Origin of the sequence: Moritella sp. 28 (assembly GCF_018219435.1) — a bacterium.
Classification (GTDB): domain Bacteria; phylum Pseudomonadota; class Gammaproteobacteria; order Enterobacterales; family Moritellaceae; genus Moritella.
This window is the reverse complement of record NZ_CP056121.1, coordinates 1,787,820-1,844,485: the sequence shown is the minus strand read 5'-3', so window position 1 is coordinate 1,844,485 and position 56,666 is coordinate 1,787,820. Positions and strand designations below refer to the sequence as shown.

The following is a 56,666-nucleotide window of genomic DNA, read 5'->3' as shown; positions in this document are numbered from 1 at the left end:
CATATTGAATTGTATCCGTAGAAGAGAGTTGGGTTTGGAGTCTCTACCGTCAAGAGTCTCTGAGAATTGGCTTGTTAAGTATTTATATTCTTACGTTTTCCCATTATTGACCCGACTCAAGTAAAACATAACTGAATTAGATTAATGCTTATCTAGTACTCTCAACTCCTATCTTTATGATATTGTTGTTCTTTTACATTATAAAACAAGGATTCGTCATGACTTGTCAAGTAGAAGGTGTGGTATTTGGCCCAGAAAGTAAAGAGGCTATTAAAAATATCAGAGATATAAGTAGAAGCGCTCAGATTTTAAGTGTTACTTTAGGTGTTTCTATTCTGAGTGATATTTAAGTCATCTAAACTGACTGCCGCTGAAAAAAATTCTGGAGATGTGTATACAATGAAACTAGCTAAATTTGTGATAGCAACTGCATTACTAAGTTCTAGTGCATGTGCAGTGCAACCCGAACATTACCTTGCGTATGAAGCTAAAGTGAAGAGCTGTGTTGAAATAGAAAAAAGAAAACCAGCCATCTCTTTGGAGCAATTAATCGGACTTCCTAGAGAGGCTGTTGCAAAAGGGGTCTTTTATTATAAAGCTAAGAATCTTGTTGATTGCTCAGCTAAAGAAGAATTGTACTCATTAGCTCAAGCCTTAGTGTTCAATGATTCCAGTGATATTGACATGGCAGCATTGACTTACATGTATTTATCTATTGCTCTAGTAGGTAAAGAATCTAATTTCAATCAAGTACCTTCCAATGTTAGAAATAAAATAGAAAAAGCGCTTCAGAATAGAAACCTAGAAGTGAACTTAGTTTCATTATACGATAAATTAGGGACTATGAAGTAATGGTAAAAGGTATGTTCACGTAGCCAAATTAGCTGTACCACTGCATATCAGTATATTATGAGTGAGTTGTAGCTCTAAGCTACTTTGGTGCAGAACTTTGTTAGGTGATTTGCTCTCTTAGCCAATAAAGTTGGTCGTAACAAGATTATGCAAACGTTGCTAAATGCTCTTGCATTATGTCTCTCAATCGCTTTAACCCCTTCCCTTTATTCACGGTTTTCCAAGCAAGGTAAATGCCTGAGACTGGCTCCCTTTCGCCTAGGTCAATTTCGACTAAATCACCCGAATTTAAATGTGATTGAATACGTGTTTTCGGCAGATAGCCTACGCCAATGCCAGCAATAATAGCTTGGATCTTGTGTTCAACTGAATTGACGTAAAAATGTCGACTCTGTTCAATAATGTTATTTGACCAAGGTATGGCAGTTCTTGCCGAGTCGTGCACAACGACGGTCCGGTAGTTATCAATTTCAGATTTGCTGACAGGGGCTGTAAAATTAACAAGCTCATGGTCTTTAGGTACAACGAATATTTTCTGCAGATTGCCTAAGGCGGTCACACTAATGCCTTGTTGATTCGGTATAGGCTCGGGTGCAGCAATAACCAAATCGGTGCGATCTTCAATCAATGCTTCCCACGAACCATTCATTACTTCTTCATTCATGTCTACTTCAATATTCGGATGCTCATTTAAAAACAGCGCTAATGGTTTAAGTAATAGCTGCATGTCAAAAAGAGAATCGAATGTGATATTAATTTTAGGCTCCCAGCCATGGGAGATGGTTTGTGTTTGCTCGGTCAGTTTACTCACGGCACCAAGTACCTTACGGCCTTCATCGAGTAAGTGGCGACCCGCAGGCGTTAATACCGACCGCCTACCCTGACGCACAAACAAAGTCACCGCCAGTTGTTCTTCTAATTTCTGCACTATGTAAGAGAGCGCCGAGGGTACTTTGTTTAATTGCTCAGCGGCGGCGGCAAAACTACCACGACGATCAATCGTATCAAGCACCTGTAATGCTTCTATCGTTATCGGAGATTTATACATTCATCGCCTCTCTCTTCTTAGTATTTTATTGTCACGCTTATACACGCCATCAATTGTTCAAATATTTTGAACATACTAAACAAATTTCAGCTGTTATTCCAATCCATTTAAGCGAATACAATAGCTACACACTTATAAGACATACTTAGAAACACATTAACGAATCAAAGAGAGCACAACATGAATACTTCAACAATTAAGAAAATATTAGCATCAGATAACACTTTTTCGGCATTACCACTGCGCTTAGTTGCAGGCATTATTTTTACCGCTCACGGCGCGCAAAAACTGTTTGCTTGGTTCGGTGGTTATGGGCTCGAAGGCACAGGTCAATGGATGGAATCTATCGGCCTAGCACCGGGCTACTTAATGGCGATGATGGCAGGCAGTGCAGAATTTTTTGGCGGCCTACTGCTTATCCTTGGTCTACTCACCAGACCAACAGCGCTGGTATTGTCACTAACTATGATCGTCGCGATTTTTAGTACGCATATCGATAACGGGCTGTTCGTGAGCAACAGCGGTTATGAATTTGCCTTAGCACTGTTTGCAATCAGTCTGTCGGTAATGCTGCAAGGCGGCGGTAAATTATCAATCGATAGCCTTATCGTGAGCAAGCTTAGTTAATAAACCCGATGGCGCTAACACAACATAAATTAGGAGTATTATCATGGGATTAATCGTTAACGGTAAATGGCATGACCAATGGTACGAAACCAAAGGCAATAAAGGCCAATTTGAACGTCAGGCAAGTCGCTTCAGAGATACTATTTCAAATGAGGAAGGTAGCCGCTATCCGGCAGAAGCAGGCCGCTATCATTTGTATGTTTCGTTAGCGTGTCCTTGGGCGCATCGCGCTTTGATTTTTAGACAATTGAAGCAACTCGAAGACATTATCTCTATTAGCGTCGTTAAACCTGAAATGCTAAACAATGGCTGGGAATTCGGTGCTAATAGTGACGATAGCAACGACTACAGCGATACACTCTATCAAAGTGACTATGTGTACCAGCTTTACCTTAAAGCAGCACCTGATTATGAAGGGCGAGTTACCGTACCAGTATTGTGGGATAAGAAAACACAAAGCATAGTGAACAATGAATCAAGCGAAATAATTCGTATTTTTAACACTGCGTTTAATGAGTTAACGGGCAACCACGATGACTATTACCCAACTGATTTACAACCAGAAATAGACACCATTAACGAACGTATTTATGACACGATAAACAATGGTGTCTATCGTGCAGGCTTTGCCACGACTCAAGCAGCATATGACCAAGCTTTTGACGCACTTTTTGCCAGTTTAGATTGGCTTGAAGCGCGACTTAGCAACCACCGTTATTTACTGGGGGAATACCTAACAGAAGCTGATTGGCGATTATTTACAACATTGCTGCGTTTCGATGCCGTTTATCATGGTCACTTTAAGTGTAATCGCAATAAGTTAAGTGAGTTCCATCATATCAGTCACTATGTACGTGAGTTATTTCAGTTTGAAGGGATCGAAAGCACTGTCGATTTGGAATATACCAAGATCCATTATTACGCGAGTCATGACACAATTAACCCGACTTTGATTGTCCCGCGTGGCCCACAGCAAGATTTCACTGCACCGCATGATAGAAATCGATTAACAGGTAAAGTCTAGTGGGAGGAAAATACAATGATAAAACACTATCCTTTTCAGCAGATTGGCAAAGCAAACCACGGCTGGTTAAAAGCCAATCATCACTTTAGCTTTGCTAATTATTACAATCCCAAAAGAATGGGATTTGGTGTGCTAAGAGTGGTTAATGACGACTGGGTTGCGGCAGGAACAGGATTTCCAGCTCACCCACACCGAAATATGGAAATCATTACTTTTGTACGATCCGGAGCGGTCACTCATCAAGACAATACTGGCAATAAAGGCGTGACCCTCGCAGGCGAAGTACAAGTAATGAGTGCAGGCTCAGGTATTACTCATTCGGAATACAATTTAACAAAAGAACCATTAACGTTATTTCAAATTTGGATTGAACCAAATAAGCAAAACGTAAAGCCGAGATGGGGCAGCAAACTGTTTTCTGAAAATACTGATACGATTAATAATACCGCTACGTTTCATCATACAGACAATACTAAGCTCCCCCTACTCGTTTCTGGATACCCAGGCGAGCAAGATAACGCACTCTTTATCAATCAAGCCGCGCGTATCTATGGTGGTAAGATTAAAAAAGGCACAAAATTTACTCACTCAATAGAGCACCAGGCATATATTTTGGCATCCAGTGGAGAGTTTGAACTTATTGATAATCAAAGGGCAATATTGATGAACAAAGGCGATGGTGCAGAAGTAACGAGACAAAAGGAAATCACGATCAAAGCGCTATCCGATGCGGAGATCATCATTATTGATGCACCTGCCCAATGATATTTTGTTTATGTTGCAGCAATAGCGATCAGACAATCGCTATTTTTTTAAGACAGTTGGTTTATTTGTGTAAATGTTCCCGGCATATAAGATCAATGTCATTTATTGAGAGTGGTTCCTGTGTCAACTCACAAAAATAACCCTCATCACGTTTAGAATTATGTATACAGGTATGACATTGACCAAAAGATTTAAACTGATTCGCTGACTGCACTGCAAATAGCAAATCATGGAGCGCTGTGTCAATCGTATTAAATTTCTTATTACTAAATTGTTCACTCGCTTGTTGCAGTAGTGGTGAGATCTGCAACCCATTAATCAACGCTAGGCCAGATTCTGTCACTTTAAGGTGTGCAACACGTTTATCTTTACTATCCGCTACTTTCTCAATAAGTCCTTTTTTTTCAAGTATTTTTAGTGTTTGAGAGACCGAACCCTTGGTCTGATTTAAATAATCAGTCACGCCCATTGGTGTGTCTGAATAACGGTTACATATCGACAGATAATGTAACGCTTCAAATTGGATGGGCTGTAAACCATATTCAAGCAAGCGATTACGTTTTTCACTGCGTAGCAAGCTAGAAAGCCGCTCTAATGTTTGTTGGATCATTGATATACTCATTCATATATAGTATCGAATAAACACCATATTTACAAGCTAGAACCCGAAATGTAGTGTCGAGCCGACACCATTTGACAACGCGAGATGCCCGTGTACACTTAGTGTTGACTCAATACTAATTTTGGAGATAGTTATGAAACACCATTCTTTATTTATTACAGCCTCTTTGGCACTGTTGTCCTCGTCTTATGCATTTTCTGGCGGCTCACATGATGGGGGCATCCACGCGAAAGTCGACCCTACGGGTAACACACCAGCTACCTTTGATATCGTTCATGCCAAGATAACGACCGACAAAAATATTGCGACTTTCCACATGGCAGTGTCTGAAAAAGCAGGGACAAGTAAACCACTTGCGTCGGGTAAATTAGCGGGGAGTAATGTGTTTTCATATGTATGGCCGACTTCGCTTAATAGTGCAACGGTTGGCTTTGAAAAAGACGCCGGAATATTAGCCTTAGCAGTAACAGCCCATGCCGATTTTGATGACACGCCTTTATACGATGAGAACTCAGATAATAATCCAGCCAATGATGGTGATGTTTGGCACAGCCATTGGGTCGTCTTACAAGGTAATGAACAGTGCGGTAAAGGTATGCTGGCAGTAGTTGATATTCCGGAGGGTACATCGCCAAGACTGCCTAAGACATGGCCGGGACTTCCCATTCTACTAGATAGTCCAGGTTGGGATCCTACTTTCAATAACGAAACCGTTGAAGTAAAAGTAGCCTTTGATTCTAACGTTGATATTTCCAATACCAAGTATGATGGCGTTACCGCTGGCCTACGCGTTAATCAAAGTGTTCATGCACCATTACTATGTGTAGTCAATGTGATGGACGTTGCCTCTGGAGATCTAAGTTTACCCGGTAAAGTAAATCAATAAAGAAATAGGCAGGTGTTAGCGCGCTTGCCTATCAATTAATCCCATAATCAATGAGGTAATTAGAATGTCTATATTCACCGAATACCCAATAGCACCCGAAATTGAAGCGAGTACTTGGCTAAATACGACAGCACCGTTACCCCTATCTAAAATGAAAGGATCTGTCGTTGTTATTCATGCATTTCAAATGTTATGTCCGGGCTGTGTGTCACACGGGATACCACAAACCAAAATGATCGCTGAAACATTTGCAGATAAAGACGTTAAGGTTATTGGTCTTCACACTGTATTTGAACATCACGCAGTAATGACAGCTGACGCACTAAAAGCATTTATCCATGAATATCGCATTACTTTTCCAGTTGCCATCGATATGCCAGCTTCAACGGGTTATATACCAAAGACAATGCAACGCTATGAAATGAGAGGAACGCCTACACTCATCTTGATCGATAAGAATGGCAGAGTAAGGCTAAATCACTTTGGTCGAATGGATGATATGCAAGTTGGTAAACTGATTAGTGAACTCGTCTCAGAAGCAGCTGCACTTACCAGTACTACTGAAAAGGAAGAGTCGACTTTAGATTCATCTGAAAATAAATGTGATGATAACGGCTGCTATATTTAATGCCGATGCGCCTAAGAACTGAGTCTTAAGCGCTTTATGATGACCCACTCCAACCTACCTTTTAGTATCTTATATAGCGCTAATAACCGTTAATTATGTTCGCTATTTAGATGGCATATTCCATGTTCATTATCCTACTTACATAACATTTCACTTTCTTTACATAGGTTTAATTGTCCTTGTAGCTCTGTATAGGTATATTGCTGCCAGAAATCAACCTAACTGGAACTAATTATGAAATTTAAGCGCGCCATCTTCCCTGCAAGTATCCTTTCAACTGTCACTCTTATGGGTTGTAATTTAGATACCAATGACGAATATTCACAAACACAAACACAAACACAAACAGAAATCACAGCGATGAGCGGGTATTTAGGAAGTGCTCTAATATGCAGCGCCGAAAAAGCTGAATCTTGTAATGAAGACCGAAGTAATGTGCTAGGTACAACCAACAGTAATGGTAAATTAAATACGAATGAAACATCTCTCCAACATCCCTTGATTGCAAGGGTTCAAGAGGGTATTTCATTTGATAGTGATAAAATAGGAGTAGCCAGAAAAAGTTATACTTTATTTGCTCCTGCTGGCAGCACAGTTATAACACCATTTACAACAATAATGTATACCAAGAAAATTGATATAGAAACCTTAGCTGGCTGGCTAGATATGGAAGTAAAATTTATCTCAGGTGATTATATTGCATTGAAATCAAATGAGGACGATAACTACAAAGCCCAACAAGCACACCTTTTAGCAAGATCAATCAATGATTTAGAAGTGGACTCCGAAGAGGACCTCCGTAAATTAGGCATTTTCGTAAGCGGATTAGCTAGCAACGGCAATAAACTAGATGAGGTGAAAATAATTCGAGGTCCTAGCGAAAATTTCATCGAAGAAGAGGCTAAACACAATTCACTGGCTACCTATGTTGACGGTAATAAATTTACTTATCGTAGCTTAAATGAAAGCCATCCCACTGATGAAGGGGATTATAAAAATGGTGAATTAACAATAGAATACATTGATAATGAATTAAATGTTAACGGCTCTCATGATCTTTATTCCTATACAGCATCAGGTAGTGTCATTAAAGCGCCAGGTGTTGGTTACATCGATACATATTATTATGCGAGTGATGATGTTGCGTTAGTTTCAACATCCCGCTCAGGCTTAGATTTAGTTACAAAAAAATCCCTTTCTAACACTGAGAGTATTAGTATTAGCACTATGGATATTAAATTAGAAGGTAACTCTTGGTTTTATATATCACCAACAGAGTCTTTGAAATTAGCAGATATTACCAAATTTAGTTTTAATAATGATAAGACGCTAACCATTAAGATTAACGATGATAATGAATTTAAAGGTACATGGAAGGCCGAGGGAGACCAGCTGTCAATCAATAGTGACGATCACCGAATGAGTTATAAATTCGAATTCAAAATCGATGATGATAACGTTTTACCTGTAATCAACACTGTAGATGGAGAAAATCAGTACGGGTTATTTATTGGAACGTTGGAATTTGCAGAACAGATAAAGAAACTATGGAACAAGGACAAGCATTAAATAATCCATTCATAAAATAATCACCTAACGGTAAGCAAGGAAGCGAACCGTACTCACCTCGAAATGATATTTGATTAAGTTATAAGCGCAAACTACCTTTATAGTACGCTTAATTAAATATACCCAAACTACTTCAAAATACGATATCAGAGACCCTATAGCATGGAAAACTTATATGTAATCCTGCCTATGTTACTCAAGATTGCCGTCGTTGTGGCAGTGCTTCTTCTGCTGCCTTTGCCGCTCACTTGGTTAGAACGAAAAATTGCGGGTCATATCCAACAACGTCCAGGCCCTATGCGGGTTGGCTGGCACGGTTTGTTACAGCCCATAGCCGACGGCATCAAACTACTGACGAAAGAAGATCATATCCCCAGTGCCGCCGATCGTACCCTGTTCAAAATGGCCCCAGTTGTCGCATTAGTGCCGCCTTTTGTGGTGTTTGTCGCCATCCCAATAGGGGAACCGGTAACCATTTTTGGCACTGAATTAATGCTCAGCCTGTCAAATATGAATGTAGGGCTGCTGTTTATTCTCGCCGTTAGCGGCATCGGCATTTTTGGGACCATCCTCGCTGGCTGGGCCTCTAACAGTAAATATGCGGTGCTCGGCAGCCTCAGAGCAATAGCCCAGATGATTAGCTATGAAATTCCCATGGGATTCTCTGTTATTGGCGTGGTGATGCTGGCTAACTCGATGAATATGATGGACATAGTGGCCGCCCAAAAAGACATGTGGAATGTGGTCTATCAACCCTTAGGCTTTTTTGTATTCTTTGTGGCTGGATTGGCCGAAGTCCAGCGGATTCCGTTCGATCTGCCAGAGGCTGAAGGCGATTTGGGTGCCGGTTACCATACCGAATATAGCGGCATACGTTTTTCCCTTTTCATGCTTAGCGAATACTTAGGCGTCGTGATCATAGGCTTCCTCAATGTGATGCTGTTTTTTGGCGGCTGGCATGGCGCGCCGCCCTTTATACCAGATACTGTTTGGCTGTTACTCAAAGTTGGTTTTTTCATCTGGGTATTTATGTGGTTCCGTTTTACCTTTCCGCGTTACCGTTATGATCAGTTAATGGCGATTGGCTGGAAGGTGCTTTTACCTCTGTCGCTAATAAATATTTTAATCAGCGGATTATTTATGTTTTAAGAACATCCGTTACCCAGAAAAACGGGATAAGCAATGAGGTATCGATAGTACCAGGAGGCCAATATGGCCAGAACACGACAACAAAAGCAAAGCTGGATCGGATGGCTGTTGTTCAGCGATCTGTGGCGCGCACTGCGGCTGACATTACGTTATATGTTTTCCAGAGTTATTACACACAGATATCCTGACCATGAAAAATGGCGGCCTTACCATCGTCATCGTGGGCATCATTTCATGAAAACCAACGATGAAAGCGACGTGAACTGTGTCGGCTGTGAGCTGTGTGCAAAGATCTGTCCCTGTGACTGCATCACGGTGGTGCCCTATGAAGATGAAAAAGGTAACCGACGGCCAAAAGTCTTTGATATCAATTTGTCGCGCTGCCTTTATTGCGGTTTGTGTGAAGATGCCTGCCCGGCTGACGCTATAAAGCTCGGTCAGGAATATGAGGTTGCTAGCACCACCACCGAGGCGTTAATCGTGCACCTTGACGATCTCATCGCTGCACCACACAAAGCTGAAGAAGGGGCAGGAACAGTCATCCCTGCATCGCTGGATAAAAATGGTAGAGGAAAAACCATCACTCAGGATAACGTAAAAGGCCACGACTGGTGGCAATTACTCAAACGAGAAAAATAACAAAAAAGGATTAATCAATGGAGCAGCAATTTTTTATATTACTTGCCTTGGTTGCCATCGGCACTGGCTTGCTGGTTGTCGTCGCCAGAAATCCGATCCACAGTGCCCTGTCTCTTGTCGCCTGTTTTGTGCAGATCGCGGCCCTGTTTGTCCTCCTAGGATCGCCGTTTCTTGCGGTAATCCAACTGTTTGTTTATGTCGGTGCCATTATGGTGCTGTTTTTATTCGTCATCATGATGCTAGACGTACGCAAAGAAGCCCATGGTCGGTTTATCAATAACAGTCGCTTTATTCAAAAAGGGGCAATACCGGCCATAATCGCGCTGTTAGCACTAGCAACTGAACTACTATTCCTACTCAGCCAAAGTAGCCGTCTACATGCAGTGATGGCACAGCAAAGCATCATTGGCGATGAACCAACCAAGCAACTAAGCTTAACCTTATTCAGGGATTTTCTGCTGCCCTTTGAAGTGGCTTCAGTCATCCTACTGGTCGCCCTGATCGGCGCGGTAGTCCTGGCCCAAAGTAACGATCGTAACGAACACAAAAAAGGGGCAACCAAGGAGGCACCAAAATGATCCCCATCTCTTGGTATTTGATATTAGCCGCCATTTTATTTGTCATTGGCGCTGCAGGCGTATTACTACGGCGTAATGTGTTGATTGTGCTGATGTCTCTCGAACTCATGCTCAACAGTGTCAATATCAATCTGATCGCCTTCGGGTATGAAATGAACGATCCTCGCGGCCAGATCATGGCTATTTTTATTATTGCAATCACCGCAGCCGAAGTCGCCATTGCACTTGGCATACTGGTGGCTTTATTACGTAACAAACGCACATTAGAAGTGGACGACCTGACAATCATGAAAGGCTGAGACTGGAATTGATGACTCTTATCAACATGGAATTACTGAATTGGGAATTAATATTATCCATAAGGCCGGCCTTAGCAGTCACAGTCTCACTCATCACTGCGGGCGTCATACTGTGCCTGCATAACCGCACCAACGCACGGGATGCGGTATCGGTTGTTGCTGCGGTGATAAAGTTCATCATCGTTATTTCAATGGCGCCATTAATACTGGCTGGCAATACTGTCGACCTGACCTTATTTGAAATCCTGCCAGGTGTTGATTTTGCGTTTCGGGTTGACGCGCTGGGCATGGTATTTGCCACAGTATCCAGCCTATTATGGATATTAGCCGCCATTTATTGTATCGGTTATATGCGCAGCCAGAATGAGAAAAATCAGACCCGATTTTATGCCTCTTTTGCCGTCTCGCTATCTGCTGCTGTGGGGGGCGCATTTGCCGCTAATCTGTTTACGCTGGTGATCTTTTACGAACTACTCAGCCTTATAACTTACCCATTGGTTTATCATAAAGAAAACCAGGCATCCTGGAATGGTAGCAAACGATATATCGTCTATTTGGTGGGGGCCTCAAAATCCTTTTTACTTGCCGCACTGGCGCTTACTTATCAACTTACTGGCAGCTTTGATTTCTTACCCCAAGGCCTGTTTAAAAATGTCGTCGCCGCCGATGGCTTATTGATTATTATCTATTTCTGCTACCTGTTTGGATTTGCCAAATCAGCCATCATGCCGTTCCACGCCTGGCTGCCAGCGGCCATGGTCGCACCAACCCCTGTCAGCGCTTTGTTACACGCGGTCGCGGTGGTAAAAATGGGGGTATTCTGTCTGTTACGGGTCATTTTCCATGTGTTTGGTATCAAGCTGATGAGTACCTTGGGTCTTGGCATCATCACCGCTTATCTGGTGTCTTTCACCATAGTTACCGCCTCTATTTACGCCCTGACCCGAGACGATTTGAAAGCAAGACTGGCCTACTCCACCGTCAGCCAACTCTCTTATATCATTCTCGGCGCAGCCATGCTGACACCAGTGGCAGCCATAGGGGGAATAATCCATATCGCCGCCCATGCCTTTTCAAAAATCACCCTGTTCTTCTGTGCTGGCTCTATTTATTGTGCCAGCCACCGCAAGAAGATCAGTGATCTTTCCGGCATAGGTAAAAGACTGCCTATCACTATGACTGCATTTTTCATCGGTTCCCTCGGTATGATAGGCATCCCGCCAACCGGTGGTTTTATCAGTAAATGGTATCTAGTAGTGGGGTCTGTCGATGCCGGACAGATGGCGCTGTTAATCGTACTGCTGGTTAGCGCTGTGCTTAATGCGGCTTATTTTCTGCCCGTCACCTATAAAGCCTTTTTTGAGCGGGAAGAAACACCCAAAGACCCGTCACTGGTGGCGGCCAATGATATCCACGAGATCCCAATGGTCGCAGTGCCCTTACTGATCACTGCGCTATTGTCTTTGCTATTGGGACTCTATCCGGACTATTTTTTAGGCTTAGCCAATACCTTAGTCACAGACGTATTTGTCACAGGAGAATCGCTACCATGATGGAAAAACTAGTCAACTTCTTTGGTGACAAAGAATACACAAGAACACGCTGGCGCCTGTTAGTCGTCATTTTAGTGGGCATAGTCATTGCCGATTTTCTGGTTGCCAGACCTCACGGTTATAACTTTTGGGATGCAATACCCGGCTGGGGAGCGCTGCTTGGGTTTATCGGCTGCGGCTTGATCGTATTAATCAGCAAATTCATCGGCAAAAAAATCGGTATCTCCAAGAAGGAAGACTATTATGACTGAATGGTTCTCCTTCTCCATGATGCCAGCCGTTCTGCTACTCGTCGGCGGTCTGCTGCTGCCGTTATTTAAAGGCAATAGCCAAAAATCTTACTCAATCATCATTCCACTGCTGGTGATCTTTTCTCTGACCCAGATGGAAATGGGGAGCGTCGGCGAAATTGACTTTGCCGGTATCTCATTAGTCATGTTCAACGTTGACAAACTGAGTCTATTTTTTGGCTGGGTATTTGCTATTGCGGCGCTGATCGGCAACATTTATAGCTTGCATATCAGTCATACAGGCCAAAGAGTGGCTGCGTTTCTTTATATGGGTAGTGCCTTTCTCGTACTCTTCGCAGGTGACTGGTTTACCCTGTTAGTCGGCTGGGAGATCATGGCATTTGCGTCTGCTTACCTGATCTTTGCCACTCGAAAAAAAACCGCTGTGAAAGCAGGCTTTCGTTATCTAATGGTGCATGTCACCGGCGGGGTATTACTGTTTGCTGGTATTGTACTACATGGCCTTGAAACCGGGTCTTACTTGTTTGGGCCAATCGATGGCGCACAACAAGGGGGTATAGCATATACCTTGATTCTGATCGCCTTTATGATAAATGCCGCGGTTCCACCGTTAAATGCCTGGCTCACAGATGCTTATCCGGAGGCAACAGTGACAGGCGCGGTATTCTTAAGTGCCTTTACCACCAAAACCGCTGTTTATGTGATGATCCGCGCCTACCCCGGCGCAGAAATCCTGATCGGTTTTGGGGTTTTCATGGCGCTTTATGGGGTGATATTCGCGATGCTGGAAAATGATTGCCGTCGCCTGCTGAGCTATCATATTGTCAGTCAAGTCGGTTACATGGTCGCAGGCATCGGTATCGGCACCGAAATGGCCCTGAACGGTAGTTCTTCCCATGCCTTCGCACATATTATCTATAAAGGTCTATTGTTTATGGGGGCTGGCGCTGTCATTCATATGACAGGCAAACGTAAGCTCACCGAACTCGGCGGCCTCTACCGAACGATGCCCTGGACGGTAGCGTTTTACATGGTTGGCGCATTTGCTATCGCAGGCTTTCCTTTCTTCAGTGGTTTCGTCAGTAAAAGTATGGTCATCGCCGCGGCCGCAGGAGATCATCATGCGACAGCCACGCTGTTACTTATGTTAGCTTCTTCCGGTACCTTCCTGTCAACAGGGCTTAAACTGCCTTATTATATGTTTTTTGGTAAGGATTCCGGCCTCAGCCCCAAAGATCCACCAATCAATATGTTAGTGGCCATGGGTATTGCCGCGTGCTTCTGCATTGGCATCGGACTCTTTCCTGCTCTGCTTTATAACATGCTGCCTTATGCTGTTGAATTTGAACCCTATACAGGTGCACATATCACCGAAAGTCTCGGTATATTGATGTTCACCCTGTTGGCTTTTGTACTGTTACTTAAATACCTCAATCCCAAGAATACCATCAGCATCGATACCGACTGGTTTTATCGGCGCGGGGCGGCTGTATTTATGTGGCTGGCCAATAAACCCGTGCTCCGGTGGGAACAGATGGTCATCACGCTGGGTGATGGCGTGATCCTCAATACCCTGCATCGATTGTCCAAACACAGCCTGACAGTCGATACTCATGTTGTCGATGGCGCGGTTAACGGCGTGGCGAAAACAGCAATGAAAAGCGGTAACTTGTTGCGCCGCCTGCAAACTGGCATTATTTCCCATTATGCCCTTGCGATGGCGATTGGCCTGTTTTTAGTGATCGCCGTTTATATGCTGATTGGGGATGAGGCCTTATGACAGACTCCTTGATGACCAGTTTATTCATAGAAAATGTCCCGATATTAAGCATATTGATATTTTTGCCTGCAATAGGCGCATTATGCGTGCCCTTCCTATCAGGTAAAAACGCAGTGCGCTGGTTTACGTTGACCATATTGTTTGTCGATTTCCTCATTGCCACTTGGTTGCTGGTCATTTTTGATAATAGCACCGCCCAAATGCAATTTGTGGAGAGTAAACCTTGGGTACCCTCTCTGGGCATAACCTATAAATTAGGTATTGATGGAGTCAGTGTTTTATTTCTATTCTTAACATCCCTGCTCGGCTGGATCTGTGTGTTGGCGTCCTGGAACGCCATTGATAAACGCCTCAAAGAATTTATGATCTGTCTGCTGGCAATTCAGAGCCTGATGCTTGGGGTTTTCTGCGCGTTAGATCTGCTGTTATTTTATGTATTTTGGGAAGCGATGTTAGTCCCCATGTATCTGATGATAGGTATCTGGGGTGGCGAAGATCGCATCTATGCCGCGTTTAAATTTTTCCTTTATACCCTTGCTGGCAGTCTGATTTTTCTGGTCGGGATATTGGTGCTGTATTTCGAAGGTGGGCGCACCTTCGATATCTTGGTATTAATGGATGTGTCATATGACTTTGAGCTGCAGCGCTGGGTCTTTATCGCGTTTCTGATCGCATTTGCGGTCAAGGTGCCTATGGTTCCCTTCCATACCTGGCTACCGGATGCCCACGTACAAGCCCCCACCGCGGGCAGTATTATTCTGGCTGGGGTACTGCTAAAAATGGGCGCATACGGTTTCATTCGTTTTTCGTTGCCAATGTTACCCGATGCTGCCCATTATTTTGCCCCGCTAATACAAGGGTTATCGGCCGTCGCAATTGTCTATGGGGGCTTCCTCGCATTAGCGCAGCAGGACATCAAAAAACTGATCGCGTATTCTAGTATCAGCCACATGGGATTTATCACTTTGGGGCTTTTTACGTTCACGACCAATGGCACAACCGGAGCCGTGATCCAAATGTTTAACCATGGCATTACCACGGGTGCCTTGTTCCTGTTTATTGGCCTAGTGTATGAGCGCACCCATTCACGGGATATTCCGGCTTATGGCGGTTTACTCAAGGCCATCCCCTTTTACGGCATATTTTTTGCGATATTCTTACTCTCTTCCATGGCAGTGCCCGGCACTAACGGATTTATTGGTGAAATACTGGTGCTGTCAGGGACTTTTGGCGTCAATAACGGGGCCGCAACTGCTGGTGTGTTAGGCGCTTTGCTCGGCGCAGCTTACCTGTTAAGCATTTATCGTCAGATGCTATTGGGACCAGTCCGTATTCCAGGTGCTGCCAAGATGTGGGATCTTAATGTGCGAGAGATTTGCTGTGCGCTGCCGCTCCTGCTCTTTGTGTTCTGGCTTGGATTTTATCCTAAACCCTTCCTCAGTATTCTGCAGCCGACCCTAAAACACCTGCTTGAGCAAACAGTAGGAGCAGGCTTATGAGCGACATCGCAGAAAAACAAACAGCTGCTGACTTAGCTACTGTAGATCTAACGGCTATCAGCCAATCAGTATTGGCAAGTGGGCCAGAAATTATCATCATTATCGGTGCCTGTGTGGCGTTGATGTTATCGCTGGTGCCACACCCTCGCCAGAATCAACTGCTGGCAGGTGTTTCGGTATTCATGATTTTACTTGCCGCCTGTATGAGCTATGCCCTATCCGACTTTCCGCAAACAGCTTATGCCGGTATGTTCGTCGTTGATGGATTTTCCACTTTTTTCAAAGTTATCCTTTATCTTGGCACCACGTTAACCGTGCTTATGTCAGGTAACTATCGAGCCAGTAACGGACTAATCAAGGACGATGTGTTCCAGGGTGAATATTATGCCTTACTGCTGTTTGCACTTTTGGGTACGATGATCATGGTATCCAGCACCGATCTCCTGCTCATCTATATCGGTCTGGAACTACAGGCGCTCTCGATTTATGTGTTAACGGGCTTCCTCAAGACTGACCTAAGATCCAATGAAGCGTCTTTAAAATACATCATTCTTGGTGCTTTTTCGTCCGGTATTATCCTTTACGGCATGTCTTTATTTTATGGTCTGACCGGTACCACTAACCTCAACGATATGGCTGTAGCGCTGTCTACCTTGGACTTGTCCGACCCTATGTTGATCCTCGCTACCTTGTTTATGCTGGTTGGCCTGCTATTTAAAGTCGGTGCCGTCCCCTTCCACATGTGGGTACCAGACATTTATCAAGGCGCACCGTCACCGATCACCGCTTATATGTCGGTGGCCTCCAAAGCGGCCGCATTTGCCGTTATCATGCGCATTTTCATGCAGGATCTTTCGGTGCTACAGCCCATTTGGATTTTAAACATTACGGGTATTGCCGTACTGACGATGACGCTGGGCAGCTTTGTGGCACTAGCACAAAAAAACATCAAACGCATGCTGGCTTATTCCAGTATTGCTCACGCTGGTTTTTTGATGCTGGGCCTAGTGGCTGGTGGCAGAGACGGGATGGCAAGTATCATGCTTTATCTACTGATTTATACGTTTATGACAATCGGTATTTTTGCCGTCATCATTCTATTAAATAAAGGGGTGAGCCTCGGTGAGCCAATCGAAGACTTTTCTGGTCTGGCAAAAACGCATCCAGGCCTGGCATTTATGAGTTTGATTTTTTTATTTTCTCTGGCTGGAATTCCGCCAACCGGTGGTTTTTTTGCCAAGTTTTATGTGCTAACAGCGCTTATAGATACAGGTCATGTGATATTGGCTGTGATCGCCGTGCTGTTGAGCGCCGTCGCGGCTTGGTTTTACATCCGTATCATCATGTTGATGTATGTACAGCCACCAGCTCCAGTACTAACACAAGCGGCCGAGATGCAGCTTACCCCATCCATACGCATTGTTTTGTTAATCGCCACAATAGGCACCTTAATGACTGGCGTGTTACCCGCCTGGTTCCTTGGTTTTGTAGCCGATTCAATCCCCCTTGGTCTTGGATAAAAGCCCAAAACAAGACTACAGTTAAAAAGAGCATAGTTGTAGGAGAACAGAGTAAATGCCTATTGATTTTTTACCGGTGTTTTTGATGGTTGCGGTTATCGTTACACTGGCCGCATTTATCCTGACCGTCTCCCGCCTGCTCAGGCCAGACAATCCCTATCCAGAAAAGAATCGGCCCTATGAATGCGGTATAGACCATGTAGGGGAAGCGTCAGCTGGATTATTTAAAGTGCAGTATTTTGTGATTGCCATTCTGTTTGTCGTATTTGATGTAGAAACCATGTTTCTGTTCCCTTGGGCGATGGTGCTGGCAGACCTCGGCTTGTTTGGTTACATCGAAATGTTTATTTTTATCATGATGCTGTTGGTTGGATTTATCTACGCTTGGATAAAAGGAGCCTTAGAATGGGAAGTTTGACAGAACGATACAAAGATAATGTACTTTTTACCACTTCCGATAGCATTATCAATTGGAGCCGAAAATCATCCCTGTGGCCGGAAACCTTTGGCATTGCCTGCTGCGCCATAGAAATGATCGCGGCCGGCTGTGCTAGATATGATCTTGACCGTTTTGGTGTCGTTTTCCGCTCCTCTCCCCGCCAGTCTGACGTGATGATCATCGCTGGAACTGTGACCAAAAAAATGGCACCAATTATCAGGCGTCTTTATGATCAGATGCCAGAGCCAAGGTATGTGATAGCCATGGGTACCTGCGCCATCTCAGGTGGTGTTTACAATACCTATTCTGTGGTGCAAGGTTCAGACCTTTTTGTCCCGGTTGATGTTCATGTAGCCGGGTGTCCGCCTCGCCCCGATGCACTCTTACATGCCATGGTGCTACTACAAGAACAGATCACCGGTAGCCGTCAGTCTAACCAAGCTCAAGGACAAGCCTCCCCGCCGCCAGCCTTTGAGAAAGAGAATATATGATCATGCCGAGCCAGTTTCCACTTAACAAGCTCATCGATAATTTCAACGGCCGCATCAGCATAGATCCAAACGTCATCGATATGCCCTGTGTCATCGTCAGCCCGCAAAACCTAGTGGAACTGTGTTTATTTCTGCGCGACGACGACGCATTCAAATTTAATTTTATGGCTGATATTGGCGGTATTGATTTTTACCCAGATACCCCACGCTATCAACTTGTCTATCACCTTTATTCAATTTCACTGGGCTGGCGAGTACGCATAAAATGTCCGCTAGATGACCCACCCAAAGTACCGACCATCACCCACCTCTGGACCACTGCTAACTGGCATGAACGGGAAGCCTATGACATGTTTGGTATCGTCTTCGAAGGTCACCCAGACTTGCGCCGGATCTATATGTGGCAAAACTTTGAAGGGTGGCCCATGCGTCGTGATTTTCCGCTGCGCGGTTACAAAGATAAATATAATCCATTTGGTGAAGAGAGACCGACCACCACACAGGGGCCCGTCGGAGATATTCTATGACTGATGTCAATATCATCCACGAAAGCAAACAAGAACATGGCTTAAGCCGCGAAGTATTGATGAACCTTGGGCCACAGCATCCCAGTACCCATGGGGTATTACGTCTGTTACTACAAATGGACGGTGAAATTGTAAAACGTATTGAACCACACATTGGCCTATTACACAGAGGTACCGAAAAGCTGTGTGAAAGTTTCACTTATACCCAGATCTTTCCGCTCACCGATCGGTTGGACTATCTTTGCCAACCCTCCAATAATCTAGGCTATGCGCTGGCGGTAGAATCCTTACTTGATATCAAAGCCCCGGAACGGGCGCAATATATCCGGGTATTAATGGCAGAACTGTCTCGGATCTCTGGGCATTTACTGATCACTGGCGCGCTACCGATGGACGTTGGCGCAATAACAACCTTGCTCTATACCATGCGTGACCGAGAAATGATCATGGACCTGATGGAGATGATCAGTGGCGCACGTATGCACACCTCCTTCTGCCGAGTTGGTGGTGTAAGAGAAGACCTGCCTGATGGCTGTGCCGAACGTATTATTGAATTTTGTGACATCTTCGAAAACAGCATTTCTGATTATGAAAATCTGGTGGGAAACAACCGCGTATTTCTTGCTCGGGTAGAAAATGTCGGCAACATCACAGGGGAGGATGCAATCGCCCTCGGCCTTAGTGGTCCCTGTTTGCGGGCTTCCGGTGTGGACTGGGATATCCGCCGAGATGCCCCTTACGAGATTTACGACAGACTCGATTTTAACGTTATCGTACGCACCGATGGCGACTGTTATGACCGTTGGAAATGCCGGGTCGACGAAATGCACGAAAGCCTGAAAATGATCCGCCAATGTGTTGCACAAATGCAGCCGGGTCCATTTTTACTCGATGACCCTAAGATCGCCTTTCCAGTCAATAAAGACCTGCTGGCTCATTCTATGGAAGCTCATATCCATCATTTTAAACTGGCTGCCGAAGGTTTCAAAGTACCCAAAGGCGAGGTTTATACCGCCATCGAAGCGCCAAAAGGGGAACTTGGTTTTTACATCATCAGTGATGGCACTGAAAAACCGTTCAGAGTCAAAATCAGAGCCCCCTCTTTTGTTAACCTACAGGCGCTGACCGACCGCACCACTAATCTTAAATATCTGGCCGATGTGATAGCCATGATAGGTTCACTCGACCCGGTAATGAAGGAGGTGGACAAATGACCGCAGAATATTCCAAACAAACTATCATAGCCGATCTTACCGCCCCTATCGCAGACATTGTAAAGCGCTATCCGACCCAGCGCAGCGCGATCATGCCAGCGCTTTATCTGGCTCAGGAGAAATATGGTTTTATCGACGAAACAGCCTATCTGGCAATCTCAGAGATCTTAGACGTACCGGAGATCTGGGTGTTTGAATTGGCCAGTTTCTATACCCTGTATAAAAATAAAAACATCGGTAAATGTCACCTGCAGATCTGTACCAACGTCCCCTGCATGTTACGTGGCGCGTATGACATGCTCGAACACCTACAAACCCGACTCGGCATTAGCCAAGGAGATACCAGCAAAGACGGTCTTTTTACCCTGAGTACAGTGGAATGTATCGGCTCTTGTGATGTCGCACCCGCCATGATGGTTAATGAAACCTATCACACCAAACTATCCAAACAGAGCATAGACCAATTACTCGATCAATTAACACAGGCAGAAACCGAATCCTTAGCAACAGATATATTGTCGTTAACGCAGAATACGTCTTCCGCAAATAATGAGCCCTTAGCAAATGGACAGCCGTTAGCGAATAAACAGTTTTCAGAAAATACAGAGTCGTTGACCAAGAGTGAGCCAACAGCAGGGCCAGAGTCATGAGCGAATTAGTATTGTTAAAACATATCACTCATCCAGACTCTACTGATATCGAATTTTATGAAAAAAACGGTGGTTATCAGGGATTAAAACAAGTCCTGAGTGACTATTCCCCCGGTCAGGTGATCGAAACAATCAAAACATCCAGCCTGCGCGGTCGTGGTGGTGCCGGTTTTCCCACAGGCTTGAAATGGAGTTTTGTGCCCAAGGATGATGGCAAGATCCATTACCTGTGTTGCAATGCCGATGAAGGGGAACCAGGCACATTTAAAGACCGACTGCTGATGGAACGAGACCCACACCGGGTAATTGAAGGTATGATTATTGCGGCTTACGCGATTCAATCTCAGGTAGCTTATATCTATATTCGTGGTGAATATGGTGTATCAATTGAAAAGATATCACAAGCGATCAAAGCCGCTCACGCCAGAGGTTACCTTGGCAAAAATATCTTTGGTTCTCGTTTTTGTCTCGATATCTATATCCACAAAGGTGCTGGTGCTTATATCTGCGGTGAAGAAACGGCACTGCTGGAATCAATTGAAGGCAAGCGTGGACAACCCAAATTAAAACCGCCTTTCCCAGCAGTATCAGGTCTTTATGGCTGCCCAACCGTGGTCAATAACGTCGAAACCTTGGCCTGTGTCGCACATATTTTTGCCCGTGGCGTTGACTGGTTTACCGCCATCGGGCCTGAAGATGCACCCGGTCCACGTCTATTTGGTCTTAGCGGACGCTTACAGAATCCAGGGATCTACGAGTTACCAATGGGACTTTCGCTGCGTGAGTTGGTTTTTGACTATGGTGGAGGCCCTTTGACCGGACAATTTAAAGCGGTGATACCAGGTGGATTATCAGCACCCATGATCCCTTTAGCAGGACTTGATGTGAAGATGAACTTTGCCGATTTGGCGGCTGCCGACAGCATGATGGGCTCAGCTGCAGTAATCGCACTGGATGAGACAACCTCGATTCCAGTCATTGGCAGACGGATAGCCGAATTTTTCTCTCATGAAAGCTGCGGTAAATGTACACCTTGCCGAGAAGGTCTGCACTGGGCCAGTAAGATTCTTAACCGCATCGAGTCTGGACAAGGTCGCCCAGGAGACCTAGAGCAATTACAAGTATTATGCGGCGGTATATTTAACAATAGCTTCTGCGCGCTTGGTGTCGGTGCATCATGGGCAATAGGAGCCACCCTGAAACATTTTAGCCATGAGTACGACGCCCTTATCACCCAACAAACCATCCCTGTGCGCGACAGGACACGCTTATGATCAAGCTCAAAATTAATGGTCAGGAGATTGAAGTAGAAGAAGGCACCACGATTCTTAACGCGGCACGCGCCAGCACTGTTGAGATCCCAACATTCTGTTATCAAGATAGGCTGTCCATCTTAGCCAGTTGCCGCATGTGTCTGATAGAAATCGAAGGCAGACCAAAACTAGAGCCCGCTTGCGCCACCGTCGTATCTGAAGGCATGGCAGTACTCACCCATTCGCAAAAAGTGGTTACCAGCCGCGAAGATATGTTGGAAATCCTACTGGCTAATCACCCACTCGATTGCCCGGTCTGTGACAAAAGTGGCGAATGTGAACTGCAGGATACGGTGTTTGAATATGGCAAAGGAGATTCAAGGCTTGCAGATCCAAAACGCGTATTTAGAATCGACGATATTGAACTGAATAATGTCATCACCTTTAATGCCAATCGCTGTATCCAGTGTCAACGTTGTGTCCGGGTTTGTGAAGAAGTGGTCGGTGATGTGGCACTCGGCACTATGGAGCGCGGGTTAGATTCAGAGATTACCGGTGTCGGTAACAGTTTGAAAGATTGCAGTCATTGCGGCAACTGCATCGAGGTCTGTCCGGTGGGGGCGCTGATGAGTACGCCATACCGTTATAAGGCTCGCCCTTGGGATCTTGAAAAGTTTGAAACCACCTGTGGCATGTGCGGTACTGGCTGCAGTATGACCATAGAAACCCGTGAAGGTAAACTTGCGCGGGTAAAAAGCCAATACAAAACGGGCATCAACGGTGAACTGCTGTGTGCGAAAGGCCGCTTTGGGTTTGATTTTATCGACGGAGGTGAACGCATCACCCAACCTATGATACGTAAAAATGATGTCATGACACCTGTAAGTTGGTCCGAAGCGTTAGATTTCATCATCAACAAAACTCTGAATACCCTCAGCAATAACGGTCATATCAAAGGCCTTATCTCACCACGCCAAACCAATGAAACCGCCTTTATGTTTCAGAAACTAATGCGGGAAGTTTTCCAGTCGTCTGACATCCATGCTAGTTGTCGATTCTCAGGCCTGAACCTGCAACCGGAAACCAATGATATCCTGAACAACTTGCTCACCCAGACCTATAGTCGCCAACCACTGGCTGAAACCCTAAAAAGCGACTGTGTGTTTATATTAGGCGGTAACATCTGTGATGAAAATCCAGTGTCGAGTTACCTCGTCCGACAACACAAGCGGGACAATCATAATCACTTATTATTGGCAAGCTCTAGACCCAGTGCTTTAGATGATATTGCCACTGAAAAATTGCGTTTACTGCCTGGTAATGAAGCGAGGTTATTGGCGGCTCTGATTTCAGACCTAGCGGTATCAGATGACAGGGAAATGGCTGATTTTGTTATCGCAGGTAACGTTATTCTGGAACAGGCTAATTCAATCACCCTATTAATAGGCACCGAGTTTATGCGGGGGAAACAGACCAAAGACTGTTTATTATCGATCGAAAAAACCACACAGCGTCTGCAACAACAGGGCAAAGCGGTATTTGTGCAATTCTTGTTTGACCGACCTAACCAGCTCGGTCTATGGCACATGGGCTGCCAGCCAGACTTGCATAACGATCAGTCCGGCTTACAAAAGTATCATCAAGACAATGTGCCAGATATGTTTTATGTGGTCGGAACTGACCCACTCGCTAACTGCTCTGCAGACGATCCATTGGAACAAGCGGCCTTAAATACCCCCTGCCTCATTGTACAAACTGCCTTTATGAACGCCAGCGCACAGCAAGCGATGGTTATTTTACCCGCGCCTTCATACGGGGAAGATAATGGCACTTATACCAACAATGAAGCAAGGGTACAAAAGGTTAGAGCAATCCGGCCACCAGCAGCAGATATATTACCAAGTGCAACTGTTTTTGCTCAGATAGCCAACTCATTGGGGGTGGATATTGGCTCAAGTAAAGTTAAGCAAATATTCAGTCAAATTAAACAGGAAATAAACGGTTATCAAACGCTCAAAGAAGACTTTATTTTTGGTCCCGAGCTCAATGACTATGGTTTAACAGCTACGCCTCCAACAATTAATGCATCAGCAGTTACAACGCCCGTGGTTAAGGCTCTAGCAGATACAGCGCCGACGGTCGATTACCTTGCTCTAGAAAATTACACGCTAATCACTGGCGACAGTCTGTTTCGCTCTGGCAAACTCACCGCCCAATCAAAAAACCTGTCAGGCCTCGGTCATAACACGTATGTAGAAATGAACCCCGGCGCAGATTATGACGAACAGCAGGATTATCAGGTGACCATTACCCGAGGCAACGTCTCTCTCACTGCGCCATTAAAAATAAACCGCGCGTTCCCTGACAAGCTGCTGTTTATACCAGAAGAACAATTATGCTCCCCTGCGAATAAAATCATCACAGCGGCAGAGTATCCTTGTGCCGTGGAGGTGGAGGTTAAAGTTTCGAACGAGAATAACGAACACACCTAATACCATCCGTATCTTCAAAAGGTCCTGATAAGCATATTTTATTGCCATTAATACTGTATGCATCAGCGTTAGGGTAATAGGGGTTACTGAACTTAATACTTTTTCCTTCGAGACTATTCTTACCTTCAAGTAGGCTGTTAACCAGTGATATTTTACCATTTAGATCATGTAACCTTGCCATCTGAGCATGATAACTGGGTCTGGCAAGACTGTTTAACACGCTGCCAACAGGGTTGAAGAAATCAACACCTTGCTCTTCATCGTCCTCCCCATCATCCAATTGCATCTTGGCGAATTCTTCAGCCGTCAACTCAGACATAGCAATCATATATTCAGTGGCCGGTATCGAACCGTTAATCGTCATGTTGGGCTTGAATAAAATATTCGCAATCCATCTAGGTAAATGACCATCTTTATTAAACAAATCAGGGCTGCCATCTAAACTGCGATATAACTCAACTTCCCAACCAAATTCTCTTATTGCCATGTTTTTAAAACTTAGTTCATCAACAGTTAGATAAGGCAAATCAATGTCGGCATGATAGTTATATTTATCACTAATGTAGGCAATTATATCGAGGTTGTTGGCGAGCAGATTACCTAAAATCAATTTCAAAACAAAATCATCTATAGCAGGAAACTGCTGATACAAGTTGTGTGTATCATCTATCAACAGCTGAACAGCTGAACTTGGCGACTGTTCAGCGGCTAACGTTAAGCTTTCCAATAGGGCAAGGCGGTTAGCAGAACGCAACGATTCAATTACTTCATAATCAATCAACATACTCGAGCCAACTAGGCTTCTGAAGTCTCTGAAGGATAAATATTTGCGGTATCTGGTTAACAATACTCCATGTTGCTTTAATTCAGCCACCCAAGCAGTGTCATTATTGACGACATAGTCAAAACAGTCTGCCTTTGAAAAGCGACAGTAAAGAGGATTTTCCTCTTGGGGCATAACAAGGGTTTTTAATATGTCGGGGTTTTGTTGTTGGTTTAACAGCTCAAGTCTTTCCCGGCCAAACTGAATAACATCAGCATCTGCACTAGCCATTATGCCATTGAGGTATAAGAAAGATTGGCTTTCGGCTTGGTCATTCTGCTCAATAGATTCAAGCCACTTTGTTGCAGTGGGCGATAGTGCGTCATCACATTTAAAGATAGTCAATGATATGACTGGAATGAGTATTAACAGTATATAGTGCATATAATCCTTTATATAACCCTTGATATAAAAACATCAACTTATCATCAATGCGATGGTAATTATTTACCACTCGATTTGAATTTTTGTCCCCACTTCAATTAGCGACATGAATTCATCCATTTCAGAATTAGTCAAAGCAATACAGCCATTCGTCCAATTAAAGCGCTGAGTGATACCAGAAAGCCAACCTAACTTATTACGTTGGCCATGAACCATAATGAGGCCACCAGCAGACACACCTCTATTTTCTGCATCGTCTAAATCAGATTGATTCGGATAACTCACATGCATTGATCTATAAAATGATGAATCTTCTTTTTTATAATCTAATGTATACGTTCCTTCAGGCGTCTTTTCATCCCCTTCTTGCAGCTTGTGCCCTTTAGGATTGGCGCCAAACGCGACATGATATTCTTTAATCACTATTTCATTTTCAATTAAGTACATTTTACTTTCTGATTTATCAACTTTAACCAAATCGATACCTGCAACAGCACTTAAAAATGGTGATACAGAAAAAGACAAAACGATAAGATTTACAAATGCTATAACGCGCTTTTTGTTTCTGTGCATTCACTAGGGTCCTTAAGTGAAAATGTTCCAACCATCTTTACAAGGATAATGACTCCCCCATGTCTAGTAACATTAACGTTTAACGACAATAAAATCATGGCCGCGATAATGAGGTATTTCATAAATACCCCTTTTGTTACAGCTTTGGTGTTGTTCAATTATCAATGAATCCATTCAAACATTACAATACGTTAAGCACATAACAGGTCTAATTCCATACTTATTTCATACGTCACTTACTGATTTATAAATTTGTACAGGAAGTCGTTTTAGGAAATTATTAAATACCCATCTGCAGCACTATTTTGTACACTATTGGCATATTTTCGTTCATGAGCCAAATATGAGTATACCGACAGACGTTTTACAGGCAGTCGCCAATGCAATGACAGCAGATCGCGTTGTCAGTACCCAGTTGATCCAACCTTTATGGGGTGGATACGGCGAGCTTTTTCGTGCCACGCTAGACGGCAGTCAATATACCTCGGTGATAGTTAAACACATCAAATTACCCCAACCAAAAGTGCATCCACGCGGTTGGAATACGTCTATATCTCATCAGCGAAAATTGAAATCATATCAGGTGGAGCTACACTGGTATCAGCATTATGCAAATAATTGTCTATCACAATGCCCTGTACCAAAATGCCTGTATGTTGAAGAACAGAATGATGAAATATTACTCATCATGGAAGATTTGGCCACGCAGGGGTTTAAGCATACGTTTACCAGCTTTGAACCGAAACCAGCATCCAACGAATCAACAGCAGACAATCCACATATCAGTCATAAACAAATAGAAGCATGTTTATCTTGGCTGGCTTATTTCCATGCCCAGCACCTCGCGATTGAACCGACAGGTTTATGGGATTGCGGCAGTTATTGGCACCTAGCCACCCGACCCGACGAACTAGCAGCGTTAACTGATATAGCATTACAACAAGCAGCTCAACAAATAGATCAAACATTACAGCAATGCCAGTTTCAAACCCTGATCCATGGCGATGCTAAGTTAGCTAACTTTTGTTTCACCACCGCTGGCGATCGGGTTGCTGGCGTTGATTTTCAATATGCCGGCAAAGGTTGCGGCATGAAAGACGTAATATTGTTGCTGAGCAGTTGTGTTCCCTATCAGCACTGTGAGCAAGATGTACCTGCATTGCTGGATTATTATTTTAGACAATTAAAGCAAGCGCTGTCAGAGCATAAACCACACATAGAACCGCAAGCAGTGGAAGATGAATGGCGACCGCTTTATTGTATTGCTTGGGCTGATTTTCAACGCTTTATGAAAGGCTGGAGTCCAACTCACTGGAAGATAAATAGCTATACAGAAGCGCTGACGCAACAGGCATTGTTACAGTTAAAAACAGTGCAATTAAACTCAGCTGAACAAGGTGAATAAAAACAATGACACTCACGATTTATCAGCTGGAACAGTTACTGAAACTCGCTACCGAGGCTGCATTAAAAGCTGGAACATTCATCAATAGCCTTGATAGAAGTTCGCTGCAGGTACACAACAAACAGGCTGGGTCGAGTTTAAGTGCTCAGGTGGTAACGCAAGTTGATCTGGACAGCCAAGCCATCATATTGGAGATACTACAGCCAACTATCGATCAATATGATTTAGCCCTGTTGACCGAAGAAAATGCCAGCGAAAAAGATGTAGCAACCCACGCCCGTTTTAATAAAGACTATTTCTGGTGTATCGATCCACTCGATGGCACCTTACCCTTCATTGAAGGCGGTGATGGCTTTGCCGTGTCTATCGCGTTAGTCGATATTGCAGGTAAACCAGTTATTGGTGTTGTACATAACCCAAGCTCTGGTGATATCTACCAAGCCATTAATGCACAGCCACTGATATCAAAAGTGTTGAAAAATGGACTACTTTGGCAATCTGAACGGCTTAAGGAGTACAGCCATTCATTAAGTTTGTATATTGATCGTAGTTTCCAGCAAGACCCACGTTATCCGGCTGTCATTGAGCAATTAACAAGGCTTTCAGCGCAGCAAGGATTGGCACTGCAAGTGATCAAAACTAACGGTGCGGTGATGAATGCAATTGGGGTACTTGAAAAGGCACCGGCTTGTTATTTAAAACTGCCAAAAGCACAGCTAGGTGGCGGCAGTTTATGGGACTTTAGTGCGACAGCAGCAATCACACAAGCATTGTCTGCTCAGTATTTCACTGCATCTTCGCAAGCATGCTGCGCAGTAAGTGATGCTCAAGGTGCCCCCTTAGATCTTAACCGTAAAGATTCTAATTACATGAATCACAAGGGGGTACTGTATAGCAGTGGATTACAGAATCAGACTTTTTTAAATATAATCAATTGATTAGTTAGTTATGAGGTCCAACTCGTTTCAACTTAATCGAGTAACTTATACTTACTTATGTTTACTTACTTTTGCTTAAAGTTAAAAAAGATAAAACACTATACACTCACATTTTTAACGCTAACGACCTTGATAAGGCGTATTAGGATGTAGGTATAATAGATGCAAAATGAAGTGAGTAAACATAGTAAAAAAACGGTGATATTCCACTGGCTAGTTGGACTATCTATGATCACTGTACTCATAATGGGTATGTATATGGTCGAAAATAAAGTGTTTTCACTTTATTATTGGCATCGTTCATTAGGACTTTCATTATTCATTTTTGCCATTTATCGCCTTATTCTCAGAGTTAAGGAAGGGTTACCAAAACCAAAACTTTCTTATACTAAAATCGAGAAAAATTTATCGAGATTAGTACAAATATTACTATTAGCCAGTACAATTTTAATGCCTATATCTGGTATATTAATGACCACGATGAACGGATTTGGAATGATACTTTTTGATCTAGTCATCGTGGCCGCAAACCCAGACCCAAGCAATCCAAGGTTGATGTTGCCAATCAATAGCTCGCTCGGTGATCTGAGTAAAACTATCCACGTGACTTGTGGTTGGATTATGGCTGGTACTTTACTACTACACGTATCAGGCGCTATGAAGCATCATATTATTGACCGCGATGATACTTTAAAGAGTATGTTGAGATTGAAATCGAATTAGAATAGCGTCAACTTGAAATGCTCTAGATTACCTGAGATTTAAGAAACAGGTAATCACGTATTCTCCAGTACAACAAAGACGAAACAATAATTAAATTGTATTCGTCTTTAATCACATTTATTTATTATTCCGGTCTTTGAATACTAAAAAGAGCGGTAATTGATATATACTCGTGAAGCAAAGCAGCAACTCCTTTCGGAAGAATATTTTGAATTATTGAGATTACTCTGTTGCAAAAAACGACAGAGATTAATCCCCGTCGTTTTTATTACTGCCCGTATGCTAACTTATTTTAAAATATCGTAAGGCTTAGCCCAAGCAAGACGCTGGCTGAGATCTCTTTTAATTTGCAGATAACGTGGCGATGACTTCATGGCTTTCACATCATCTAAGGTAAGTAGCTCTTTTTCACCTTGAGGATTTTGCTTACGTACATAAATGATATCCTGCGCACTTTGACGCAAAGAACTAAACGTCACTTCCTCGCCATTACCATTGATGAAATGGCTGTATACTTTTGGCACGTATCCCGGGTCGACTGCTTTGCAATCATTCATCGAAGGAACCCAACCCATTTTACCGTCTTCAGTAAAGTAACCAGTTACAGGTCTACCTTTAGCAATATCTTCAATCATACAGAAAGTTGGGCTAACACTGGTAATATTATGGATATTATTGAAAGCATGGCTTACCCAACCACCACTGCTAGCCTGATCTGTGCCTTTTTCAGGATCCCAATCAGTTGCATCAACCTGTACCCAGCTGTCAAAAGGCCCTGTCATAGAAATATCAATTACAAAATTTTGCGGGTCAGAGACGAAATAAGCTTTAGTGCTATTCTCTAGGGTATATTGGTTCACATAATCACGGCTAACCCAATACACAGATCCATCAGTGTTTACGTTACGGCCTTGATAGTTACTATCCATCACACCAAATGTATTGAATACCGTTTTCGCGACATGGTTGGCTGAATTATCTACCGCGGTATCCTCAGTATTATCAGTAATAAAATAAGGGGAATCGCTGTACAGCAAGCTCTCAGCGCCAGGTATGAGCCCCGAACGTGAGCGTGGTGAATATTGATAGTAAGCAACATCATAAGTCGGTTGAGTGGAAGAATCATTTAATACCGATTGACCTTTGATCACGCGAACTGAGTCACCAATCCATCGGCCTTCAAATTTAAATACATAATCCATAGTTAAGGTCTCTGTATTCGCCGAGACATTGTTATCATAACTTTGAATTTCAAAATGAGACTGCATTGGATCGAAATCCCAACGGCGGAAGAAAGTTACCTTCGTATCTTTCTGGCTTATCGCCATGGATTTATTGTCGTAGTTACCGCTGCAACCTTCATCCCTTTTCGCAATATAAGCCAGTTTTACGCCTGACATATCTGTTCGACAAACGTATTGGTCACGTAATCCTTCGGGGTTAACCTTTTGCACGATGCGCTTGAACTCCTCCCAATTCATGCCGCTGTTCTTAGCTTGGAAGTACCCTAATGCATCATTATTCGCCAGAAACTGAGCCTGAGGCTGAGCTGGTTTTGTAAGTGCATAGTCGAGCATGAAAAATTCAGCTTTGTTCTGTTGAATTTTATTTACAGTATAACTGACCAGCTCTTTTGCCTGGTAATAGCCCTGCAGGTTCGGTGCTGCAGAAACTTGGTTTGCAACAAACAATGACGCTGTACAAAGTAGTATTTTTTTCATTGCAGCCCCCTACTTCTGAAAGTTTTTTGGTGTACTGAATGCAATACCGTCATTCGACGCATATTTCACGTTCTGCAGCTCTTGCAGATCTGCCGCATCAACGCTGAGTTGCATTTTAGAGGGAGCACGCTGCTGGCTATCACTGTTTTGAGACGAGGAATCTCCCCCGCCGCCGCAGCCGACCATTAATATAGATAAAAACACCACTGTAGCTAATTTTTTCATAGTAATTATTTGGATTCCACGGTTTGTAAGAACAAGTATTGAAAGGTTCATTGCCCCCCCCCTTTAAACAGACGTTTTAATCTTGAGATAAGCCGTCAATATGATTTTTTATTTCTGGAATGTGGCACATGAAGGCGATTACCATTCGATTAAAACGCAGTTTTTTGCTGTCGCAATAGTCAATTTTGCCAAGGGTAATCGTTGGTAACGGTTAGTTCATTATATTTTACATAATTTTACGCATTGGGCTTGTGTAGTTGAATTGTAGTGGCTGAGTAATACTGGATAATAATAGCGGCTCGTCCTCTAGATCTTTGCCGTTATGGTTAAGATAAGGCTTATCGTTGAGCTATAGACTGCCAATATTGAAAAACAGTGATTTAGTCTGCAAAAGTAAACATCCAAAAATAGGAGATTCATTCTCGACTCGAATTAATAACACCCTTCATATATTATGCCCCGTATCTTTAAGTCGACTCATCTATCACAGCGTTATTTTTACATTAAAATAATCTAGGGAAATAAATAAGAATGTATAAGAAATATTTACTATTACTAGCATGCGGGTTAATTCTTACTGGATGTGGAGGTGGGGGTGAATCTGAATCTACATTTGACTCAAATACCAGTACTAGTGGTAATGGCAATGGCAATGGCAATGGCAACGGTAATGGCAACGGTAATGGCAATGGCAATGGCAATGGCAATGGTAAATATCTGGTCGTACCTAAAGATTATGACAAACCTGATGGTGATAAAGTTAGGATTTATTATACAATTCATCCCGCAACCTCATCAAAACAACGTATAGGGATATTATTATTAAATTTTGGTGGACCAGGTGCAACAGCTGCCGATAGATTATTGAGTAAAGTGAGCTCAATGCCTACATCCATTACTGAGTCATTTGACATCGTCGCTATGGATCCTAGGGGCGCGGGGAAAAGTGCATTTGCAAGAGAATTAATGACCTGCGCAGTGGGAGGGTCATGTGATTCGACATATAAAGAGATATCCCCTTATATGGGAAGTAATGCTGTCATTCAAGACATGGACTCGTTACGGGAACATTTGAATGAAGATCAAATTAACTATCTAGGTTACTCTTATGGCACAAGACTAGGTGCGCTTTACGCCGAACGTTATCCGACAAAAATTCGTGCTCTAGTGCTTGATTCTTCAATGTCTCCTTTACATCAAAATTATGAAGAACTACGAATTGATCAGGCTCAAGGGCACCAAAAAATCGCTGAGTATCGACTGGACTCAAAGCCAAAGAGTATGGCGAAACTAGATGATATTGTAACTCAAACCAAGGATAGTGACTATACCGCGAATGATGGCGGAACGATTAAAAAAGACGATGTAAATCTAATTCTTGGTGCAATCAAACACCCTATGCGAGAATATTTAAATAATTTAAGGGGTATTTCATGGAGTGAGTCCAAGTTAGGGCTATCATTATCTGCATTATTTGATAAAGATGAAGCAAAACCTTTTATTTGTTGGAGAACCCAATGTGAGACTGAGTCCAATAGTTTAAGCTTTAGTCATATACCAAAAGAAAGTTTTACTTCTGATGAAAAGCGGTCGTCAGCTATGTTTCGCTCAGTCATGTGTACTGATGAACGAGCGACTTTGGACGATAGCGACATAGAAGGAAATGAGGATAAATATTTGGCTTCATCATCGATCTATGGCTATTACCTAAAAGAAAATCTTTCAGGTTTATGTAAAGGTTGGACGGCACAGCGCTCTCCTATTGCTAGCCAATCTGAAATTAAAAATAACATAACCGAGCAAGTGTTGATCGTGGGTGGTTTATATGATCCACAAACCTCTTATAATTGGTCTGTAGAAATGAAAGATACAATAAACAATGCAGCACTAATTACTATTGCAGATACTGTCAGCCATGGTTTTAGTTATAATGGCATTGGTTCCTGCTTAGATGACATTGTAACTAATTATTTACTTGAACCAGAGGTCAAAGTTACAGGTCGAAAATGCGAACGAGTTAAAAGAATATCTTATCGTTATAGTAATGAAGCCCCTACCGTCCCTGTTAATTCAGCACATTCCGGAGATATTCACTTGTAGTTAAACATCTATAAGTTCACTCGGCGAGTTGCTCACTACTGAGAGTTCTGTAGCCGATGACTCATTACTCCGGTCTTTGAATACTAAAAGGTGCGGTGATTGATGCATACTCCCCTCCGCCTAACCGCGCGAGGGGTTTAATTTTATCTGCCGCAATATTTAATCGTTCTTTCGTGTCTGTACTTACCACAATATCATTGATGTAAAGCTGCTTAACTTCCATTTAAAATATAACCACTAATAATCAATAACTTAAAGCCAACCAACAACACTATTGGCGATTGAGTGGCGATGCAATCCTAAAGCATTGCTGTTTAGCCATTTCATTACGCTATCTTATGCTTTCCAGCCGAGCTACCACCCACTACATTTGCCTCTGCATTAGCAGTGATCTCATCAACGACCGCATTAGCGATGGCTTGTGCTAATACCGATGCCTGGGCATGCTCACCCGCGATAACAATACCGCCCTTAATCATCTCCGCTTCAATCTTACTTTTTAATGCTGACTTACTTAATGCCATATTATTTCCCTGCAAAAACGGTAGTGGAGCCATCAACATGTGGCTTACCAGTGAATGGACAAATACTCGCACAGGTAATAACACCACAGCCGCCATTAAGCTTAATCGTGTCTGCATCTTCGGTTATATTCTTGGCTTTGATGATCAAAGATTTGGCACTGTCTAAATGCATGTTTTCTGCGCTTTGTATTTTAACTTCTTTGTTACTGCCTAAAAGCAGGTTATCCAACGAGGTAATAATCGCCTTTTCACCGACGAGTATTTTTAATGCCCCCATAATTTCATTTACCTGGTTACCGTCTATTTTATTAATGTCGTGCGTAGCGACTTTGGTACTGCGCTCAAAGTAACTCTGTTCGCTAGTCTGAGCTTCAACAGTCGATTTCTGACTGGCCTGTTTTATTTCACCATCTGTCTTCAGCTGCCAATCGCCATTACTGCCGGCTAACTTACTACGGTGTGATAGCTGTAGACTCACATCGGTTGAACGATGATCGGGTACCAAAGTATGCCAGGGTAAAAGCGACGTGATCACCGGCAATGAATCAAGACCATCAATATATTGAATTAAGCACTGCATGCCTGGTGTTGGTTCAACGAACAAACCATGTTCATGCCCCTGCCCTGACGCAATACTTACTTGCTCAAAGACAGGAACCGCTAAGGGCTTACCTGTTACCGCATCTAATAATTGAATATCCGCTGCTTTATAGGCGCGGAATGCACTGCTTACACTGGCGCCATTAACCGGCATATCATAAATTTTCTCTATTCGAGCCAATTGCGGTAAGTGTTTACGCTGTCCTAATTCGGGAAAGTAACGTAATACTAAGCGGCGTATAGCGTTTTTGACCATCTGATAACCTGCTTATTTCCTGTTAATGTCACTTCGGTAAGGTAACGGCCATTAAGTTTTAGTCCTGGACGTAACTTAGGGATCGCAATTAGCTCACCTTTACTCGAGCTGATTGGCTTGATTGGGTGTTCTGAAAAATCAGTGATGACCGACTTGGCCCAACCTGAATCATGCCAACTACCCACGTAAATTTTGCCATCGGGACGTTGTTGAAAAATGTAATCCGGTACCTGGTATATTTTCCCTAACTGACGTAATACAGATATGCCATCGCCTTGATGATAAAAACACGGAACCGGCTGATTGAGATAACCTGCATCAGGATAGATAAATTGAAGACCTGTCAGCGAGAGTTGGTCCAATACATCTTTCATCGTCGCGAAACGAATGGCCATGTTAGCCGGCAGTGACAATGCACCGAGTAATTCACGACAAGTCAGATACCAACGGCCGGATGATTGATATTTAGATTCAATAACGCCCATGAAATAAGGCTGCAGTTTATCGACCCGATAGCCAAGGTGTAATTCCACGATGCCTTTCGGTTCTTGATCACAAGTAACAACAAAGCTAGCGCGACCAGGACTAAACAGATCAAGCTGCACACTGTTATTGATAATATTAACCACGGGTTCGCCACCAATGGTTAATACGGTGGTGAGTCGAGCCGAATCGTGTTTACCCATCTCTTTATCCATAGCTTTCCCCCTAAGTTAGGGACCCTCTACATTTTCAAATTGTTGCTGCAGTGAATTATGGCCATCGGTACTTTGCGGCGTTGTATTGTTACTGGCTTCACTATCGATCTGCAGTTGCTCGCGTTCTGACTTACTCATGACTTCAAGTAGATTAAAACTAACTACCCATGACTTCACTTCTTCATCTTCGGTCGCACTCATTTCACCATCAAACTTGGTTTTACGGACTTTAAATGATTCAGCTACATCACAATTCACGGTGCGAATTATTCTAGCGCCGTGTTCGTCGAGCTCTTTAGCCTTAGAAATTAGCTTGGCTAACTCAGCTTTATCTTTAAAAGGGATCTTGGTGATGACCGACAAGACTGCAGGTTTAACCCCGTTATCAGATGATAGAGTCAAGGAACCGTAACCACTTAAATCTTCGCCGGCTAATTTGAAACTGCATTTTATTTTGGTTTCATAACCTGGTACTTGCCAACCATCGAGGGCTATCATAAAAACACTTCCTTAACCGGTTCAAGTTCACTGCTGCTACCCACAAACGCACAAAAAGCCCAATACGCTTTATCATCACCAAGACCTTGTAACTTATCAGCTAAACCTTTCGCTGAATTGGCGCTGATGCTAGTGCAATTTAAGCCGGTGTTAATTGGGCTAAATTCAGTTGCTGTTAAACGCGCATCACGTAAACCCTTTAACTGCTTGCATTCTGCTAGTGCGGTATCGACATCACTAATAAGCGCTTGCCCTTGGGTATTTACCTGGGCTAAGGAATCAGCCTTATATTGTCGCTTAAGTGCTGGTATATACCGCTTATCATTCAATACCGTCCACTCAAGTGATTGTTCACTGCCTTGAGGCCGAGTGAGTTTATCTGAATCTAATGTTGCTAGACTCGCTGCATAACGACCGCATTCAACAAAGCCGGTTAATGGACAATATTCATTAATAGTTGCTAATTGTTTGGCTAAATCTTGTGGATTATCACTACTCACCCACAAGACCAGGGCATTAAAATCCGCAGGTCTAAACTGGCGGCTTTCATCTTTGATGGCGCTTGCTAATAAGACCGCGCCCTCTACAGCTGAGCAAAGGGCCGCGGCTTGATGAAAGGCAAGGCTGATACTATGCATTAGTTAATAACGGGTTTATGTGGCCAGACTACATCTTTGGGCTCAACCACTGACTGCGGAATATCGCGTAATGCTTGACGATAAATTATTAATTCCGATTTAAGGCTATCTGATAGCGGATAATCAGGTTGAATAAGATAGTCCGTATCACGAATTAATCCATCTCGTTTTATTCTAACGTTAAGCCATTCTTCTGCACTTATTGCGTTATTAATAAGTACTGTTGCTTCACCTTCACTAAAACCCATTTCAATTAATACGTTGAGTTCCGCAGGTACATTAACCAACTCATGTCCCTGCTTATCAATTAACGTTTCGATTAATCTGTTCATATGTATTCCTTCATCATAGTTTTTAATTACGCATTTTTAGGAGCGAATAATGTGTTGTAGTGGTACGAGTACGGCAAGCGACATTCTGGATATTCCGGCCCCAGAAATTCATCATCTTTATGGTACGATTTAACTTTCCAGTTTATTTCCCACGTAGACGTTGCTCTTGAATAAATAGACACTTCGCTGTCTTCTCTCGAATACTTAGGTGCACTGCTCATACTTCTAATTACATGGTAAGTTAAACCACCGCGTAGATAACAGCCGCTAAAGGTATGACATGGACCAATAGATCCGTCTGCTACCCCTGAATATAATGGATATTTCCCCGACACTGGGCGAGCAATACAGCTGATGCCATGTGCAGCATTACGAACCGTTTTTCGATACGTTTGACCAATACGTTTCATCACAAAACTTTTCGCATCACCACCCCAACCATAATCAATGCCTTCTATACATAATTCCAAACCAGCTAAATGCGTAACGCCAGGGCCAAACGGTTCATCATTTCTATTTTCACCGTAATTACGCACAATATTAATAAACGAGGCGCCAGCGCGATTATTAGGAAATTGCCACCAAACTGGGTAATAACGGTCCGAACTCAGCCCCGTTAAATCAATTTCAGATTTATACAGCGCTTGGCCATTAATATCTTTAGCTTGAACCGACTCTTTCCAGCCATTAAGGCTATCTTGTGTTTGTTTAACCTTCTTATCAATTTCTTGTATTTTCCCATCAACAACCCCAGTGAGGTTATTGCTGGCTTGCACGAGTTCTGCAATGTTCTGTTCTATTGTCATGCTCTGTCCCCTTTATTCATCATGAGTCGATGTAATATGTTTTGCCTGTCGGTACATCGTACTGACTTGTGCGGTTGCCATTTTGGCTAGCGAAGTTTGTACCTCACCATCATGTTCCTGACGTTGCTTTATCATTTCTGATTGTGTGTGTTGCAGTGTTTGCCCTTCTTGCTCTAGGGTTCCAATGTGAACTTGCTGCAGCTCGATAGTGTTTCGTAAGCTGGTGACGACATCTTTTAAGCCTAAATGGCGTGTCATGTTATCGATTTGCGCCGTAGCATTGGCGACAATAGCCAATTGCATACTGTCTAGCCTTGGGCTGTAATCAAACATCCAACTGCTGGCTTTTATCTCGATACGGGCAAGCGCTTTGGCTGCAGCAAACTTCAATACAAAACTGCGGTTGTGTACGTTATTCACGCCCTTACGTTTACGCTGTAGGGGTAAATAATCCAGTGCTAACAAGATGCCGGTACTAGTGACTAAGCCAATCCAGTTGTAATCAAAGTCACCAATGTCTTGGTCTAATACCGTCGCCCAGGCAACAGTATGCTCATCAATAAAACCGGTAATTAACTCATCCGTTTGATACACAATCTGAGCTTGTGCAGGGATTGCCATATTAGGATCACGCTCTGCGTTATCACTTAAGTTCGGTACATTCGCTAACACCAGTGTTGAGACATTGAGTCCCTTATTTTCAAGTGCACAGATGGTGATGTGCTGTTTACCAGCATTAGTAAGAATGCCGGTTACTTTTTGTGTTGAAATCGGCTCTGACATAGAAACTTACTCCGTTGCAGTACTAATGCTGCTTTCTTTACTCAAAAATCCATACAGTGGCTGCAGTGTCAGTAGGTGTTCAACCGACATAGTCAGTGGCAACAATGGCACGTTTTGCACATGGTATTGCCCACCTAAAAAACCACTCATGGGGTTAAATTCAATATCGCTACCTTGCGTCAGTGTTAAGCCTAAAGGCACATGGACACTGTCCCATTGCACATCAAGCCAACCTGGTGCTAATCCAACATCGACCACACTGTGCACCGTGAATTCATAGCGTCTGCAGGTGCGTCCATAAAGCTGAATTAACTCGGGCATCAGTTCGCCGTATTTCGAGACAGTATGACTGCTAAAGTCGATAGCAATAATGTCCCAATCTCGGTTATCAATACGCTCGCTTACTTTGATGACATCGATACCAAGGCGATTAAAGATGGCTTCAATCGTTGCAATCTCACCAGCATCAATGGTATTAACCAGTGCATGCTGGACCCGTTTTCTAAAAAAGTCCGCGGGTTCAAAAGGCAATCTTTCAGTTAAACGTTCCCAGGCTAATAACCCTAAAAAGGGTTCTTCACTTTGCCGCTCATCTTTTTGCGCAACAGCCCACATCACCCAGTCTTTGGTATTGTTCCAATATTGCTGCGCGGCCTTCATTAACTGCTCGGCATGCCCCTTGTTTAACCAGGTAGCTATTTCGGGCTGCTGCTTATTCTTATCCATGTTGCACAACCAAGTGCGTTAGTCTCGGTAACCACAACCCCGTTTTAATATCACCACAATCAAAATCGATACTGCGTAATGCAGGGAATTGATTATGTAATTGCGCTTGTAACTGGCTCATGCTAAACAACGAATTCGGGCGCGTTCGGTGCGGTTGATACGCATCATTTAACCGAAACGCCGCCTGAATAAAGGTCTTTATATCTGCTTTAATATCAGCGCTATTGCCATGCAGTGAATACGTTGCTGTTATCACTTTGTCTTGCGTAGGCATTGCATACACTTGAAAGTCATCACCATGGCCATGATGACCATCATCACGAATATGTTGATTAATGGCGCTTAACAAGCCTGTTGATACTTGCCCAACATTTAAGTAAATAAACGCATTGGCGGTACCTGGACCACGCGGCGCTTGGTTTACAATTTCTATATTTTCAACCGGTATAGCGAAATCACTGATTATCGATTTATACACGGTATTGATATGCCATTTAGCAGCTGTGCCGAATACGTTTCTTATTCTGTTTCGGTATGCCTCGGTGCTTTCTTCGTTAGCACCAGGGATAAGCAACCAGTCTTTTTCATTACGAACACTGACGCCCTCAATTGGGTTAACCAAGCGGTAATAACTACCTACAGGTAAGTTATACGCCTGCCCTGCAGTAACAGCCTGCGCAAACACTTCAATGACCGATTCACCTTCTTTAAATACTGCAGCGCTGAGCGTACGTAACTGATATATAGTGCCGCCAATACTGTCACTTTCCACCAAGGCACCTGCAGCAATACTCAATACGCCATCACTGCTGACGCGTGTTAAGGTCAGCATGCCTTTGGCGTTAATAGCATCCACAATAAAGACATTTCGACTCGGTCCATGTAACCCGATTAATGCGCTGCGACTTGCCGTCATGATAAATAGATCGGGCATCAATATACGTGCTATCCAATCAAGTAAACTCACTACAGGCTGCGTGATTAATGCTTTAACGGTACGCCAAAATGGACTAAACGGACTGCCATTTTCAATCGTGATTTGCTGATCGCTGAGTACCTGGTCCCATTGCTTTTTGGCAACCGTGTCATTCACAGGTAGACCAGCATCCATCATCATTTTTTTAAAGTCAGGTACGATATCCGGCGTTCTATTTTCATTGTTCATGCTACGCCCCTGCCCACTTCATTACGCCGTATTGCTTGGTTTGTGCTTCAATCGATAAGGTTTTATCACTGTTATAGCTAATCAAGATTGTGCCAGGCTTAAGTCGGTCGTCTTGTTCCACTTCCAGCTCTAAATCGGTTAACACTGGCGCGATACCATTGATGTTGCGCTGCTTCACTAACTTAACCAGTAAGCCACTTTCAAGAATACGGTGTTTGACGTCTTGGCCAATCACCTTGGCTGCAGACAGCTTTTCCACACTTAAGGACGGATTAAACACAAAATCACCATCGATAATATTTAAATCAACATGCATATTTATCATTAGCCGGCTAACTCCATTAACTGTTCAAAATCATGCGCAAGGTTGTCGCTTTTCATCACCACGTTATCGATATACACGCGTTTGCTGTTATCGGCGCTGCTATTGCTCTGGTTATTCGCGCTTTGTTTACTTTGCTGGAAATACTGCGTTCGCTGTATACGCGGACGGCTTACCTTTGCCAGTTGTTGGTTATTTTCTTGATACTGCTGAATACGGGCGCTATGCGCACTTGTCTCATTAAACGTTTGGCTTTCAACAAGCGACGCTGCAACCGGTGATAAACCACCAACCGACTCGAAACTATTCACCTGATTGAATCGCGTATTTGCATTCGCTAGATTGTTGGTTGCAAACGCCTCAGTATTTACAACCTGGTTTGCAGTAACCGGCGCAAAACCGTTAACCTGACTAACTCTCGTATTCATGTTCGTTAAACTGTTTGTTGAGAGTGCTTCAGAGTTCAATACCTGGTTTGCAGTAACCGGCGATAAACCGCTAACCTGATTGAGCTGCGTATTTGTATTAGCTAAGTTGTTCGTTGCATAAGCCTCTGTGCTCAATACCTGGTTTGCAGCAACTGGTGCAAAACCGTTAGCCTGGTTAATTCGTGTATTCATGTTTGCAAGATGGCTTGAGCCAAGTGTCTCTGTGTTGAGTTTCGTTGATAATGTATTTTCAGCTGATATTGGCGCAGCTGTTTTAGTCACCTCTTCAACTTTTGAGTTAATGGTCATGTCTTTACCGTCCATCAATCCCAGTGCTTCGAGCACCCATGTCACATTATCAATCAGAGCACTGAACACAGACATTACGCTGTCAAATATCTGAATCAGAACTTGGCCCCAACTTGAATCTTTAAAGGCGGCAACAATGGCATCCCAATAAAAGATAAGTCCCGCAACAGCAGCCACTAGCGCAACAACCCCTGCTATAACCAGCCCAATCGGATTGGCAAGTAAAGCTGTATTAAATAACCAAGTCACGCCCTGCGCCGCTAACATCGCACCACGATAGAGACCGATAGCAGTAAGATAAGCCCCCATCGCGGCAATATTGCCTAAGAATCCCATCACGCGCAGTGCAACCAAACCAATCTGCCATAGCTTTGTTGAGACAGCGGCGGCATTGCTGACAACACTCAGCCCTATCAATGCAAAACGATAAATGCCGATGATCATATTCATGGCACTGAAGGCAATCATTAATGCAATGACGCCAACAGCTGCTGCACCGAGTACGCCCGTTAATGTTGGGAATTCTTGTGTTAGCCATATCACGCCACCTAACATGGCAACCAACATATCGACAACCGGTTCAATAATCGGTAACACCGCTTGCCCCATCGCCGTTGCTGCGCCATTTAATGAACCACTAAATCTGTCCCAGGGACTGGCAATGATATTCGCCATTTCACTGGCCTTGGATGCATCAGTAACATTGCTCAGTTCGTTAATGCCCTGTTTTAACTTGGCTGTTTTGGAACTTAAAATATCAACCACAGAGGCTGCATTTTTAGACCCAAAGGCTTTATTTAAAATATCGCCTCTGGCCACACTGCCAATACCCGTCAGCTTTTGATTAATACGCGACATGACCACATCAATACCGAGCATATCGCCCTGGCTATTAGTGAGCTCTATACCTAATGTTTTTTGCGCTTTACCAATGCCATCAATAAAGGCGGCATATTGAGTACCCGCTACCGAACCCGACTTAAGGACCAGCTGCAGTTCCCCCAGCACCGCAAATTGTTCTGCGGCATCGATACCACGACTGGCGGCTTTTGCGCCTAACGCACTAAAGGCTGATTGCATTTCTGCGCCAGTGGTTTTGTACATTTGCACCGCTTTCGCTGTTTGCCCTGCAATCTGATTCACCCAGTCGGACTTGCCCATCTTGTTAGCCGTTTTTTCGAATATCCCGTACATGGTGCCCATATAACTGGTGATCGTGCTGGCGTCAGCTTTAGTTGCTACCGCTAATACATTTGATGCCTTGGTAAAGGAGGCAAGCTCATCACCGGTTAGTCCAGATATGGCCGACTGGATATCATAAGCACTGCGCACGAACTCTGCAGAGTTACCGCCAAACTGAGCGGTAAATTCAAACGCGGTTCTGGTTAGTTTGGTTAAGTCTTCGCTGGCTACACCCAATGTTTGCACTTCACCCAGCGCAGCCACATGATCAATAGCCGGAGACAAACTACTGACCAATGCCATGGCACCGCCTGCAGTACCCATAAAACCACTCATCATTTGGTTTTGAGCACTGGCCGTTTGGGCGCTAAGTTGGTTTATCTTGTCCATGATCTTATTCACTGGCCCTGTTGCTTTATCAACAACGCCAATGGTATACATGAGTTTTTCCAACTTGCTTAATGCGCTCATTCGTTCCCCTCACCAGTGACTTAACCACTGTCTAACGCCATGCAAATACCATTGTTGATGGCGATTTGCTGCTTTTCTTGATTATCGTTTTCCAAAAACAATGCCTGGGCTAAACTGTCTTCAGTGGCTGCGCTGTGTGGTAGCCATTTTTGCTGATAGGCGAGCAACTGATCTAAACGGTTTCTGCTTATCTCTTTTGCTCGCTGTTCTATTTTTTTACGGTAATGTTGAATTCCGGTTGATACTCTTCAACCACACTGCCGACTAAATGCAGCGCTGCACCAGGCATCGCCAACATTTCTTTTAATGCTGCTTTGCATTCACTGTCCACAACCGTCATTAAGAAGTTGGTCGCTGGTTGAATTTTATTAACCTGATTACTTTGGTTTAAAAATTTGTTGTAAGCCGTCACGTTCACATTGAAACTCAGTTCAATGTCATTCACTTCAAGGGTGATTTTTTGCTCTAACGCCATGGTCACTCTCACTCTTTATTTGGGTTTAAGTCAGCTTGTTCTAACAGGGTGTACGTAAAGGTACTACCCCATTGCTGACGGCTTTGATGGCAAAGGGCCATCAGCTTATTAAAATCATTCGGGTTGGCTAATACCTGGCAACCAGCGGACCATTTGTCGACTTGCTTTGACTCATGGTTTGCACTCGCTCGATGGCAATTAATACCGAAATAACCACGTTGTAGGTTATTCTCACAATCCAGTTGATTATCATTGTTGTTATCTCTGTAAACGGTGACGGGTTTATGCTGCACTAACGCAGGGTATTTTCCCTGGTGATAACCAAAGGTCCATAAACTGCGGTGCTGCATGGCGGCCAATACTGCAGTGCCATCCACATTGCAGGGATTCTCACGGTAATAAGTGCCTGCATCCGTGGTGCATTTAAAGGTTTTTAGCTGCCACTTTTCATCTTGCTGATACAACAAACAAAGCAGGTCGTTAAAGCTGTTTGCCTTGGTGTCCTTGTGACGAACCCCAATAAGATTAAGGTTTAATTCACCTTCAAATACTTTGTAGTGCTTGGCTTGCATCGCCTTAAGCAACGTACTTGCCGTAAGGTTTTTGATTAGTGCCATTACAGGTCTCTCACTTCTTCTGCAGTCAGATAAGGAATGCCGTTAATTTTGATAAAATCAGTCGACGTCACTGGACCTTTAATCGTGGTGGTATCTTCTTCGCCACCTTCCGCTTTGATATTTAAGATCTCGTCTAACTGCGGCAGTACACCAAAGGCTTCAATATTCTTGGTGCCGGCGGCAACTTCCGCTAAGAACGAAACATCAAATGGTTCGATGCCTTTCCAGCTGCCAGCCGTTTTGGCTACATCCTGCAGGATAAGAAAGTTCTCATGATCTAATTTAATAGTGACTTCGGCGTCAACCGGACCATCGATATAGCCTTTAGTAATGCCACGTACTTTTTTGGCTTTTCGGCCATCGGTGATTTTTACGCTGGCTTCGATGACATGCACCATTTTGTCACCAATGAAAATATCAAAGTCTTTACCGCCTAATGCTTTTACTGACATGTGCTGTTCCTTATTCGTCTTTGTCTAACATGATGCCGACAAGGATTTCACTTGGTGAGTCAATCGGCTGTATTTTTACTGTGACTCGCAGTTGTCGCGCATTCATGAAGGTTAAAGTGATTGAATCATCTTTCGGTTCACGTATTTCACCAGGGAATTTATCCGCGCCAATGTTGATACTTTTTGACATGTCTCGCAGTGGTTTGCCCAATACACGTTTGCCAAAACCAATGCCTGTTGAGCTGTTATTAAGTCGGCGGTTTTTGATTTGGTAAATCGCGATGATGCGGATTTGTCGCGCGGCTTTATCGACGATACGACCGGCTTCAATTTTCTGATAGTCACCGCCTTCGGCATCGAGCATATTGACGTCACCAAAGTAGATGCCATCGAAGTCAGGATAAAACTGCACACAGCTAAAACGGATCGCATCCAATGCGGCTGTGACTGCATTGGTAATTGGTTGACCGGCACTGTCGTGTGGTGTTGGTTGCAATGCCATTGACCCTGTTTGCACACGCATTGGTGAATCGGCAATCGTTACTGAACGTTTACAAAGTCGCCCCGTTACTGCGCCAAGTTCATCGCCATAAAGCGCAGGGATAACAGCCACTCGCGCAGCAACAACTCCATCTGTTAATGGGGTGATCGCGGCAAGATGTTCTGTCCATGTTTGGCTGTCACTCAGACCAGGTGCTGATACAAGAAAACGAACACGGCGAGCATACTTGGCTAAGATATCAAGCGCTTTGGCTTGGTATGCTTCAACTTGTGCTTTGCCCGTAACCGGTGTGGTGATCACGATAATTTCTGGGCTGATGTTTTGGTCCATGGCTTTATCGATAAGCGCAAATTCGTCATCACCTTTGTTGATAGGGATAGCCCAACCAGACACCAAGGCATCGCCATTACGCATCCAGGCTGTTAATTGTGTTTTCAAGACTGAGTCAGCTGTTGATATCAATGCATCAAAGTCAGATTGCGCATTAACGGGGACTATTTTGTTTATGTTCAACACACCAACACCGATAAACAATGCTGAACGTTCCACTTCTTTTGTTGCTCCGCTACCCGTATTTAATGCGGTAACTAAAACCTTGCCCTGTGCCATATATTTACCCTTTTAGCGGAGGCGAAATGCCTCGTCCAACATGTAGTTTTTTAATTCTGTTTGTTCATGACTGCTTTGGCCTATGAACGAACGCGCTGGTAATTTAATTTCCCAACTGGATTTGGCTTTTTCATTACCGCGTAAAATTCGCAATATAAGCCCAGCTTGACCTGATGTTATGTTTTCGGTTATCCACTTAAGCGGCGGTACCTTCCAACCTTTACCGCGTTTCTTTCGGATCTTATAACCGCTATCTCGCAGTGATTTGGCTTGCCTGCGTGACGCCTTACCACGGTAATCAGGGGTACCATTGTCTTTCGCAGCCTGCTTAGCCGTTTGCGTTAATGTGATACCTTCTTGGTGAACTCGCGCTATTTGTCCTAGCCGTTTATTACCAAAGGTAACCTTGGCATTATTGGGTGTGGTATGAACCTGAACACCTTTACCAAGCTTCTTTAACATGCGTTTTTTACGGCCATCGCTGCGGCCTTGCCAATTGGTACCAGACAATCCCCTTTGCCCTTTTAACCGGGCTTTGGTGTCTCGTCTTACTTTACGACCAGCGCCGCGTAAAATACGGCGACGCTTATTGGCATCGAGCGTTAACAGGTCTAATTGCTTTAACGCGTTATCAGTGGAGATACCAAGATTAAGCATTTTCTACCCCGTTACACTCTCGGCATCTAATTCAAATGACGCTGCAATCCAAAGACTCTGTTCACCAAAATCAAAGCGTTTGGTTTCGCCTTGAAATTCCAATTCAAACGGCCCGTTCATGTCTTCAACCAGCATCACATCTTCTGCGAACCGTTCGATCGTCAACTCGATTTCAGCACTGTTATCGTCATTAATATCCAGGCTAAATTCCACATCATGGCTGTCGTCTTTTTCTGCATTTGTCATTAACCAAAAACTCACATAAGTTGCGATCAATTCAACAGGGGCGTTGCATGGATTAATGCTGATCACACCACTGTAATAAAAGCGTGCGGCGAGCAACCCTGTTCCGTTTATTCGTTTACTGGCGTGTTCAATACGTCCGCCTTCAATCCAACTATCAAACTCGCCAGCCCTGGCTAAATGTCGTCCCTTGTAGGTGGCCGATACCAGGTACTGCACTAAACGTTGTAATTTGCTTTGACTCATAACAGTTCAACGCCTGAATTTGTTGCCTTCATCATTTGACGTAAGGCGCTGTCACTTTCTGCTAACCAGTATTCTTGATTGTCACTGGCCATCACTTGCTGTGCGGCACGTTGGTCACGGTGCGTTTCACCTAGGCGACTGATTAACAACTTGGCCTTAGCGCGACAATATACGGCGCGTTGATACATGAGGATTAATGTGTTTACGCCATCAATTTCCTCAACGCTCACATTTTGTAATTGTTCGACCTGTTGCCAATGGCGTAATCGATATTTTGCTAATGCCTGGTTAACATCGAGCATGGCCAGCACCAGTGTTCGCTTAACCTGCTCGCTGTTGTTGGCGTATTCCGTTGCGATAGCATAATCAGTGATAAATTCAGCAGTGCCCAGTTCTGGATAAAATCCGTTGTTTACGACGTTCTCATTGCTTACTTGTGCCAGTGGCATGCCTGCTAAATTCATCTTTAACTCACTTCTAATAGGTCGGCTCTGGCCACTGCGATAAGGAGCCCATTTCACTACTGTGAATAAGTCCAACGCAGCCGAGCCGGTGGCGCGAGAGTTGTTACGATTCGCTGTCTTTACCAATGGTCTTGGCTATTTCTCTGACCATTTTTTTAACGCCCGCTTTGTCGTTTAACGCAGTTGCTTTGGTGCCGTAGGTATAGGCATTACCCAGGTTAAATACGCTTTGCTCTAGCTTGGCAGCCATGGCGTATAGCTTGCCGCCAATCAATTCACTTAACCGCCATTGGTGCGTATTCAACAAATGGATAAACTGAGTAAATAGCTGAATAACGTGGCTTCGCTCTACTGCGTCACGGCCTTGGCTTAGGTGCTTAGCCCCTTCGTCATAGAGTTGGTCGATTAAAAAGGTCGGCCAATCTTGGGTACTAAAGCGCCCTGGTAAACGTTGGTTTTGCGTCACTAACAAAGGCAAAAATTCAAAGGCTGCTTTCCAGTGTCCAAGGTCTACAAGCCAAATCACCACCCAAGCCAGCACCATGTTCTGATGGTCTGTGCCTTGTGTTTGATAGCGGCGTAAGTAATCTAGGTATTGATGGTTCTCAATGGCCTTGGCTTTGTATTCAAGCTTGTCTTCGATGTGTGAAAACTTTTTAAGTTGAGCAAGGTCGGAATCCATCGCTGCTTTGAAAAAATCAAACTCGTCCATGATGCCTTCGGCGCGGCTTGATTCGGCTTCAACAATCTTGCCCTGCTTGACGGTCACTGAAACAGACTGATCTGGACCACTTGCTAGGTCCACACCGATAATAGAGGCATGGGTTTTACGCTGATTTCGTTTGACTATGCTCATTTCAAAAAACTCTCTGCTTGGTAAATAACTGGCTTACCGCAATAAGCCAGTACTTGGTTATTGATTAAAATCTGTTAAGACCAAACCCAGTGCGCGGGGTTATCCGCATCAAAGTCGGCGGCATCAACAGCAGGGTCTTTCACCTTGTCCAGCTTTATGCTGCTCGTTTCAAAGAAGGCGATCTTTTCCAAGTCATTGATGTAGTAACAATCGTTACGTGATTGATAATCTTCGACTCGTTTCTTCTTGGCATTATTTTCAATCGAGGTGCGCGTTGAACCTGATTGCACGTAATGACAAAGGTTATCGAACGAGGTGATTAAGATGCCGCGCTCTGGGAAGAACGGCACCTTATACGCTTTCAAACCACCGAATGTTTCAATGATCTGCTCTAGCTCGATCTTGTCTTTTTCACTTGGGGTATGGGCTTGCTTGGCATAGAGCTTGTTCTTTTCTTTGGATAACAGTTCATCACCAATAATGGCGACTAAACCAATGCGCTTATGGGCTGGAATGGCCTGCAGCAAATCATGTACGCCTTGATCAAGGTTTTCATAATCACCGCCTGCACCGATACGAATTTCACCGTCTTTTTGTTCACCATCGGCAAATACATTGGCAGGATTATCACGACGCACCAACTGGAACCAGCCGATATTCACATCATTCATCATTGGGAATGTTGCAATGTCCGTTACTTTCTCGGCACTTGTACCGTTCCAGCCAATTTTGATGATATCCAGTGCAATGGCTTGACGAACATGGGCGCGAAAACGGCTGTGGAAGTCTGGGAACTTGGCCCACATATCCATGCGTTGCCACGTAATGTGGGTATCGCATTCAACCGCATAACAACGGTATTCACGGTCGGTTAAACCCAGCGGGTCTTTGGTGCTACGACTTTTACTTTCATCTGTTTCGACGCCAGCACGACCAGTAACACCGCCGTTAATCCCTGCAGTGATCGCACTGCCGACTAAATCATCAACCATTTGTGTATCAATGCGCTGTAAGAATTCTGCACTTTGATATACCTGGTCATACAGCGTTTGCTCAATCGAGGGCTCGACACTGAACTGTTCTGATACGGAGGCAACCCCGTAATTGACAGCCAATGCAGACACAACCGCGGCAAAAACTTGTGTTGTTTTAAGCTTCATTAATTTGGTTCCTATTGCTAAAGAAGGTTGTGGTACTTGCCATTCTCACCAAGGTGTTCTTCTTCACCATCAGTGGTTGTTGATGCAGGGTCTTTGATTGCATCGCTCACGGTTTTAGTCAGCGCTGCAATTTGCTCAACCAAACCATTAACCTTGCCATCAATAGCCGAGAATTCAGCCGTTGGTTCACCTGTACTTGTGTCTGCTTCGGTACCCGTATTCACATCATCTATCGGGGCTGTGGTCGTACCTTGTTTCGCAAGTAAGTCTTGCGTTGCTTGGGTATTGGCTTCGAGCGCTTGGCTAAATTTAAGCAATGGTTCACCGAGCGCGTCGGCCATTGCTGCTGCAAGTTCTTCGCGGGTCATATCGTCATTGTCCTTTTTAAAATTAAAGAGTTGTTTAAACAGGCTCTTGGTGGGTTTGGCCGCTTCTTCTAACCCTAATGACACCTTTAATAGGTCAGTATCTGAAGATGTATTATTAGTGTTGTCTTTGTCTTGCTGACTAAAGTGAATGCGGTCGGTGTAGGTACTGGCCGGATAATCTGTCACGGCCAACCCTGTTAAATAGGTTTGCCCTGACTTCATAAAGTCTCGGTCAATTTCGATACTGAAATAGACGGCTTGGTCAGCTTGGTTCAATTGCACAAATGATGCGTTCGGCGATAACACGGCGTATAAGACTTTAATACCGTCTTCATTTTTATCTGTGCTTAACCCGATCACATCACCTAACATCCCACCTTTAATATCGATGTTGCAAAGGTTCTTCGCTGCCCAACCAGACCAATTAAATTCGTGGTCTAAATTGATACGAGCGCCGTACTTTTTATAGTTGTAAGTGGCAACAATATCGTCGATATCTTTTTCTGATATTTCGCGCCCATCTACCGTTAACCCCATGGCGGCAATGGCAAGTGGAATAGTGCGTAATTGAGCCATGTTGTTTCCTGTTTAATGTCAAAGTGAATCTAAGTGAGACCAATTTTGCCTTCTGAACAGGCCTTAATCCATCACATTAAATCCGCTAAGTTCCGATCTTGGCGATGGCGGAATAACACGGAAATCTTCTTAAAGAATTACTAGTTTTAGGGTTATAAACTTGGCGCTTGTTCTTACTAACAGGCCAGTTATGAAACCGAGGACTCCCCGATATACACCCGAAATTATTAAAGCGGCGCGTGACCATTATGTTTTTGGTGGGCTGACGTTTGATGAGATTTCAGAAATTGACGGTATGCCGAGTGCCCGTTCTTTACGACGTTGGGCGGATGATGGCAGCTGGAATGAACTGTGCCCGTCACTGAATGCCGAGACAGCGATTGCACGACGTATTGTGTTATTGGCTGATCGTGACAATAAAGATGACGCGGATTACAAAGAACTGGATTTTTTGACCAAACAGCAATGCGCGTTAAACCAGTCACGTTTACCCAGTGCCGGCATCACGAAAAAATACGGCAATACGCCTGCAGCTGCTCCGCCCCAACATGAACAGACAAGCGAGCGAACCAGTAAAAGTAAGAAACGTCAGAAGAAGATTAAGAATGATGTGTCTAGTATCACCAAAGAAATGCTGGATACACTCAAAGACAACCTGCTCTACCCGCACCAATTACATTGGTTTGAACATCAAGATTACCGTAGCCGGTTCATATTAAAGCCGCGTCAGATTGGCGCGACTTTCTATTTTGCGTTTGAAGCGTTTTATGATGCGGTGGTGAATGGCCGTAATAAGATCTTCATTTCTGCATCGCGTGACCAGGCTGAGATATTCAAGGCCAATATTATTGCGTTATGCCGTGAGCAGTTTGGTATTGAGCTAAGCGGCTCGCCACTGACTATGCGCAACAAAGGCAAGACCACAACACTGTATTTCAAATCAACCAATGCCCGTACTGCACAATCGGCATCTGGCGACTTGTATATTGATGAAGTGTTTTGGATCCCGAAGTTTAAAGAGTTACGCAGTCTTGCCCAGGCAATGGCAACCCATAAAGATTTTCGTATTACCTATTTTAGTACGCCGTCGGTGACTAGCCATGAAGCTTATGATTTGTGGAATGGTCGCTGGTACCGAAAAACCAAAGCCTGTAATGATCCCGAGTTTGCCATTGATGTTAGCCATAAGACCTTAAAGGATGGCTTGCTTTGTGAAGATGGTATTTGGCGTCAAAAGCTCAATGTTTACGATGTGGTGAAACAAGGCTTTGACCGCATTGATATTAGCATTCTGGAAAATGAATATTCGACTGAAGAGTTTAACAACCTCTTTATGTGCAAGTTTATTGATGATGCCCACAGTGCGTTTAGCCTTAAACAACTGATGGCCTGTGTGGGTAATAGTAAAAAATGGACTGACTTTGACCCAAGTTGGCCACGTCCTTATGCCATGAAGCCGGTTGTTATTGGTTTTGACCCTGCGCGAACGCGAGACATTGCCTCGGTAGTGGTCTTAAGTTTACCGCTTGGCCCTGATGATAAATTCAGGTTATTGGAATCATTGAATCTCAGTGGTAACGATTTTGAAACCATGGCCAGTGAAATTAAAGAACTCACCCTTAAATACCATGTTGTGCATATCGGTGTTGATACCACAGGCATGGGCTTGGGTGTGTTTGAGTTAATACAAAAATTCTTCCCGCTGGCAATGCCGATTCATTACAACCCGCACAACAAAAACAAGATGGTGATTAAGGCGCTTAATGTCATTGGTAAGAAGCGTTTTGAGTTCGATGAGAATTCGGTGATGGTTGCCAGTAGCTTTATTAATATTCGCAAAAAGGTAGTTGGTGACCAGATTAGTTATGCAACCAACCGTACTGCAGCAACAGGCCATGCAGATATTGCCTGGGCAATCATGCACGCCATGATTTACGAACCATTATCTGGTGACAGCTCGAGCACCAGAACGTCAATAGGATTAGATGCCGCATAATGAATTCAACTAAGAGTACGACAACAGAACCGGTGAAAGAAAAATCCATCGATACGTTTAGCTTTGGCGACCCTGAGCCGTGTTTAGATAATCACATGACTGAGTATATTGGCCTTTATGCTGATATGGACGGGCTATATTCGCCGCCTGTGAGCTTGTCTGGACTGGTTAAGTTGCTGCGCGTTAATGCGCAGCATGGTCCTATTTTATATTTTAAACGCAATATGATCTTGAAATGGTTTAAGCCTAATACGGTATTAAGCCAGCGCACCTTTAAGAAGTTTGCTTTTGATTATTGTTGGGCGGCGAATGCGTATTTTCAGGTTATTAAAAATGCATTCGGCAATGTGATTAAGCTAAGGCATTTACCTGCGTTATCGATGCGCTATACCTCCACGCCAGGTGTTTATGCCCAGCGCTTAAGTAATGGCAAGGTGCTTCGGTTTAAAAAAGGCGAAGTTATTCACCTAAAAGAATACGACCCTAACCAGGGTATCTATGGTATTCCCCAATATTATGGCGGTATTCAGTCTGCGCTTTTAAACGAAGATGCCACCCTGTTCCGCCGTAAGTATTACAAGAACGGCGCACATATGGGGTTTATCTTTTCGATGGCGGACTCTAATTTATCGACCGATGATGAAGACGAATTGAAAAAAGCGATCAAAGATTCTCGCGGCGTGGGTAACTTTCGCAGTCTGTTTATTAATAACCGCAGTGGTAAGGCTGATGCCGAAAAGGCAATCAAGATTATTCCGGTGGGTGATATCTCTACCAAGGATGAATTTGAACGCATTAAGAAGATGACGCTAAACGATATGTTGAGTATGCACCGTGCCCAGGAAGCGCTTAGCGGGCAAACATCCGGTGAAAGTCCAGGCTTTGGTGACCTGGATAAAATCACCCGGGCTTATTACAACAATGAAGTGGTTCCGATGCAGCAGGACATGCTGGAAATTAACGAGTATTTACCTGCTGCGCTGCATATCAAGTTTGCAGAGCCAGCGTATTCTGACTTAAACCCGAGGAGTGAGGATTGATGGAAGAACTGATTGTTTTTATTCGCCAATGGGGGCAGCTGTGTTTGTTGTCGTTATTGGCCGCCGCTACGCAAATGTATATGTCTGGTACACGGATTACATTTTTTCATTATTTTATGTCGGTGTTGATGGCGATTTTGTCCGCGTATATTGCGGACAGTTTTTGTCGTTGGCTTGGATTAGATGAAGGGTTAAAGACTGGCATTATTGGTATTGCCGCGTATGTAGCGCCGCATCTTTTAACGGGGGTTAATGCTCTGGCTAAGGCGGTATCAAAAGACCCTAAGCACTTTTTAGATATTATTATGAGGAACAAATCATGAGTTGGCTTACTTCGTTGTTTAGTTTTATTTCAAAACCGATTGCGGATTTATCGGGTAGCTATCGAGAGCGTAAACGTATTGCGGCAGAAATGGCAGCATCGATTGCGACTGCAGAAGGTAACCTTAAATTGGCTAAGCTGGATGCTGAAGCTAAACGTTTGGCTAACCAGGAAGGTAACGACGCTGATTATGATCTGCAGGTGTTGAAGAACCGGCGAGAATCGATAATGGATGAGATCATTATTACGGTGTTTTTGGGATTGTTCATTGCCCACTTTATACCACAACTGCAGCCGTATATGGCGAATGGTTGGCAAGCCATGGGTTATAAAGGCGCGCCCTGGTACTTTGAATTTGTGATTGTTGGAATTGCGGTTTCAACACTGGGATTGATGCGTTTGTTTCGGGCGTTTTGGGGGAGTAAAAATACTAAAGGGGCTGGTTAGCCCTTTTAGTAAAAGTGCTTTAACGCCTGCAATAAGGTGTGCTCCATCGAACAAGCCAAGCACACCGTACTCCATACCAAAACCGCCGAGTGTCATGCATCACCTTGACTGCTTTGCTATAACAAGCCTATTGTGAATTACATGTGGACAGACTTGAAGGCATCCACTAACTCAGCTTCTGAAAAATCAAGTGATAGTGGAGATAAATCCGGTAATGAAAAGATAATTTCTGGGTTTGAAGGTGAGGTGTATGGAAATACAACTCCTTGCTGTCTACCTTGCTCTATACATTTAACAATCCCACTTTCATTTTTATTGAAGTCATTCATACTGATGTAAAATGCCCCATGAATAGCACCGTCATTATTTACTAGTGCAGCTTTGGATAAACCCACCTCCTCCATTTCACCCATAGAAAATGCATAGCAACACGAGGATAGTAAAACTGTCGAATCAGGCCATTTTTTCATAATTCGATCATAGGCCAGCTTTCTCAGATTATTATCAACAACTAGCCCAATACCGCTCGCAATAATTTCAGTTAAAGGGTTAACACCTAATTTTTCACCAGCCCAATAAGATTCCATCCATAACCTATCTCCGTCAAACTCAGAATCTAAATAAGTTGTAATCCATTCGGAATCAAGCTCTGTGTAATTATTACCAAAAAAATTGATTTCTGATATGTATTTTTTCTTATTCGTCATACCCCAACGATCTAAAGCAATATTTGCCATTTCTCTAGTTTCAAAAAAATAAACGCCTTGTAATCTAGATACACAATCAGGAAACATTTGTTGACGAACTTGTTCTAGCTTGAATTCGTTAAATACTTTATTTGATTGTGATGAATCTAGATACTTTTCAAGTAAGGCATATTGCCATAGAGAAACGCCAAAACCATCGCTATTGTTATGGCAGATAGTCTTAATTCTGCCAATTGCAACTTCCCAAGCAACCATTGGGTGATCAATATTTAAATAAGCATATAGCTTTCTATTCACAACTACTAACCTTAAACTTGTTATAACGCCTCAAACACTGGCGTGTAAGTTGACGCTGTTTTTCCGCCTTTGGGTTTTTAGCAAAAACCGTGGCGGCCGTTATGCGTCCAGTGATTTGACTTGTTATGTTTACACTCCATAGAATAACGCATCAATCATTGCAGCCCGCCCTAACCAAGCTTGTTCTTCAGCACTGTCGATCGGTCTTGGAGATGACCACCAAACCGAGTCTATAATTCGCTCGATTATATTATCCCAATATGTTTCAAATGTTACAGTTGCAGGTATACCAAAATCACGACATAACATAGACCTATTTTGTTTATCCAGACAGACAAAATAATCTGGGCGCTTCATAGCTAATAATCTACTTGCTATGGCAATCCCTGCTCCACCATCAGGAAATGCTAGCTTAAATTTATTAACAAATTCATCATAGTCAACCTTATTGATTGGGCCTATTAAAGGTATAACGGCAAGTGCATCGGAAATATAGAGGTTATTAGTGTTGATTCTATTTTTGAATTTTCCTGCACCAACCATACTACCAAACCACTTCCAGTTTACTTCTGGATCAGATGTAATACCGGCAACTTGCTTTCTTTTTAGCTGACTAAACTTAGAGAAAGACTCATTGTCTAGAAAATATTGATGAATAATACTTAGAACGTCAAGACGCTCATTAAACGAGCCTAATTCATCGTCTTTTATCTTTTTGTAATATTCAGACCATTCCAAAGAAAAAAGCTCTGACTTAACTAGCGCGTCTTTACTTTTAGAAGTACCGTATACTCCTTTAAGGCTATCTACTTTCTTCCTATTTTTACGCCAGATATTTTTATAATTTTTAAACTCTATTTCTGTTATTGATTGAGAATCGCTCCAATAACCATCGATTGCTTCGATTAGATCCTTAAACACCTCATCGCTACCAGAATCATCGCTCTTAATATGGATAACTATTTCGTTATTTTTAGTAAGCGCAGACGCTGTAAAATTAGCGCTCCCAATTAAACACTCCCAATCACCATTTTCACTAGAAAAAAGATAAACCTTAGGGTGATAGACTCCGTCTGTTTTCAGAATAAATTTAACCTTATCGCTACATACAAAATGTTCGATAAAATTTGGATGTGTTTGAAAAAAGTGAGTACCAACGACCATTCGTACAATTCGTTCTTTATTTTTTATAAGTTCGAACGATGCTTTTGAGCCCATAGATGCCCACGCAGTTGCAATATGATACTTGTTATATCGTTTCATCAATTGAACTAAAACCTTATCAATTTCAGCTGGCTTGGCGATTATTCTCATTGTTTTCCTTAGCTCACATACATATCAGGTTACTGGGTAAACATAACTGCTTATTATACGGAATTCCGCATAATGTGAATTTCAGTTTAATTTCATTAATATAAACAGTATCAAATATACTATTAATTACAAATAGGTAGTTGGGAATAGCGGCATTAAACCTAGCAAAACTGAGTCCAAAGCAATAATTGTATTTATATTGACCTATATAGACACATTGATAAGAGAATAAATTGTTACATTTCAATAAATTGTATTCTTCATGTACGTCAAATGAAGACTCTTCCACAGTATAAATCACCTATATTTAGTAAAAAGAGCAAACCTATTATT

At 43.4% G+C, this 56,666-nt stretch carries 64 protein-coding genes; 32 read left to right on the top strand and 32 right to left on the bottom strand.

Annotated elements, in window-relative coordinates:
* Positions 1-218: 218 nt before the first annotated feature.
* On the top strand, positions 219-350 hold the full coding sequence (locus HWV02_RS22800; protein ID WP_255550621.1) for a hypothetical protein: 132 nt from the start codon (positions 219-221) through the stop codon (positions 348-350).
* A gap of 49 nt (positions 351-399) precedes the next feature.
* Positions 400-852: a hypothetical protein gene (locus HWV02_RS08240; protein WP_211690147.1), complete on the top strand. Its 453-nt coding sequence runs from the start codon at positions 400-402 to the stop codon at positions 850-852.
* A gap of 145 nt (positions 853-997) precedes the next feature.
* Here the strand turns inward: HWV02_RS08240 and HWV02_RS08235 are convergent, their stop codons facing one another.
* Entirely contained in the window at positions 998-1,900 is a 903-nt protein-coding gene (locus HWV02_RS08235) for a LysR substrate-binding domain-containing protein (RefSeq protein WP_211690146.1), read from the bottom strand.
* Between the two features lie 180 nt (positions 1,901-2,080).
* On the opposite strand from HWV02_RS08235, the gene HWV02_RS08230 reads away from it, so the two are divergent.
* Genes HWV02_RS08230 through HWV02_RS08220 form a run of 3 tightly spaced genes read left to right on the top strand, consistent with a single transcriptional unit; the run spans position 2,081 to position 4,316 of the window.
* Entirely contained in the window at positions 2,081-2,527 is a 447-nt protein-coding gene (locus HWV02_RS08230; protein ID WP_211690145.1) for a DoxX family protein, read from the top strand.
* A gap of 43 nt (positions 2,528-2,570) precedes the next feature.
* On the top strand, positions 2,571-3,551 hold the full coding sequence (locus HWV02_RS08225) for a glutathione S-transferase family protein (RefSeq protein ID WP_211679228.1): 981 nt from the start codon (positions 2,571-2,573) through the stop codon (positions 3,549-3,551).
* A 15-nt stretch (positions 3,552-3,566) separates the two neighbouring features.
* Positions 3,567-4,316, top strand: coding sequence for a pirin family protein (locus tag HWV02_RS08220; protein ID WP_211679227.1), 750 nt, complete (start codon positions 3,567-3,569; stop codon positions 4,314-4,316).
* A 61-nt stretch (positions 4,317-4,377) separates the two neighbouring features.
* Here the strand turns inward: HWV02_RS08220 and HWV02_RS08215 are convergent, their stop codons facing one another.
* On the bottom strand, positions 4,378-4,926 hold the full coding sequence (locus tag HWV02_RS08215; protein WP_255550620.1) for a MarR family winged helix-turn-helix transcriptional regulator: 549 nt from the start codon (positions 4,924-4,926) through the stop codon (positions 4,378-4,380).
* 145 nt (positions 4,927-5,071) lie between these two features.
* Between HWV02_RS08215 and HWV02_RS08210 the strand changes: the two genes are divergently transcribed.
* The 19 genes from HWV02_RS08210 (at position 5,072) to nuoG (ending at position 24,355) form a co-directional block, all read left to right on the top strand.
* Positions 5,072-5,824: a hypothetical protein gene (locus tag HWV02_RS08210; RefSeq protein ID WP_211690143.1), complete on the top strand. Its 753-nt coding sequence runs from the start codon at positions 5,072-5,074 to the stop codon at positions 5,822-5,824.
* 64 nt (positions 5,825-5,888) lie between these two features.
* A complete protein-coding gene (locus HWV02_RS08205) occupies positions 5,889-6,452 on the top strand; it encodes a redoxin family protein (protein WP_211674882.1) in 564 nt (187 codons plus the stop codon).
* A 234-nt stretch (positions 6,453-6,686) separates the two neighbouring features.
* Complete coding sequence (locus tag HWV02_RS08200) at positions 6,687-8,021, top strand: hypothetical protein (protein WP_211690142.1); 1,335 nt, start codon at positions 6,687-6,689, stop codon at positions 8,019-8,021.
* A gap of 162 nt (positions 8,022-8,183) precedes the next feature.
* Entirely contained in the window at positions 8,184-9,170 is a 987-nt protein-coding gene (gene nuoH / locus HWV02_RS08195; protein ID WP_211690141.1) for an NADH-quinone oxidoreductase subunit NuoH, read from the top strand.
* Between the two features lie 63 nt (positions 9,171-9,233).
* The gene (locus tag HWV02_RS08190) at positions 9,234-9,809 is read left to right on the top strand and encodes a 4Fe-4S dicluster domain-containing protein (RefSeq protein ID WP_211690140.1); all 576 of its coding nucleotides are present in this window, start codon (positions 9,234-9,236) and stop codon (positions 9,807-9,809) included.
* Between the two features lie 17 nt (positions 9,810-9,826).
* Entirely contained in the window at positions 9,827-10,387 is a 561-nt protein-coding gene (locus HWV02_RS08185; RefSeq protein WP_211690139.1) for an NADH-quinone oxidoreductase subunit J, read from the top strand.
* Complete coding sequence (gene nuoK, locus HWV02_RS08180; RefSeq protein WP_075473397.1) at positions 10,384-10,686, top strand: NADH-quinone oxidoreductase subunit NuoK; 303 nt, start codon at positions 10,384-10,386, stop codon at positions 10,684-10,686. Before HWV02_RS08185 ends, nuoK begins: the two co-directional genes overlap by 4 nt.
* Positions 10,687-10,697: 11 nt before the next feature.
* Positions 10,698-12,239, top strand: a complete 1,542-nt coding sequence (locus HWV02_RS08175) for a monovalent cation/H+ antiporter subunit D family protein (protein WP_255547119.1) — start codon at positions 10,698-10,700, stop codon at positions 12,237-12,239.
* Entirely contained in the window at positions 12,236-12,490 is a 255-nt protein-coding gene (locus HWV02_RS08170; protein WP_211679220.1) for a hypothetical protein, read from the top strand. Before HWV02_RS08175 ends, HWV02_RS08170 begins: the two co-directional genes overlap by 4 nt.
* Positions 12,483-14,270 (top strand): Na(+)/H(+) antiporter subunit D, encoded by a 1,788-nt coding sequence (locus HWV02_RS08165; RefSeq protein ID WP_255550619.1) that lies wholly within the window; start codon positions 12,483-12,485, stop codon positions 14,268-14,270. Before HWV02_RS08170 ends, HWV02_RS08165 begins: the two co-directional genes overlap by 8 nt.
* Positions 14,267-15,769 (top strand): NADH-quinone oxidoreductase subunit M, encoded by a 1,503-nt coding sequence (locus tag HWV02_RS08160; protein WP_211679219.1) that lies wholly within the window; start codon positions 14,267-14,269, stop codon positions 15,767-15,769. The genes HWV02_RS08165 and HWV02_RS08160 overlap by 4 nt, the downstream gene beginning before the upstream one ends.
* Positions 15,766-17,289: an NADH-quinone oxidoreductase subunit N gene (locus HWV02_RS08155; RefSeq protein WP_211690138.1), complete on the top strand. Its 1,524-nt coding sequence runs from the start codon at positions 15,766-15,768 to the stop codon at positions 17,287-17,289. The genes HWV02_RS08160 and HWV02_RS08155 overlap by 4 nt, the downstream gene beginning before the upstream one ends.
* 55 nt (positions 17,290-17,344) lie before the next feature.
* Positions 17,345-17,707 carry an NADH-quinone oxidoreductase subunit A gene (locus tag HWV02_RS08150; protein ID WP_211679217.1) on the top strand — a complete coding sequence of 121 codons (363 nt, stop codon included), beginning with the start codon at positions 17,345-17,347 and terminating at the stop codon, positions 17,705-17,707.
* Positions 17,695-18,219, top strand: a complete 525-nt coding sequence (locus HWV02_RS08145; RefSeq protein WP_211690137.1) for an NADH-quinone oxidoreductase subunit B family protein — start codon at positions 17,695-17,697, stop codon at positions 18,217-18,219. The genes HWV02_RS08150 and HWV02_RS08145 overlap by 13 nt, the downstream gene beginning before the upstream one ends.
* Positions 18,216-18,746, top strand: coding sequence for an NADH-quinone oxidoreductase subunit C (locus HWV02_RS08140; RefSeq protein WP_211690136.1), 531 nt, complete (start codon positions 18,216-18,218; stop codon positions 18,744-18,746). Before HWV02_RS08145 ends, HWV02_RS08140 begins: the two co-directional genes overlap by 4 nt.
* The gene (gene nuoD, locus HWV02_RS08135) at positions 18,743-19,960 is read left to right on the top strand and encodes an NADH dehydrogenase (quinone) subunit D (RefSeq protein WP_211690135.1); all 1,218 of its coding nucleotides are present in this window, start codon (positions 18,743-18,745) and stop codon (positions 19,958-19,960) included. Before HWV02_RS08140 ends, nuoD begins: the two co-directional genes overlap by 4 nt.
* Positions 19,957-20,610 carry an NAD(P)H-dependent oxidoreductase subunit E gene (gene nuoE, locus HWV02_RS08130; RefSeq protein WP_211690134.1) on the top strand — a complete coding sequence of 218 codons (654 nt, stop codon included), beginning with the start codon at positions 19,957-19,959 and terminating at the stop codon, positions 20,608-20,610. Before nuoD ends, nuoE begins: the two co-directional genes overlap by 4 nt.
* Positions 20,607-21,884: an NADH-quinone oxidoreductase subunit NuoF gene (gene nuoF, locus HWV02_RS08125; protein WP_211690133.1), complete on the top strand. Its 1,278-nt coding sequence runs from the start codon at positions 20,607-20,609 to the stop codon at positions 21,882-21,884. The genes nuoE and nuoF overlap by 4 nt, the downstream gene beginning before the upstream one ends.
* On the top strand, positions 21,881-24,355 hold the full coding sequence (gene nuoG / locus HWV02_RS08120) for an NADH-quinone oxidoreductase subunit NuoG (protein WP_211690132.1): 2,475 nt from the start codon (positions 21,881-21,883) through the stop codon (positions 24,353-24,355). The genes nuoF and nuoG overlap by 4 nt, the downstream gene beginning before the upstream one ends.
* Here nuoG and HWV02_RS08115 read toward each other — a convergent pair.
* Together HWV02_RS08115 and HWV02_RS08110 are read right to left on the bottom strand one after the other, a co-directional pair.
* Positions 24,321-25,562: a hypothetical protein gene (locus HWV02_RS08115; protein WP_211690131.1), complete on the bottom strand. Its 1,242-nt coding sequence runs from the start codon at positions 25,560-25,562 to the stop codon at positions 24,321-24,323. The genes nuoG and HWV02_RS08115 overlap by 35 nt on opposite strands.
* A 63-nt stretch (positions 25,563-25,625) precedes the next feature.
* Complete coding sequence (locus tag HWV02_RS08110; protein WP_211679210.1) at positions 25,626-26,135, bottom strand: murein L,D-transpeptidase family protein; 510 nt, start codon at positions 26,133-26,135, stop codon at positions 25,626-25,628.
* A 343-nt stretch (positions 26,136-26,478) separates the two neighbouring features.
* On the opposite strand from HWV02_RS08110, the gene HWV02_RS08105 reads away from it, so the two are divergent.
* The 3 genes from HWV02_RS08105 (at position 26,479) to HWV02_RS08095 (ending at position 29,201) form a co-directional block, all read left to right on the top strand.
* On the top strand, positions 26,479-27,540 hold the full coding sequence (locus HWV02_RS08105) for a phosphotransferase (protein WP_211679208.1): 1,062 nt from the start codon (positions 26,479-26,481) through the stop codon (positions 27,538-27,540).
* A gap of 5 nt (positions 27,541-27,545) precedes the next feature.
* A complete protein-coding gene (locus HWV02_RS08100) occupies positions 27,546-28,478 on the top strand; it encodes a 3'(2'),5'-bisphosphate nucleotidase CysQ (protein WP_211690130.1) in 933 nt (310 codons plus the stop codon).
* 162 nt (positions 28,479-28,640) lie between these two features.
* Positions 28,641-29,201, top strand: a complete 561-nt coding sequence (locus HWV02_RS08095) for a cytochrome b (RefSeq protein WP_211690129.1) — start codon at positions 28,641-28,643, stop codon at positions 29,199-29,201.
* A gap of 287 nt (positions 29,202-29,488) precedes the next feature.
* Here the strand turns inward: HWV02_RS08095 and HWV02_RS08090 are convergent, their stop codons facing one another.
* Together HWV02_RS08090 and HWV02_RS08085 are read right to left on the bottom strand one after the other, a co-directional pair.
* Complete coding sequence (locus HWV02_RS08090) at positions 29,489-30,922, bottom strand: porin (RefSeq protein WP_211690128.1); 1,434 nt, start codon at positions 30,920-30,922, stop codon at positions 29,489-29,491.
* 9 nt (positions 30,923-30,931) lie between these two features.
* A complete protein-coding gene (locus tag HWV02_RS08085) occupies positions 30,932-31,198 on the bottom strand; it encodes a hypothetical protein (protein WP_255550618.1) in 267 nt (88 codons plus the stop codon).
* A 480-nt stretch (positions 31,199-31,678) separates the two neighbouring features.
* Here HWV02_RS08085 and HWV02_RS08080 point away from each other — a divergent pair, with 480 nt between their 5' ends.
* Positions 31,679-33,247 (top strand): alpha/beta fold hydrolase, encoded by a 1,569-nt coding sequence (locus tag HWV02_RS08080; protein ID WP_211690127.1) that lies wholly within the window; start codon positions 31,679-31,681, stop codon positions 33,245-33,247.
* 64 nt (positions 33,248-33,311) lie between these two features.
* Here HWV02_RS08080 and HWV02_RS08075 read toward each other — a convergent pair whose 3' ends face one another.
* The 24 genes from HWV02_RS08075 to HWV02_RS07960 form a co-directional block, all read right to left on the bottom strand.
* Entirely contained in the window at positions 33,312-33,470 is a 159-nt protein-coding gene (locus tag HWV02_RS08075; RefSeq protein ID WP_255550617.1) for a hypothetical protein, read from the bottom strand.
* A 103-nt stretch (positions 33,471-33,573) separates the two neighbouring features.
* The gene (locus tag HWV02_RS08070; RefSeq protein WP_211690126.1) at positions 33,574-33,771 is read right to left on the bottom strand and encodes a hypothetical protein; all 198 of its coding nucleotides are present in this window, start codon (positions 33,769-33,771) and stop codon (positions 33,574-33,576) included.
* Position 33,772: 1 nt separating this feature from the next.
* Positions 33,773-34,627 carry a hypothetical protein gene (locus HWV02_RS08065; protein WP_211690125.1) on the bottom strand — a complete coding sequence of 285 codons (855 nt, stop codon included), beginning with the start codon at positions 34,625-34,627 and terminating at the stop codon, positions 33,773-33,775.
* Complete coding sequence (locus HWV02_RS08060) at positions 34,600-35,325, bottom strand: hypothetical protein (protein WP_211690124.1); 726 nt, start codon at positions 35,323-35,325, stop codon at positions 34,600-34,602. The genes HWV02_RS08065 and HWV02_RS08060 overlap by 28 nt, the downstream gene beginning before the upstream one ends.
* 15 nt (positions 35,326-35,340) lie before the next feature.
* Positions 35,341-35,823 carry a hypothetical protein gene (locus HWV02_RS08055; RefSeq protein WP_211690123.1) on the bottom strand — a complete coding sequence of 161 codons (483 nt, stop codon included), beginning with the start codon at positions 35,821-35,823 and terminating at the stop codon, positions 35,341-35,343.
* Positions 35,820-36,461 (bottom strand): hypothetical protein, encoded by a 642-nt coding sequence (locus HWV02_RS08050; protein WP_211690122.1) that lies wholly within the window; start codon positions 36,459-36,461, stop codon positions 35,820-35,822. Before HWV02_RS08050 ends, HWV02_RS08055 begins: the two co-directional genes overlap by 4 nt.
* Positions 36,461-36,793 carry a tail fiber assembly protein gene (locus tag HWV02_RS08045; RefSeq protein ID WP_211690121.1) on the bottom strand — a complete coding sequence of 111 codons (333 nt, stop codon included), beginning with the start codon at positions 36,791-36,793 and terminating at the stop codon, positions 36,461-36,463. Before HWV02_RS08045 ends, HWV02_RS08050 begins: the two co-directional genes overlap by 1 nt.
* Positions 36,794-36,819: 26 nt before the next feature.
* Positions 36,820-37,599 (bottom strand): hypothetical protein, encoded by a 780-nt coding sequence (locus HWV02_RS22795; protein ID WP_255550616.1) that lies wholly within the window; start codon positions 37,597-37,599, stop codon positions 36,820-36,822.
* A 12-nt stretch (positions 37,600-37,611) separates the two neighbouring features.
* Entirely contained in the window at positions 37,612-38,382 is a 771-nt protein-coding gene (locus HWV02_RS08035; RefSeq protein ID WP_255550615.1) for a phage tail protein, read from the bottom strand.
* Positions 38,383-38,388: 6 nt separating this feature from the next.
* Positions 38,389-39,108: a hypothetical protein gene (locus HWV02_RS08030; protein ID WP_211690120.1), complete on the bottom strand. Its 720-nt coding sequence runs from the start codon at positions 39,106-39,108 to the stop codon at positions 38,389-38,391.
* Entirely contained in the window at positions 39,101-40,273 is a 1,173-nt protein-coding gene (locus HWV02_RS08025; RefSeq protein ID WP_211690119.1) for a baseplate J/gp47 family protein, read from the bottom strand. The genes HWV02_RS08030 and HWV02_RS08025 overlap by 8 nt, the downstream gene beginning before the upstream one ends.
* 1 nt (position 40,274) lies before the next feature.
* Positions 40,275-40,598 carry a DUF2590 family protein gene (locus HWV02_RS08020; RefSeq protein WP_211690118.1) on the bottom strand — a complete coding sequence of 108 codons (324 nt, stop codon included), beginning with the start codon at positions 40,596-40,598 and terminating at the stop codon, positions 40,275-40,277.
* Positions 40,598-42,985: a phage tail tape measure protein gene (locus HWV02_RS08015; protein ID WP_211690117.1), complete on the bottom strand. Its 2,388-nt coding sequence runs from the start codon at positions 42,983-42,985 to the stop codon at positions 40,598-40,600. Before HWV02_RS08015 ends, HWV02_RS08020 begins: the two co-directional genes overlap by 1 nt.
* 20 nt (positions 42,986-43,005) lie before the next feature.
* Positions 43,006-43,152, bottom strand: a complete 147-nt coding sequence (locus tag HWV02_RS08010) for a hypothetical protein (RefSeq protein ID WP_019628769.1) — start codon at positions 43,150-43,152, stop codon at positions 43,006-43,008.
* A gap of 41 nt (positions 43,153-43,193) precedes the next feature.
* On the bottom strand, positions 43,194-43,460 hold the full coding sequence (locus HWV02_RS08005; protein ID WP_211690116.1) for a putative phage tail assembly chaperone: 267 nt from the start codon (positions 43,458-43,460) through the stop codon (positions 43,194-43,196).
* Positions 43,461-43,468: 8 nt separating this feature from the next.
* The gene (locus HWV02_RS08000; protein WP_211690115.1) at positions 43,469-44,077 is read right to left on the bottom strand and encodes a hypothetical protein; all 609 of its coding nucleotides are present in this window, start codon (positions 44,075-44,077) and stop codon (positions 43,469-43,471) included.
* Positions 44,077-44,529, bottom strand: coding sequence for a phage protein (locus HWV02_RS07995; protein ID WP_211690114.1), 453 nt, complete (start codon positions 44,527-44,529; stop codon positions 44,077-44,079). The genes HWV02_RS08000 and HWV02_RS07995 overlap by 1 nt, the downstream gene beginning before the upstream one ends.
* Positions 44,530-44,539: 10 nt before the next feature.
* Positions 44,540-45,640, bottom strand: a complete 1,101-nt coding sequence (locus HWV02_RS07990; protein WP_211690113.1) for a DUF2586 domain-containing protein — start codon at positions 45,638-45,640, stop codon at positions 44,540-44,542.
* Between the two features lie 12 nt (positions 45,641-45,652).
* Positions 45,653-46,297 (bottom strand): phage virion morphogenesis protein, encoded by a 645-nt coding sequence (locus tag HWV02_RS07985; protein ID WP_211690112.1) that lies wholly within the window; start codon positions 46,295-46,297, stop codon positions 45,653-45,655.
* Positions 46,298-46,300: 3 nt separating this feature from the next.
* Positions 46,301-46,786 (bottom strand): phage tail protein, encoded by a 486-nt coding sequence (locus HWV02_RS07980; protein ID WP_067043265.1) that lies wholly within the window; start codon positions 46,784-46,786, stop codon positions 46,301-46,303.
* Positions 46,783-47,250, bottom strand: coding sequence for a head completion/stabilization protein (locus tag HWV02_RS07975; protein ID WP_211690111.1), 468 nt, complete (start codon positions 47,248-47,250; stop codon positions 46,783-46,785). The genes HWV02_RS07980 and HWV02_RS07975 overlap by 4 nt, the downstream gene beginning before the upstream one ends.
* A gap of 103 nt (positions 47,251-47,353) precedes the next feature.
* Positions 47,354-48,106 carry a phage terminase small subunit gene (gpM, locus tag HWV02_RS07970; protein ID WP_211690110.1) on the bottom strand — a complete coding sequence of 251 codons (753 nt, stop codon included), beginning with the start codon at positions 48,104-48,106 and terminating at the stop codon, positions 47,354-47,356.
* A 74-nt stretch (positions 48,107-48,180) separates the two neighbouring features.
* Complete coding sequence (locus HWV02_RS07965) at positions 48,181-49,266, bottom strand: phage major capsid protein, P2 family (RefSeq protein WP_211690109.1); 1,086 nt, start codon at positions 49,264-49,266, stop codon at positions 48,181-48,183.
* A 17-nt stretch (positions 49,267-49,283) separates the two neighbouring features.
* Positions 49,284-50,210 carry a GPO family capsid scaffolding protein gene (locus HWV02_RS07960; protein WP_211690108.1) on the bottom strand — a complete coding sequence of 309 codons (927 nt, stop codon included), beginning with the start codon at positions 50,208-50,210 and terminating at the stop codon, positions 49,284-49,286.
* A 190-nt stretch (positions 50,211-50,400) separates the two neighbouring features.
* On the opposite strand from HWV02_RS07960, the gene HWV02_RS07955 reads away from it, so the two are divergent.
* From HWV02_RS07955 to HWV02_RS07940, 4 genes are read left to right on the top strand one after another with little or no spacing between them, the layout of a single operon-like run.
* Positions 50,401-52,206, top strand: a complete 1,806-nt coding sequence (locus HWV02_RS07955; protein WP_211690107.1) for a terminase large subunit domain-containing protein — start codon at positions 50,401-50,403, stop codon at positions 52,204-52,206.
* Positions 52,206-53,246 carry a phage portal protein gene (locus HWV02_RS07950; RefSeq protein ID WP_211690106.1) on the top strand — a complete coding sequence of 347 codons (1,041 nt, stop codon included), beginning with the start codon at positions 52,206-52,208 and terminating at the stop codon, positions 53,244-53,246. The genes HWV02_RS07955 and HWV02_RS07950 overlap by 1 nt, the downstream gene beginning before the upstream one ends.
* A complete protein-coding gene (locus HWV02_RS07945; protein WP_045109594.1) occupies positions 53,246-53,569 on the top strand; it encodes a hypothetical protein in 324 nt (107 codons plus the stop codon). The genes HWV02_RS07950 and HWV02_RS07945 overlap by 1 nt, the downstream gene beginning before the upstream one ends.
* Positions 53,566-54,015: a hypothetical protein gene (locus HWV02_RS07940; RefSeq protein WP_211690105.1), complete on the top strand. Its 450-nt coding sequence runs from the start codon at positions 53,566-53,568 to the stop codon at positions 54,013-54,015. The genes HWV02_RS07945 and HWV02_RS07940 overlap by 4 nt, the downstream gene beginning before the upstream one ends.
* Before the next feature lie 137 nt (positions 54,016-54,152).
* Here HWV02_RS07940 and HWV02_RS07935 read toward each other — a convergent pair whose 3' ends face one another.
* Together HWV02_RS07935 and HWV02_RS07930 are read right to left on the bottom strand one after the other, a co-directional pair.
* Positions 54,153-55,019, bottom strand: coding sequence for a hypothetical protein (locus tag HWV02_RS07935; protein WP_211690104.1), 867 nt, complete (start codon positions 55,017-55,019; stop codon positions 54,153-54,155).
* A gap of 129 nt (positions 55,020-55,148) precedes the next feature.
* Positions 55,149-56,333 (bottom strand): restriction endonuclease PLD domain-containing protein, encoded by a 1,185-nt coding sequence (locus HWV02_RS07930; protein ID WP_211690103.1) that lies wholly within the window; start codon positions 56,331-56,333, stop codon positions 55,149-55,151.
* Positions 56,334-56,666: the final 333 nt, after the last annotated feature.

Excerpts from the sequence above, each read along its gene's own strand:
- HWV02_RS08060 (WP_211690124.1), bottom strand. The coding sequence starts at position 35,325 with ATGGATAAAGAGATGGGTAAACACGATTCGGCTCGACTCACCACCGTA.
- HWV02_RS08155 (WP_211690138.1), top strand. The coding sequence starts at position 15,766 with ATGAGCGACATCGCAGAAAAACAAACAGCTGCTGACTTAGCTACTGTA.
- HWV02_RS07965 (WP_211690109.1), bottom strand. The coding sequence starts at position 49,266 with ATGAAGCTTAAAACAACACAAGTTTTTGCCGCGGTTGTGTCTGCATTG.
- HWV02_RS07960 (WP_211690108.1), bottom strand. The coding sequence starts at position 50,210 with ATGGCTCAATTACGCACTATTCCACTTGCCATTGCCGCCATGGGGTTA.
- HWV02_RS08185 (WP_211690139.1), top strand. The coding sequence starts at position 9,827 with ATGGAGCAGCAATTTTTTATATTACTTGCCTTGGTTGCCATCGGCACT.
- HWV02_RS08225 (WP_211679228.1), top strand. The coding sequence starts at position 2,571 with ATGGGATTAATCGTTAACGGTAAATGGCATGACCAATGGTACGAAACC.
- HWV02_RS08035 (WP_255550615.1), bottom strand. The coding sequence starts at position 38,382 with ATGTCAGAGCCGATTTCAACACAAAAAGTAACCGGCATTCTTACTAAT.
- HWV02_RS08065 (WP_211690125.1), bottom strand. The coding sequence starts at position 34,627 with ATGGTCAAAAACGCTATACGCCGCTTAGTATTACGTTACTTTCCCGAA.
- HWV02_RS07945 (WP_045109594.1), top strand. The coding sequence starts at position 53,246 with ATGGAAGAACTGATTGTTTTTATTCGCCAATGGGGGCAGCTGTGTTTG.
- HWV02_RS08110 (WP_211679210.1), bottom strand. The coding sequence starts at position 26,135 with ATGCACAGAAACAAAAAGCGCGTTATAGCATTTGTAAATCTTATCGTT.
- HWV02_RS07980 (WP_067043265.1), bottom strand. The coding sequence starts at position 46,786 with ATGAGTCAAAGCAAATTACAACGTTTAGTGCAGTACCTGGTATCGGCC.
- HWV02_RS08145 (WP_211690137.1), top strand. The coding sequence starts at position 17,695 with ATGGGAAGTTTGACAGAACGATACAAAGATAATGTACTTTTTACCACT.
- HWV02_RS08100 (WP_211690130.1), top strand. The coding sequence starts at position 27,546 with ATGACACTCACGATTTATCAGCTGGAACAGTTACTGAAACTCGCTACC.
- HWV02_RS07930 (WP_211690103.1), bottom strand. The coding sequence starts at position 56,333 with ATGAGAATAATCGCCAAGCCAGCTGAAATTGATAAGGTTTTAGTTCAA.
- HWV02_RS07985 (WP_211690112.1), bottom strand. The coding sequence starts at position 46,297 with ATGCTTAATCTTGGTATCTCCACTGATAACGCGTTAAAGCAATTAGAC.
- HWV02_RS08005 (WP_211690116.1), bottom strand. The coding sequence starts at position 43,460 with ATGGCGTTAGAGCAAAAAATCACCCTTGAAGTGAATGACATTGAACTG.
- nuoD (WP_211690135.1), top strand. The coding sequence starts at position 18,743 with ATGACTGATGTCAATATCATCCACGAAAGCAAACAAGAACATGGCTTA.
- HWV02_RS08165 (WP_255550619.1), top strand. The coding sequence starts at position 12,483 with ATGACTGAATGGTTCTCCTTCTCCATGATGCCAGCCGTTCTGCTACTC.
- HWV02_RS08025 (WP_211690119.1), bottom strand. The coding sequence starts at position 40,273 with ATGAACAATGAAAATAGAACGCCGGATATCGTACCTGACTTTAAAAAA.
- HWV02_RS08015 (WP_211690117.1), bottom strand. The coding sequence starts at position 42,985 with ATGAGCGCATTAAGCAAGTTGGAAAAACTCATGTATACCATTGGCGTT.
- HWV02_RS08160 (WP_211679219.1), top strand. The coding sequence starts at position 14,267 with ATGACAGACTCCTTGATGACCAGTTTATTCATAGAAAATGTCCCGATA.
- HWV02_RS08095 (WP_211690129.1), top strand. The coding sequence starts at position 28,641 with ATGCAAAATGAAGTGAGTAAACATAGTAAAAAAACGGTGATATTCCAC.
- HWV02_RS08050 (WP_211690122.1), bottom strand. The coding sequence starts at position 36,461 with ATGCATAGTATCAGCCTTGCCTTTCATCAAGCCGCGGCCCTTTGCTCA.
- HWV02_RS22795 (WP_255550616.1), bottom strand. The coding sequence starts at position 37,599 with ATGACAATAGAACAGAACATTGCAGAACTCGTGCAAGCCAGCAATAAC.
- HWV02_RS07950 (WP_211690106.1), top strand. The coding sequence starts at position 52,206 with ATGAATTCAACTAAGAGTACGACAACAGAACCGGTGAAAGAAAAATCC.
- HWV02_RS22800 (WP_255550621.1), top strand. The coding sequence starts at position 219 with ATGACTTGTCAAGTAGAAGGTGTGGTATTTGGCCCAGAAAGTAAAGAG.
- HWV02_RS08020 (WP_211690118.1), bottom strand. The coding sequence starts at position 40,598 with ATGATAAATATGCATGTTGATTTAAATATTATCGATGGTGATTTTGTG.
- HWV02_RS08235 (WP_211690146.1), bottom strand. The coding sequence starts at position 1,900 with ATGTATAAATCTCCGATAACGATAGAAGCATTACAGGTGCTTGATACG.
- HWV02_RS08150 (WP_211679217.1), top strand. The coding sequence starts at position 17,345 with ATGCCTATTGATTTTTTACCGGTGTTTTTGATGGTTGCGGTTATCGTT.
- HWV02_RS08090 (WP_211690128.1), bottom strand. The coding sequence starts at position 30,922 with ATGAAAAAAATACTACTTTGTACAGCGTCATTGTTTGTTGCAAACCAA.
- HWV02_RS08045 (WP_211690121.1), bottom strand. The coding sequence starts at position 36,793 with ATGAACAGATTAATCGAAACGTTAATTGATAAGCAGGGACATGAGTTG.
- nuoE (WP_211690134.1), top strand. The coding sequence starts at position 19,957 with ATGACCGCAGAATATTCCAAACAAACTATCATAGCCGATCTTACCGCC.
- HWV02_RS07940 (WP_211690105.1), top strand. The coding sequence starts at position 53,566 with ATGAGTTGGCTTACTTCGTTGTTTAGTTTTATTTCAAAACCGATTGCG.
- HWV02_RS08215 (WP_255550620.1), bottom strand. The coding sequence starts at position 4,926 with ATGATCCAACAAACATTAGAGCGGCTTTCTAGCTTGCTACGCAGTGAA.
- HWV02_RS08210 (WP_211690143.1), top strand. The coding sequence starts at position 5,072 with ATGAAACACCATTCTTTATTTATTACAGCCTCTTTGGCACTGTTGTCC.
- HWV02_RS08000 (WP_211690115.1), bottom strand. The coding sequence starts at position 44,077 with ATGGCACTAATCAAAAACCTTACGGCAAGTACGTTGCTTAAGGCGATG.
- HWV02_RS08075 (WP_255550617.1), bottom strand. The coding sequence starts at position 33,470 with ATGGAAGTTAAGCAGCTTTACATCAATGATATTGTGGTAAGTACAGAC.
- HWV02_RS08230 (WP_211690145.1), top strand. The coding sequence starts at position 2,081 with ATGAATACTTCAACAATTAAGAAAATATTAGCATCAGATAACACTTTT.
- HWV02_RS07990 (WP_211690113.1), bottom strand. The coding sequence starts at position 45,640 with ATGGCACAGGGCAAGGTTTTAGTTACCGCATTAAATACGGGTAGCGGA.
- HWV02_RS08080 (WP_211690127.1), top strand. The coding sequence starts at position 31,679 with ATGTATAAGAAATATTTACTATTACTAGCATGCGGGTTAATTCTTACT.
- HWV02_RS08240 (WP_211690147.1), top strand. The coding sequence starts at position 400 with ATGAAACTAGCTAAATTTGTGATAGCAACTGCATTACTAAGTTCTAGT.
- gpM (WP_211690110.1), bottom strand. The coding sequence starts at position 48,106 with ATGAGCATAGTCAAACGAAATCAGCGTAAAACCCATGCCTCTATTATC.
- HWV02_RS08105 (WP_211679208.1), top strand. The coding sequence starts at position 26,479 with ATGAGTATACCGACAGACGTTTTACAGGCAGTCGCCAATGCAATGACA.
- HWV02_RS08190 (WP_211690140.1), top strand. The coding sequence starts at position 9,234 with ATGGCCAGAACACGACAACAAAAGCAAAGCTGGATCGGATGGCTGTTG.
- HWV02_RS08055 (WP_211690123.1), bottom strand. The coding sequence starts at position 35,823 with ATGATAGCCCTCGATGGTTGGCAAGTACCAGGTTATGAAACCAAAATA.
- HWV02_RS07955 (WP_211690107.1), top strand. The coding sequence starts at position 50,401 with ATGAAACCGAGGACTCCCCGATATACACCCGAAATTATTAAAGCGGCG.
- HWV02_RS08070 (WP_211690126.1), bottom strand. The coding sequence starts at position 33,771 with ATGGCATTAAGTAAGTCAGCATTAAAAAGTAAGATTGAAGCGGAGATG.
- HWV02_RS08170 (WP_211679220.1), top strand. The coding sequence starts at position 12,236 with ATGATGGAAAAACTAGTCAACTTCTTTGGTGACAAAGAATACACAAGA.
- HWV02_RS08220 (WP_211679227.1), top strand. The coding sequence starts at position 3,567 with ATGATAAAACACTATCCTTTTCAGCAGATTGGCAAAGCAAACCACGGC.
- nuoH (WP_211690141.1), top strand. The coding sequence starts at position 8,184 with ATGGAAAACTTATATGTAATCCTGCCTATGTTACTCAAGATTGCCGTC.
- nuoF (WP_211690133.1), top strand. The coding sequence starts at position 20,607 with ATGAGCGAATTAGTATTGTTAAAACATATCACTCATCCAGACTCTACT.
- HWV02_RS08175 (WP_255547119.1), top strand. The coding sequence starts at position 10,698 with ATGACTCTTATCAACATGGAATTACTGAATTGGGAATTAATATTATCC.
- HWV02_RS08085 (WP_255550618.1), bottom strand. The coding sequence starts at position 31,198 with ATGAACCTTTCAATACTTGTTCTTACAAACCGTGGAATCCAAATAATT.
- nuoK (WP_075473397.1), top strand. The coding sequence starts at position 10,384 with ATGATCCCCATCTCTTGGTATTTGATATTAGCCGCCATTTTATTTGTC.
- HWV02_RS08205 (WP_211674882.1), top strand. The coding sequence starts at position 5,889 with ATGTCTATATTCACCGAATACCCAATAGCACCCGAAATTGAAGCGAGT.
- HWV02_RS08030 (WP_211690120.1), bottom strand. The coding sequence starts at position 39,108 with ATGGATAAGAATAAGCAGCAGCCCGAAATAGCTACCTGGTTAAACAAG.
- HWV02_RS07995 (WP_211690114.1), bottom strand. The coding sequence starts at position 44,529 with ATGTCAGTAAAAGCATTAGGCGGTAAAGACTTTGATATTTTCATTGGT.
- HWV02_RS07975 (WP_211690111.1), bottom strand. The coding sequence starts at position 47,250 with ATGAATTTAGCAGGCATGCCACTGGCACAAGTAAGCAATGAGAACGTC.
- HWV02_RS08115 (WP_211690131.1), bottom strand. The coding sequence starts at position 25,562 with ATGCACTATATACTGTTAATACTCATTCCAGTCATATCATTGACTATC.
- HWV02_RS08200 (WP_211690142.1), top strand. The coding sequence starts at position 6,687 with ATGAAATTTAAGCGCGCCATCTTCCCTGCAAGTATCCTTTCAACTGTC.
- nuoG (WP_211690132.1), top strand. The coding sequence starts at position 21,881 with ATGATCAAGCTCAAAATTAATGGTCAGGAGATTGAAGTAGAAGAAGGC.
- HWV02_RS08140 (WP_211690136.1), top strand. The coding sequence starts at position 18,216 with ATGATCATGCCGAGCCAGTTTCCACTTAACAAGCTCATCGATAATTTC.